This is a genomic window from Streptomyces hyderabadensis (assembly GCF_020404845.1).
GTDB classification, from domain to species: Bacteria; Actinomycetota; Actinomycetes; order Streptomycetales; family Streptomycetaceae; genus Streptomyces; species Streptomyces hyderabadensis.
In genome coordinates this window covers 1-57,671 of record NZ_JAIOJZ010000045.1, presented here as the reverse complement: position 1 = coordinate 57,671, position 57,671 = coordinate 1, and the positions used below count along the sequence as shown (strand labels likewise).

The window sequence follows — 57,671 nt, the reverse complement described above, 5'->3', positions numbered from 1 at the left end:
TCCGCCTGATGGGCTTCGGCCACCGGGTCTACAAGAACTTCGACCCGCGCGCCAAGATCATCAAGGCCGCCGCGCACGATGTGCTCTCCGCCCTCGGCAAGTCCGACGAGCTGCTGGACATCGCCCTGAAGCTGGAGGAGCACGCGCTCTCCGACGACTACTTCGTCTCGCGCAGCCTCTACCCGAACGTCGACTTCTACACCGGCCTGATCTACCGGGCCATGGGCTTCCCGACCGAGATGTTCACGGTCCTGTTCGCTCTCGGCCGGCTGCCGGGCTGGATCGCCCAGTGGCACGAGATGATCAAGGAGCCGGGCTCCCGCATCGGCCGCCCGCGCCAGATCTACACGGGCGTCGTCGAGCGCGACTTCATCCCCGTCGAGGAGCGCTGACACCTGCCGGTGTAGGTGCCGTGCGCCCAGGAGTTCGTCGCTGAGGGGCGCGGGTGGCTGCGGCAGCCTTGTGGCTGGTCGCGCAGTTCCCCGCGCCCCTTCTCGCGTGTTGCACAGCAGTAAGAAAGCGCGTCGCACGGCAGTAAGGAAGAAGGCGCCCTGGCGCCGGTCCCCCCACGGGCCGACGAACCAGGGCGCCTTCCCATGTCCCGGTGCGGATTCCCCCCACGGGATCCGGCCGGGCGTCTGTGAGGACAGCGCCTGAATCGCTGTGTCGTGCTCTTCTGCTCTTCGCTCGTGCTCTTCGCTCGTGGTGCTCTTCGTGCGGTCTGCCGGGACAGCGCACGCCCGGGAGGGCCGCTCAAAGCTTCCCGGTGTACGTGTCCCGGCAACGCAGCTCTGGGAAAGTCCCCCAAGACATCCCCAGATGCCAGGTGGCGCCCCCCAAGACGCTGCCTGACATCGCCAACTTAGACCTTCGAACCCCTTCGATGGTTACGTTCGCATCACTGTGATCTGCGTCTCTTGCATATGTCCGTTAGGTGCGCAAGAGCCCCGTACGCCGGACGGGGCTCAAGCGTAAGGAAGATGCGCGAGCCTTGTGAAGAGCTTATGTGAGGGACGTGCCGGACTCCAGAGGTGCAGCCCCTCGACCTGCGTGAAATGCGGACCACTGCCGGTCAGCGAAAGGTGCGCAGCCGGAGGCTGTTGGTGACCACGAAGACCGAGGAGAAGGCCATCGCCGCGCCCGCGATCATCGGGTTCAGCAGCCCGGCGGCGGCCAGCGGCAGCGCGGCCACGTTGTAGCCGAAGGCCCACACGAGATTGCCCTTGATCGTGGCCAGGGTGCGTCGGGACAGCCGGATCGCGTCCGCGGCCACCCTGAGGTCCCCGCGCACCAGCGTCAGGTCGCTCGCCTCGATCGCCGCGTCCGTCCCGGTGCCCATCGCCAGGCCCAGATCGGCGGTGGCGAGCGCGGCGGCGTCGTTGACGCCGTCGCCGACCATGGCGACCGTACGGCCCTCGGCCCGCAGCCGCTCCACCACCGCGACCTTGTCCTCGGGCAGCACCTCGGCGATCACCTCGCCGATGCCGACGGCCGTCGCGACCGACTCGGCCACCCGTCGGTTGTCGCCGGTCAGCAGGACCGGGGCCAGGCCCAGCCGGCGCAGCCCGGCCACCGCCTCGGCGCTGGTGTCCTTGACCGCGTCGGCCACGGCGAGGACCCCGCGCGCCTGACCGTCCCAGCCGACGACGACGGCCGTACGGCCGTTCCTCTCGGCCTCGTCCGCCGCACGGGCCACCTCGGGCGGCAGGACGTCGTTCAGGCGCCCCACGGTCACCTCACGGCCCGCGACGCGGGCGCGCACGCCGCGCCCGGGGACGTTGGCGAAGTCCTCGACGCCCGGCAGCGTGCCGAGCCGCTCCTCGGCACCGGCCGCGACCGCGCGGGCCACGGGGTGCTCCGAGGCGTGCTCGGCCGCGCCGGCGAGCCGCAGCAGCTCCTCCTCGTCGGTGCCCTCGGCGGCGTACACCTCGTGCAGGGTCATGCGGCCGGTGGTGACGGTCCCCGTCTTGTCCAGCACGACGGTGTCGACGCGCCGCGTGGACTCCAGGACCTCGGGGCCCTTGATGAGGATGCCGAGCTGGGCGCCGCGCCCGGTGCCGACCAGCAGCGCGGTCGGGGTGGCCAGGCCCAGCGCGCACGGGCAGGCGATGATCAGCACGGCGACGGCCGCGGTGAACGCCGCCACCGTGTCACCCGTGGCGCCGAGCCACCCGCCGAAGGTGGCGACCGCGATCACCAGGACGACCGGCACGAAGACGCCGGAGATCCGGTCGGCGAGCCGCTGCACCTCGGCCTTGCCGCTCTGCGCGTCCTCCACCAGCTTCGCCATCCGCGCCAGCCGCGTGTCCGCGCCGACCCGGGTCGCCTCGACCACCAGCCGGCCCCCGGCGTTCACCGTGGCGCCGGTGACGGTGTCGCCGACGGTGACGTCCACCGGCACCGACTCGCCGGTCAGCAGGGAGGCGTCCACCGCCGAGGCGCCCTCGGTCACCGTGCCGTCGGTGGCGATCTTCTCGCCGGGGCGTACGACGAACCGGTCGCCCACCGCGAGCCGGTCCACCGGTATCCGTGTCTCGCGCCCGTCCCGCAGTACGGCCACGTCCTTGGCGCCCAGCTCCATCAGCGCCCGCAGCGCGGCCCCGGCGCGGCGCTTGGAGCGGGCCTCCAGCCAGCGGCCGAGGAGCAGGAAGGCGGTGACCCCGGCGGCGGCCTCCAGGTAGATCGCGGAGGCGCCGTCGGTGCGGGAGACGGTGAGGTCGAAGCCGTGCCGCATGCCCGGCATGCCCGCGTCGCCGAAGAACAGCGCCCACAGGGACCAGCCGAACGCCGCCAGCGTGCCGAGCGAGACCAGTGTGTCCATGGTGGCCGCGCCGTGCCGCAGGCCCGTCCAGGCGGCGCGGTGGAAGGGCAGCCCGCCCCACACCACGACCGGCGCGGCCAGGGTGAGGGAGAGCCACTGCCAGTTGTCGAACTGGAGCGCCGGGACCATCGCGAGCAGGACCACGGGCGCGGCGAGCAGGACCGAGACGAGAAGGCGCTGCCCAAGGGCCGACAGCTCCGGATCGTCGTCGCCCTCCCCGGAACCGCTCTCCCGGGAGCCGGACCCGTCCGAGGGCTCCGGCGGCGCGGGCTCCTCGGCGGTGTACCCGGTCTTCACGACGGTGGCGATCAGGTCGGCGACCCGGGTGGTCGCCGGGTAGCTGACCCGGGCCTTCTCCGTCGCGTAGTTCACCGTGGCGGTGACACCGTCCATGCGGTTGAGCTTCTTCTCGACGCGGGCCGCGCAGGACGCGCAGGTCATCCCGCCGATGAGCAGCTCGACCTCGGCGAGCCCCGGATCGGGGCCGGGGCCGGGGGCCGTCGGGGCGGTGCGGGTGTCCTCGGTGGTGCTGGTCATGGTCCGGACTCCAGGACGGGGGGATGCGCCGGGCTCAGACCCGGCCGACGAGCTCGAAGCCCGCCTCGTCCACGGCGGCGCGCATGGCCGCGTCGTCGAGCGGGGTCTCGGAGACCACGGTGACCTCGCCCGTGGCGGCGACGGCCTGCACGGAGGCGACGCCCGCGATCCCGGAGATCTCGCCGGAGACGGCGCCCTCGCAGTGGCCGCAGCTCATTCCGCTCACCTTGTAGACGGTGGTGACGGAGCCCTGGGTGGTGTCGGTCTGGGCGGTCATGTCGTTGCTCCTCGTCGGGGGACGTGCGTGGGCGGATGCCCGTGGTCCGGCCGGGACCACACGCCCCACCTTACCCCTAGGGGGTATAAAGGCGAGGTTCACCCCGTCACCTGCGCCCCCTCGCGGCGCGTCCGTGCCTCCGCCCACTCGTGATCCAGCACCGCCATCAGCACGTCGTCCACCCACTCGCCGCCGCGCAGGGCGGCCTCCCGCCGCACCCCCTCCACCACGAAACCGGCCTTCTCGTACACCCGCCGGGCCCGCGGGTTGTCGGCGTAGACCTCCAGCTGGACGCGGTGCAGGCCGACCTGTTCGAAGGCGTGCCCGACGACGAGCCGGGTCGCCTCGCTGCCCAGCCCCCGGCCGCGGCCCCGGGGCCCCATGAGGGTGCGGAAGGTGCAGCTGCGGGCCGACGGGTCCCACTCGTACAGGACGACCTCGCCGACGAGTTCGCCGGTGGCCCGGTCGGTGACGGCCAGGTCGAGCCGGTCGGGGTCGGCGGTGCGCACGCCGTACCAGGAGCGCAGCCGGTCGAGGGTGAGTTCGGTGCTCGGCTCGAAGGTGAACCGGACGACCTCGGGATCGTTGATGATCTCCCACATCACGTCGGCGTCCTCGGTGGTGAACGGCCGCAGGACGGTCTTGTCGCCGGTGAGCACGGGTTTCACGGAGAAGTCCATGCACGGCACTGTGCCCCACCCGCCGGTGGGGCACAGAACGGTTTTCCCTCGCTCCCGCCGCTATCTGTTGCGGTTGCGGGGGCGGGAGGCCACCCAGGCCCGGACCGTCTCCGCGTACCAGTACGGCTTTCCGCCCTCCACGTGGTCGGGCGGCGGCAGCAGCCCGTGCTTGCGGTACGACCGCACGGTGTCCGGCTGGACGCGGATGTGGGCCGCGATGTCCTTGTAGGACCAGAGCCTTCGGTCGGTCACTCGTTGCACCTCCCTGCGCGCGCCGCGGCGGCGGCCGGGGACGGCCGCCGGGGGGAGCCGGGCGCCGCGCTGGCGATCACCAAGCCTGTGCCGGGTGAACGACGCCGGGCGGAGGGCGGTCAGGGGACGTTCCCGGGTGTGACGGAAGCCCCGCGTGCGCGTGACATGTGTGACCCGGAGGGCGCATTTGTGACACGAGTGCCACACAGGCGTACGCCGTCGTTCAGGCGCGGCGCGTTGACTGCGGCGGTCGGCCGTGCTCCGTCGCACGCCCTCCGCGGCATGTCGTCCGAATGTCCGGACAAAACATTGACAGGCCGCACGCACGAGGCTAGAAACCGGGGAGACGCAAGGGCGGGCAAGAAGGGAACGCGATGGCGCACGACCCGATGGCACTCGGCCCGGTCGCCGGTTCCCCCACCGAACGCCTCCGGCGCGGGAAGGCGGCCTCGCCCTGGCAGGAGCGAGGCACGAGCGCCAACTCCCCGCTCGCACCGGCTCCGCGCCGGAGGTCCCCGCGTCGCGCTCCCGCGCGGGCCGCCCACACTGCCCCACGTGTCTACGCCGACACCCGAACCGCAGACACAGTGTCGGGCGCGCCCGCGGCGCCGGGCTGCTGGGATGGGGTCATGGCCGAGACCGCGACCCGACCGTCACCGGTCCCGGCCCCCGAGCTGCACGAGCAGCCCGAGCTGCACCAACGGCACGTCTGGACCCGTCGCCGCCATCTGTGAAGGAGTTCTCGGTCATGACGAACATCGTCAACCACTGGATCGGCGGCAAGACCGCCGAAGGCGCCTCGGGCACCTACGGGCCGGTGACGAACCCGGCGACCGGCGCGGTCACCACCAAGGTCGCCTTCGCCTCCGTCGACGAGGTGGACGCCGCGGTCGCCGCCGCCAAGGAGGCGTACCTGACCTGGGGTCAGTCCTCCCTGGCCCAGCGGACCTCCATCCTGTTCAAGTTCCGGGCGCTGCTGGACGCGCACCGCGACGAGATCGCCGAGCTGATCACCGCCGAGCACGGCAAGGTGCACTCCGACGCGCTCGGCGAGGTCGCCCGCGGCCTGGAGATCGTCGACCTGGCCTGCGGCATCACCGTCCAGCTCAAGGGCGAGCTGTCGACGCAGGTCGCCACCCGCGTCGACGTGTCCTCGATCCGGCAGCCGCTCGGCGTGGTCGCGGGCATCACGCCGTTCAACTTCCCGGCGATGGTGCCGCTGTGGATGTTCCCGATCGCCATCGCCTGCGGCAACACCTTCGTGCTCAAGCCGAGCGAGAAGGACCCCTCGGCCGCCGTGAAGCTCGCCGAACTGCTCTCCGAGGCCGGTCTGCCGGACGGCGTCTTCAACGTCGTGCACGGCGACAAGGTGGCCGTGGACCGCCTCCTGGAGCACCCGGACGTCAAGGCGGTCTCCTTCGTCGGCTCGACCCCGATCGCCCGCTACATCCACACCACCGCCTCCGCGAACGGCAAGCGCGTGCAGGCCCTCGGCGGCGCCAAGAACCACATGCTGGTGCTGCCGGACGCCGACCTCGACGCGGCGGCCGACGCGGCCGTCTCCGCGGCCTACGGCTCGGCCGGCGAGCGCTGCATGGCGATCTCCGCGGTCGTCGCGGTCGGCGCCGTCGGCGACGAGCTGGTGGAGAAGATCCGCGAGCGCGCCGAGAAGATCAAGATCGGTCCCGGCACCGACCCGTCCTCCGAGATGGGCCCGCTGATCACCAAGGCCCACCGCGACAAGGTCGCCTCCTACGTCGCGGGTGCGGCGGACGAGGGCTGCGAGGTCGTCCTGGACGGCACCGGCTACACGGTCGACGGCCACGAGGACGGCCACTGGATCGGCATCTCCCTGCTCGACCGGGTGCCGACCACCGCGAAGGCGTACCAGGACGAGATCTTCGGCCCCGTCCTGTGCGTGCTGCGCGCCGAGACGTATGAGGAGGGCGTGGCCCTCATCAACGCCTCGCCCTTCGGCAACGGCACCGCGATCTTCACCCGGGACGGCGGCGCGGCCCGCCGCTTCCAGCTGGAGATCGAGGCCGGCATGGTCGGTGTGAACGTGCCGATCCCGGTCCCCGTGGGCTACCACTCCTTCGGCGGCTGGAAGGACTCGCTCTTCGGCGACCACCACATCTACGGCAACGACGGCACGCACTTCTACACCCGCGGCAAGGTCGTCACCACCCGCTGGCCGGACCCGGCCGACGCCCCGGCGGGCGTGGACCTGGGCTTCCCGCGCAACCACTGAGACACGCGGTGCCTCGGTCCCGCTCCCGGCGGGACGGAGGCACCTCCGCGTCTTCTCAGCCCTGCTGCAGGCCGGCGTCCTTCACTTCCTGCGTGAGGTCGCCGACCTGGCCGGCGGGCGGGGCGACGATGTCCTTCGTGGCGCCCCACTTGTCGAAGTCCATGGTGACCGTCATGGCGCCGAAGTCCTGCTTCAGGCGCACCGGCAGGTCCTTGGCGCCCACCCAGATCTCCATGGTGATCGAGCCTTGGCCGGCGGCGGAGTTGAGCATGCTGTCGTCGCCCTTGAAGACCTCCTTGAACTTGCCGAGGTCCTGCTCGTCGAGCACCGCGCGGTAGTGGGTCGCCGGCTTGCCGTTGACGGTCTCCTTGCCGAGATCGTCGACGTCACTGGCGTACTTGAGGCCCTTCATGGAGTCCGCCGGGCTGCCCTCGCCGCCGCCACCGGCCATCGTGGCGGCGCCGGACTCGCCGAACACGGCCGAACCGTCGATCTTCATCCACTCCTTGCCCGCGAGCGGGCCGGCGGGCTGCGGGTCTATGTCGTAGTAGTAGGCGCCGTCCACGAAGAGGGTGCGCACGGTCGGCGAGTCCGTGAGCTCCTGCATCTGCGCGGCCTCGGTGTCCATCTCCACGTCGAGTGCGTAGCCGTCGCCCCAGGAGTAGGTGCCGTCCATGGCGATCGGCTCGCCGGTGCCCAGCTCGGTCGTCGTGCGGACCTCGGCGGAGCCCAGCTCCTCGGTGCGGTCGGTGGCCCGGCTGAGGGCCGCCATGATCGTGTCCGCCGTGTCCACGGCCTTGTCGGCCGTCTCCGCCGCCGTCTTCGCGCCCTCGGAGCCACACGCGGTGGCCATGACCATCGCGGCCGCCGTGAGCCCCACCCAGGCCGCGGTGTACTTCAGCTTCATGAGTCCCCACCCGTTGCTGCGTTCCTGTGATTCATCTGTGCGACGGACTGTACCGGGGGCCACCGACATGTCCGTATGCCGGATGTCGGCAGTCTTTTTGCCCTCCACGTTGCGGTTCCCGTACCGCCGCAAGAAGCGGAACCGGACTGCCTGTTCTGCCGTTTCGGCGATCAAGGAGGCCATTTGGGTGCGGATTTCGTAGGTAAACAACCATTGACGTGTTGGTTTTCGTCGGTGTTCCATGCAGCGCCGGGAGTGGACGAAACCAGTACGACCGAAGCCGCCGGAGGCGATAGCGCTCCCGTCCGAACCACCACCGCACGAGTCGATCGGAACCGCTCCATGACCGACACGCTCCGCCCCGTCGAGACCGCCGCCCCGTCCCCGGACGTCCCGGCACCCCCGGAGTCGAGGACACTCAAGCGTTCCATCGGGGTCGTCGGCGGCACCCTCCTGACGCTGTCGTGCGTGACCCCCGCCTCGACGCTGTTCGTGGTCGTCCCCGACCTCTTCGGCTCGCTCGGCACCGCCACCGCGCTGACCATCGCCATCGGCTCCCTGCTCTGCGTCGCGGTGGCGTTCTGCTACTCGGAGCTGGGCACGCTGGTCCCCAGCGCGGGCGGCGAGTACGCCATGGTGTCGACGATGGCCGGGCGGCTGGCGGGCTGGCTGGTCTTCGTGCTGTCCCTGCTGGTCGTCATGATCGTGCCCCCGGTCATCGCCATGGGCACGGCCGACTACCTCGAACCGGTCCTGCACCTGGACCCCTCGCTGGCGGGCGCCGGCGTGATGCTGCTCGCCACCCTCGCCGGGCTGCTCGACCTGCGCGCCAACGCCTGGATCACCGGCGTCTTCCTGGTCCTGGAGGTCATCGCCGCGGCCGTCGTCGCGGTGCTGGGCTTCGCCCACGCCGAGCGCGGACCCGGCAGCCTGGTGTCCATGGAGGTGGGCGGCACGGGCGGCGGTGCGGACCCCGTGACGGCCATGCTGGTCGTCTCCGGCCTCGCCATCGCCCTCTTCATCACCCAGGGCTTCTCCACCGCCGTCTACCTCTCCGAGGAGCTGGAGAACCCGCGCCGCAACGTCGCCCGCACGGTGCTGGCCACCCTCGCCATCTCCACGGTGATCATCCTGGTCCCGGTCGTCGCCATCACCTTCGGCGCCTCCGACCTGGCCGAGCTGACCGGCGGCGACATCGGCGCCATGGTCACCGCCTGGTCCGACTCCGCCGTCGGCACCTTCGTGAGCCTGTGCGTGGCGCTCGCCATCGTCAACGCGGGCATCGTCATGGTCATCCAGAACTCGCGCGTGCTGTTCGCCTCCGCCCGCGACAAGGCCTGGCCCGCCCCGGTCAACGGACTCTTCGCGAGGCTCGGCCGGTTCGGCTCCCCGTGGGTCGCCACCCTCGCCGTCGGCGTGCCGGGCGCCGTGCTGTGCTACGTCGACCTCGACACCCTGTACGGCGTCACCGGCGTCTCCGTGACCGGGATGTACCTGCTGGTCGCGGTCGCCGCCCTGCTGTCCCGGCGCGGCGCCCACCGGCACGCGCACGCGTGGCGCATGCCCCTGTGGCCGGCGGTGCCTCTCCTGCTGATCGCGGTCCTGGCCTACATCCTGACCCAGCAGGAGCCGAGCCACCTGCTGCTGACCGGCGGTATCGCAGCCGTCGCCACCCTCTACTGGGCCCTGTACCTGCGCCCGCGCCGCGACACCCGCTGGCTGGTGACGGTCCCGCAGGACGTCCACGAGCCCGCGGGGCCGTGAGGCCCCTTGCGGGCACGGTGACGCCCTGCGGGGAGCGTGAGCACCCGCGCAGACGGTGAGGCGCCGTGGGGCCGGTGCGGCCCCTGCGGGGGCCGCGACGCCCCGCCGGGCGCCGGGCGCCGGACGTGACACCCGCTGGGCGTGGCGGACCGCCGTGCGTGACACCCGCCGGACGTACACCCCGTCGTGCGTGCCCCCCGCCGGACGTGACGGACCGCGGGGCGTACACCCCGTCGTGCGTGCCCTCCGCCGGACGTGACGGACCGCGGGGCGTACACCCCGTCGTGCGTGCCCTCCGCCGGACGTGACGGACCGCGGGGCGTACACCCCGTCGTGCGTGCCCTCCGCCGGGCGTGACGCTCCGTCGGGCCGTGACCGCCCGCCGGGGCCCGGCCGGGCCTACCGCGCCCGTGGTACGCGCGAGCGGCCCCGTACTTCCGTGGGAGGGCCGCCGGTTCAGCCCCGGGGCGGCCCCCGTTGTCCGCGGCGGCCCGTACCGTTGACACATGGATCTTCGACTGCCCCGCGTGCGAGGGCTGCTACGGGGGCCGCGGCGGATGCTCTCCGCCGCGGCCGCCGTCGTCGTGCTCGCCGGTGCCGGGACGTGGACGGCCGTCGCCGGTGACGACCCGGCCCCGGTGCGGCGCGCCGACCGGACCGTGGCGGTGGGCGACGGCGTGCGCCTGGACACCTCGTACTTCACGGCGGGCCCCGGCGGCCGCCGCCCCGCCGTCCTGCTCGCGCACGGCTTCGGCGGCAGCAAGGACGACGTACGGGAGCAGGCCGAGGATCTGGCGCGGGACGGGTACGCGGTCCTGACCTGGTCGGCGCGCGGCTTCGGGAAGTCCACGGGGAAGATCGGGCTGAACGCACCGGACGGCGAGGTCGCCGACGTCTCCCGCCTGCTCGACTGGCTCGCCCGGCAGCCCCAGGTCGAGCTGGACGAGGACGGCGACCCCCGCGTGGGCATCGCGGGCGGCTCCTACGGCGGCGCGGTCGCGCTGCTCGCCGCCGGACACGACCCCCGGGTGGACGCCGTCGCCCCGGCCATCACGTACTGGAACCTGGCGGACGCGCTGTTCCCGAACGGCGTCTTCAAGAAGCTGTGGGCCGGCATCTTCGTCAACTCCGGCGGCGGCTGCGACCGGTTCGAGGCCGACCTGTGCCGCATGTACCAACGGGTCGCCGAGTCCGGCACGCCCGACGCCGAGGCCGTCAAGCTCCTCGAAGCGCGCAGCCCGCAGGCCGTGGGCGACCGCATCGACGTGCCCACCCTGCTCGTGCAGGGCCAGACCGACTCCCTCTTCCCGCTCGGCCAGGCCGACGCCGCGGCGAAGGCGATCCGGGCGAACGGCGCCCCCGTGGACGTCGACTGGATCGCGGGCGGGCACGACGGGGGCGACCTGGAGAACGACCGCGTCGAGGCCCGCGTCGGCGCCTGGTTCGACCGCTACCTCAAGGACGACGAGGGCGCCGACACCGGCCCGGCCTTCCGCGTCACCCGCACCGGGGGCGTCGACTCCACCGACGGACAGGCCCAGTTGCGGGGCGCGAGCGCCGACCGCTACCCGGGTCTGGCGAACGGACAGCGGTCCGTGGCCCTGCGCGGCCGCGAGCAGCGCGTCGACAACCCGGCCGGGGCCAACCCGCCCGCCGTCTCCGCCCTGCCCGGCATCGGCGGCGCCGGCGGGCTCTCCCAGCTCTCCTCGCTCGGCGTCGGGGTCTCGCTGGACTTCCCCGGCCAGTACGCCGCGTTCGAGTCCGCCCCGGTCGGCGACGACCTGCGGATCACCGGCTCGCCGACGGCCACCGTCCACGTCCGCTCCACCGCCGAGGACGCCGTCCTGTTCGCCAAGGTGTACGACGTCGGCCCCGGCGGCAGCTCGCCCGTGCTCCCGGCGCAGCTGGTGACCCCCCTGCGCGTCGAGGACGCCAAGGCGGGCAAGGACGTGACGGTGACCCTCCCGGCGATCGACCACGACGTGGAGAAGGGCCACCGCCTGCGCCTGGTCCTCGCCTCCACCGACCTCGGCTACGCCTCCCCGGCCGCCCCGGCGACGTACACCGTCTCCCTCAAGGGCGGCCTCGACGTCCCCACCGCCCCCGGCGTGACGACCGCCGCCGCCCCGCTGCCCGCGTGGGTGTGGTGGCTGCCGCTCGCCGGTGCCGCCGTCGCCCTGGTCCTGCTGTGGACCGGCCGCCGCCGCACCGCCGCGCCCGCGCCCGACCCGGCGCTCGCCGACGTCCCCCTGCAGATCACCGGCCTCGGCAAGCGCTACGCCGGGTCCGCCGAGCGGTACGCGGTGCGGGAGCTGTCCTTCCGCGTCGAGAAGGGGCAGGTGCTCGGCCTGCTCGGACCCAACGGCGCGGGCAAGACGACCACCCTGCGGATGCTGATGGGCCTGATCAAGCCGGACGACGGCGAGATCAGGGTCTTCGGCCACGCCATCCGGCCCGGCGCCCCGGTGCTGTCCCGGGTCGGCGCCTTCGTCGAGGGCGCCGGCTTCCTGCCGCACCTGTCCGGCCGGGAGAACCTGGAGCTGTACTGGCGGGCGACCGGCCGCCCGCCCGAGGACGCCCACCTGGACGAGGCACTGGAGATCGCCGGTCTCGGCGACGCGCTCGCCCGCGCGGTGCGCACCTACTCCCAGGGCATGCGCCAGCGGCTCGCCATCGCCCAGGCCATGCTCGGCCTGCCCGACCTCCTGATCCTCGACGAGCCGACCAACGGCCTGGACCCGCCGCAGATCCGCGAGATGCGCGAGGTGATGATCCGCTACGCGGCCGCCGGACGCACCGTGATCGTCTCCAGTCACCTGCTGGCCGAGGTCGAGCAGTCCTGCACCCACCTCGTGGTCATGGACCGGGGCCGGCTGGTCCAGGCGGGCCCGGTCGCCGAGATCATCGGCTCCGGCGACACCCTCCTGGTCGGCACCGGCCTGCCGGTGGACGAACCGCTCGTGGACAAGGTCGCGGCCCTGCCGGGCGTCGCCTCGGTCGTGCACACCGACGACGGGCTCCTGGTCCGCCTCGACCCCGGCGGCACCGCGCCCGGCCTGGTGGCCGAACTGGTCCGGCTGGAGATCCCCGTGGCGTCGGTCGGCCCGCACCGCCGCCTGGAGGACGCCTTCCTCACCCTGATCGGAGGTTCCGCATGAGCACGCCCACCAAGGCGGCGCCGACCGACCCGGGGCCCGGGGCGGCGTCCGCCGCCGAGACCGCGTACGGCTACCGCGCGGGCCGCACGCTGCCCCTGCGGGTGGAGCTGGTGCGCCAGCTCAAGCGGCGCCGCACCCTCGTCATGGGCGCGATCCTCGCCGTGCTGCCGTTCGTCCTCGTCGTCGCCTTCGCGATCGGCGGCGAGCCGGAGGGCCCCGGCGACCGCATCACCCTGATGGACACCGCCACCGCCTCCGGCGCCAACTTCGCCGCGGTCAACCTCTTCGTCTCGGCGGGCTTCCTGCTGGTCGTCCCGGTCGCCCTGTTCTGCGGGGACACCGTGGCCTCCGAGGCGAGCTGGTCCTCCCTGCGCTATCTGCTGGCCGCGCCGGTGCCGCGCGCCCGGCTGCTCGCCTCCAAGCTGGCCGTCGGGCTCGGCCTGAGCCTGGCCGCGATGGTGCTGCTGCCCCTGGTGGCGCTGGCGGTGGGCACGGTCGCCTACGGCTGGGGGCCGCTGGCCATCCCCACCGGCGGTTCGCTCGCGCCGGGCACGGCCGCGCAGCGCCTGGTGGTGGTCGTGGCGTACATCTTCGTGTCCCAACTGGTCACCGCCGCCCTCGCGTTCTGGCTGTCGACCCGGACCGACGCACCGCTCGGCGCGGTCGGCGGCGCCGTCGGCCTCACCATCGTCGGCAACGTCCTGGACGCCGTGACGGCGCTGGGCCACTGGCGCGACTTCCTGCCCGCGCACTGGCAGTTCGCCTGGGCGGACGCCGTCCAGCCCAACCCCGAGTGGTCGGGCATGATCCAGGGCACGGCGGTCTCGGTCACGTACGCGCTGGTGCTGTTCGCGCTGGCCTTCCGCGGTTTCGCCCGCAAGGACGTCGTGTCGTAGGTCAACGGAGGATCACCCACCGGTCTCGGCGGCCCGCTCCCGTGCCCGCTTCGAGACACAGCCGTAACACCCCGTGCCGCACGTTTCGCCCCGCCGCGCCGTCACAGTCACGTACACCGGCGCCGACGAAGCACAGGGGGACGGACGATGAACCGGTACGGGATCCACGGGGAGCGGGGGCGGCGCGGCACGACCGCACTGCTCGCGCTCGCCCTGGCGGGCGGGCTGCTGCTCACCGGCTGCGGAGGGGGGGACGACGCGTCGAACGGCGCGAAGGACACCACGACCGACTCGCGCGGCTCGGGGATGCCCGCCCCCGACGGCCCGCGCTACGACGGCGGCACGAGCACCGGCGGGGCGGGCGGGACCGGCGAGGGGGAGAAGGACGGCGACTCCCGCGGGGTCGCGCCCGACCCCGGCCACCTGTCCACCTTCGCCCTCGACGTCGACACCGCCTCCTACGGCTACGCCCGCCGCACCCTGGCCGAGGGCCGGCTGCCCGACCCGGCGACGGTCCGCCCCGAGGAGTTCGTCAACAGCTTCCGCCAGGACTACGAGCGCCCCGACGGCGACGGCTTCTCGGTGACCGTGGACGGCGCCCGCACCGCCGACGAGGACTGGTCGCTGGTCCGCGTCGGTCTGGCCACCCGCCCCGCCGAGCGGCAGGGCGAACGCCCGCCGGCCGCCCTGACCTTCGTCATCGACATCTCCGGCTCCATGGCCGAACCCGGCCGCCTCGACCTCGCCCAGGAGGCCCTGGGCACCATGACCGACCGGCTCCGGGACGACGACTCGGTGGCGATCGTCACCTTCAGCGACGAGGCCGAGACCGTCCTGCCCATGACCCGGCTCGGCGACCACCGCGGCCGCGTCCACGACGCGATCGACAGCCTGGAGCCGACGGACTCCACCAACCTCGGCGCGGGTGTGGAGACCGGCTACGAGACCGCCGTGGAGGGCCGCCGCGACGGCGCCACCAACCGCGTCGTCCTGGTCTCCGACGCCCTCGCCAACACCGGCGACACCGACGCGGACACCATCCTCGAACGCGTCGCCACCGAGCGCCGCGAGCACGGCATCACCCTCTTCGGCGTCGGCGTCGGCAGCGACTACGGCGACGCCCTGATGGAACGCCTCGCCGACAAGGGGGACGGCCACACCACCTACGTCTCCACCCCCGAGGACGCCCGCGAGGTCTTCTCCGAGCAGCTCCCGCGCCACATCGAGCTGACCGCCCGCGACGCCAAGGCCCAGGTCGCCTTCGACCCGGAGACCGTCGCCGAGTTCCGCCTGGTCGGCTACGACAACCGCCAGGTCGCCGACGAGGACTTCCGCGACGACCGGGTGGACGGCGGCGAGGTCGGCCCCGGCCACACGGTCACCGCCCTGTACGCCGTCCGCACCAGGCCCGGCGCCGACGGCCACCTCGCCACGGCCACCGTCCGCTGGCTCGACCCCGACAGCCGGGATCCGCACGAGGAGTCCGGCGCCGTGGAGACCGGTGCCCTCGACGACTCCGTCTGGGAGTCGGACCGCGGGCTGCGGGTCACGGCGACCGCGGCCTACTTCGCCGACGCGCTGCGGACCTCGGGCGGCGGCTACCGCGACGACCACGGCGACGGCGGCTCCCTGCCCGGGGCGCCCGGCCTGGCCGAACTGTCCGAGCGGGCCGACGGCCTGGCGGACCGCACGGAGGACGAGGACCTGCGCGACCTGGCCGACGCGATCGAGGAGGCGGACCGGCTCACCTGACCCGACGGGGCGGGTCCGCCCGGGCCCGCCCACCCGGGGCCTGCCCGTCCGGGGCCCGCCCACCCGGGCCCGCCCACCCGGGCCCGCCCATTGACGTTTCCTTACGCGTGAGTAAGTTTACTCCGAAGTAAGTTCGTGGCCGAGTACACGCGCCAGCGCATCAGTCCGATCCGCGACCGGGAGCCGTCATGGGCGTACGCAGGGACCTGAAACGGGCGAGCAGGCGGGGCGACCTGGCGTCCCGCACGAGGACCGAGACCGTCGCGGACGCGCACGGCACCGTCCGTGAGGCGCGCACCGCCGCCCTCGCGCCCCGCCCCACCGAGGGCAGCACCGCCGACATCCCGTTCACCAACGCGGCCGAGGCCCCCGACGCGGTGGTCCTGCGCCGCCAGGTGGACGGGGCCTGGCGGCCCGTCACCGCCGCGGAGTTCGCCCGCGAGGTCTCCGCCGTCGCCAAGGGCCTGATCGCGGCCGGCCTGGAACCCGGCGGCCGGGTCGCCGTCATGTCCCGTACCCGCTACGAGTGGACCGTCCTGGACTTCGCCGTCTGGGCGGCCGGCGGCCAGACCGTCCCCGTCTACGCCACCTCCTCCGCCGACCAGGTCGAATGGATCGTCCGCGACTCCGGCGCCCGGTACGCCGTCACCGAGACCGCCGCGAACACCGCCACCGTCCTGACCGGCACGGCCGGGCACCCCGAACGCCCGCGGGTCTGGGAACTGGACGCCGGAGCCCTCGCCGACCTCACCGCCCTCGGCCGGGGCGTGAGCGACGACGAGGTCACCAAGCGCCGCACCGCCCTCACCCCGGACACGGTCGCCACCGTCTGCTACACCTCGGGCACCACCGGCCGCCCCAAGGGCTGCGTCCTCACCCACGCCAACCTGCACGCCGAGGCCGCCAACACGGTCGAACTGCTGCACCCGATCTTCAAGGAGGTCACCGGCCAGCAGGCCTCGACCCTCCTCTTCCTGCCGCTCGCCCACATCCTGGGCCGCACCATCCAGATCTCCTGCCTGCTGGCCCGCATCGAGATCGGACACTTCCCGAGCATCAAACCCGACGAACTGCGCCCCGCGCTCAAGGCGTTCCGCCCGACCTTCCTGGTCGGTGTCCCGTACCTGTTCGAGAAGATCCACGACACCGGCCGGGCGACCGCCGAGAAGATCGGCCGCGGCGCCTCCTTCGAACGCGCCCACCGCCTCGCCGTCCGCTTCGGCGCCGCCCACCTGGAGCCCTTCCTGGGCCGCGGCAAGGGCCCCACCCTCGGCCTGTGGGCGGGCTGGGCCCTGTACGACCTGCTGGTCTACCGCCGGGTCCGCAAGGAGCTGGGCGGCCGGATGCGCTACGCCATCAGCGGCGGCTCCCCGCTGGGCAGCGACCTCAACCTGTTCTTCTACGCCGCCGGAATCATGGTCTACGAGGGCTACGGCCTGACCGAGACCACCGCCGCCGCCACCATCGTCCCGCCGCTGGGCCCCCGCCCCGGCACCGTCGGCCCGCCGGTCCCCGGCACCGCCGTGCGCATCGCGGACGACGGCGAGGTGCTGGTCAAGGGCGGCATCGTCTTCGGCTCCTACCGGAACAACCCCGAGGCCACCGACGCGGCCCTCACCGACGGCTGGTTCGCCACCGGCGACCTGGGCTCCCTCGACGCCGACGGCTACCTCACCATCACCGGCCGCAAGAAGGACCTCCTGGTCACCTCCGGCGGCAAGAACGTCTCCCCGGCCGTCCTGGAGGACCGCCTGCGCAGCCGCCCGCCCGTCGCCCAGTGCCTGGTCGTCGGCGACAACCGGCCCTTCGTCGCCGCGCTGATCACCCTGGACCCGGAGGCCGTCGCCCACTGGCTGGCGGTGCGGAAGCTGCCCGCCGACACGCCCCTCTCCGAGCTGGTGCGCGACGAAAGGATGCGCGCCGACGTCCAGAAGGCCGTCGACCACGCCAACGCGGCCGTCTCCCGGGCCGAGTCGATCCGGGCCTTCAGGCTGGTCGAGGGCGAGTTCACCGAGGAGAACGGGCTGCTGACCCCGTCCCTCAAGGTGAAGCGGCACGCGGCCGTCGCGGCGTACGCGGACGAGATCGAGGCGCTGTACGCGACGAGGCCGGGACGCTGATCCGCACCCGGGCGCGGTGCCCCGGGCATGCGAGAGGGGCGGGCCGCCGATGTCCTCGACGACCCGCCCCCGGCACGCTGTCAGCGCCCGCCGGCGTCAGCCCTCACCGTTGGAGGACAGGATCGAGACGTCCTCCAGCAGGTGGGCCAGCGCACCGTCACGCTTGGCCTGCGTGGAGTTCTCGGCGCACTGCTGGTTCATGTCGTCGCCCAGGACGTTGAGGTCCTGGATCGGCACGAGACCGATGACGCTGACCGGGATGTCGCTGACCGCGATGCACGGCTTGTTGAACGAGCCCTGGATGAGAGCCATCTGCGGGCTCATGTTGCCCGTGGTCATCGAGTTGCCGAAGTACTGCGCGGCGCCGTTCCCGTTGGCGGAGACGGGCCCGCTGTCGTCGCCGATCGCCATCGCCTGCGGTGCCGCGGCAGCGGAGGCGCCCATGACGGAGGCGGCGATCGCCGCGTAGGCAACTACCTTCTTGATCACTGGCCAGTCCTTTCTGAGGAAACCCCGTCCACCGGAGCGCTCTGGTCAACTCCATGAGTCCGGTCGGGTTTCTCCCGTTCACTCCGTCGGCGGACAACGGGAAATCTGTACGGGTCCGCGTTTCCCCCCGGGATTCCGGCGATTTCCGCGGTCTGGCCGGGATCCCGTGCGAGCCAACCGGGTGAACGCCCGCAACCAATCATCGTGCTCCGGGTTGATGAGGCCGTAGGACAGTGCGTCGCTACGACGAAAGGAACGCGAAGTGCTCAAGAAGGCAATGGTCGCCGCGGCGGCTGCCGCTTCTGTGATCGGCATGTCGGCTGCCGCCGCTCCCCAGGCCCTGGCCATCGGGGACGACAACGGGCCGGCCGTGGCCAACGGCAACGGCGCCACCTCGGCGTTCGGCAACTCCGCCACCGACGGCGACATGAGCCCCCAGCTGTCGCTGGTCGAGGGCACGCTGAACAAGCCGTGCCTCGGTGTCGAGGACGTCAACGTCGCCGTCATCAACCTCGTGCCGATCCAGGACATCAACGTCCTGGCGGACGACCTGAACCAGCAGTGCGCGGACAACTCCACGCAGGCCAAGCGGGACGGTGCCCTGTCGCACGTCCTGGAGGACCTGTCGGTGCTGTCGGCGAACGGCGAGGGCCGCTGAGACCGGTCCAGCCCGGTACGGGCGGCCCGCTGACTTCCGCGCGGGCCGCCCGGCCGTGAACGGGACGGGATTTCGCCGGGGAGCGGATCGACTTCGTCGCTCTCCTGGGGGAACGGCCGGACCGTGTCGTGAGGCATCCGAGTGAATTCCGGGGTGTCCCACGTTCGGTAGTTTCTCCGGCCGTCAATTCCTCGTTTGCAGGCTGCAGGTCATGGTGCGAGCCGTCAATGCTGTGCTCGCGCGGTTTCGGCCGTCATTCAGGCATGACCGCAGAGAAGGGAAAGTTCATGAAGAAGAGCGCTGCTGTCGTCGCGGGCGCGATCATGGCCCTCGGCATGGCCGCCCCGGCCTTCGCCGACGCCGGCGCCGAGGGTGCCGCCGTAGGCTCCCCGGGCGTCCTGTCCGGCAATGTCGTCCAGGTTCCCGTGCACGTTCCCGTCAACGTGTGCGGCAACAGCATCAACGTCGTTGGTCTGCTGAACCCGGCGTTCGGCAACAAGTGCGAGAACGACTGACGTCGTTCCGCACCGACCGGCTGCGTCAGGGCCGGCCCTGGCCAACTCGTTTGGTTCGGGGCCGGCCTTTTCCCCTTTCTGCAGCCCGTCCCCCCGGAGTGTTCTCCGGCCGTCTCTCATCTCTCATCTCTCCAAGCAGGAAGACAACCAGAGTGCGACAGACCCTGAGCAGGGGGATGGTCGCGGCAGCCGCCGCGACGGGCATCCTTTCCCTGTGCGGCAGCCCCGCCCTTGCCGACTCGCATGCGGACGGGACCGCCGGCAACTCGCCGGGCGCCGTGTCCGGCAACGCCCTCCAGGCCCCCGTCGACGTGCCCGTGAACCTCTGCGGCAACACCGTCGACGTGATCGCCGCCCTGAACCCGGCCTTCGGCAACGAGTGCGAGAACACCTCGGACGAGCCGGCCGAAGGCAAGGGCGACGGCGGGTACGGCGAGGACTCCTCGGACTCGTCATCGACCTCGGACTCGTCCTCGTCGTCCGGTTCCCACGCGGACGGCGCGACCGAGGGCTCGCCCGGCGTCGGTTCCGGCAACACCGCGCAGATTCCGGTCGACGTGCCGGTCAACCTCTGCGGCAACACCGTCGACGTGATCGCCGCGCTGAACCCGGTGTTCGGCAACAAGTGCGAGAACGAGGCGGAGGAGCCCCCGGGCTACGGCGAGGAGGAGCCGCCGCCCCCGACCACACCGCCCGGCTACGGTGAGGAGGAGCCCCCGCCGCCCACCGGTGAGGAAGAGCCCCCGCCGCCCGCCGGCGAGGAGGAGCCCCCGCCGCCCGCCGAGGAGGAGCACACCCCGCCGGCTCCGCAGACCGAGCAGCCGCCCGCCCTGGCCGAGACCGGCAGCGAGGGCACGCTGGGCGCCGCGGCCGCCGGTGCCGTGCTGATCGCGGGCGGAGCGATCCTCTACCGCAGGGGCCGGGCCCTCTCCGGCCGCTGACCCCGCCCCGTTCGTCCCGTCGCCCCCGGCGGCCCGCTCCACGGGCCGCCGGGGGCGAGGCGTTCGTGCGGCGGCCTCAGTGCCGGCCGGCCCGGTCCTCGTCCGGGCGGTCCGAGACACCGGTCCGGTCCGCGGCGGGTGCGGAGGCCTGGCGTACGACGCGGGCACGGGCCGGGGGCACGGTGTCCGGCCGGGCGTCGCGGCCCCGGCGCGCACGGTCCCGCAGCCGGACACCCACGTGGCGGCCCCACAGCGCCCACAGCGCCCGGCCCGGCGCCCGGTCGTCCCGGGCGTGCCAGGCCAGCTCGCGCCCCCCGTCCGCCTCGCGCGCCGGACGCAGGGCGCTCAGCGGGGCGTAGTTCTCCACCACGAACACCCGCCCCGGCCGCGGCGCCCCCTCCGGCAGCGGGCGGTGCGTCAGGTCCAGGTGCAGGGCCCGTACGACGTCCAGTCCCGCGGTGTCGGCGAACAGCCGGAACTGGGCACCGGGGCGCGGGTTGAAGTCGAGCAGGTGGTAGCGGCCCGTCGCGCCGCAGCGACGGAAGTCGAGGTCGAAGACGCCCCGGTAGCCCAGCTCGGCGGTGACCCGCTCGGCGAGCGCCCGCACCTGCGGGTTCGGCGCCCAGCGGCCCACCGCCGTCAGACCGGCGCCGCGCGGCCTGGCCCGGGTCTTGCGGCCGGGGCCGCCCGCCCGGACCGCGCCCGAGCGGTCGGCGTACCCGTGGAAGAACCAGTCCCGGTCGACGCCCGGCGGCAGGAACGCCTGGAGCAGCAGCCGGCTGCCCGCCTCCTCGGCCCGCAGGTACAGCTCCCCGGCCTCCCGCGCCGAGCGCACCAGCACCGTGCTGCGCAGCCCGCCGCCCGGCGGCACCAGCCAGGGCCGGCTCCACTTCGCCACCACCGGCAGGCCCAGCCGCCACGCCGCCCGGGCCGCCTCCGCCGCGCCGTCGGGGACCACGGTCTCGGGGTGCGGGAGGTCCAGGGAGGCGCACACGGCGGCCAGTTCGGCCTTGTCGGCCACGCGGGCGGGCAGGTCACCCGGCTGGTCGGGCAGCAGGTACGCGGGCGCCAGTTCCGCCCGCGCCCGGGCCACCGCCACGGCGCAGGCGTCGTCCATCGGAATCAGCACCGCGGGCCGGGCGATCCGCGCGGCGACGCGGCGCAGGACCGCCGTGATCTCGGCGGGCGACGCGCCGGGCGGCGGCGGGGTGTGCAGCCCGGTCACGTACCGGGAGGCGCGGACCGGACTGCGCCCGCAGTCGGCGACCACGTGCACGTCCACCCCCGCGCGGCCGAGCGAACGCACGGCGCCCAGCGTTCCGTGGTGAAAGGGATTCCGGTCCGTCCGCAGCACAACGGCGGGGACACGGGTGTCGAACAGCGACACGGGAAACTTCCTTCGTCTTCGGGCCCGGTTCTCGGACCGGTTCACCGGTGCGGGCGATCGGCGCACTCGAAAGCCGTAACGGCGGTGGCGTGATGGCGTCTCATATGACTGGGTGTCAGTAAGCAAGCGGAATTCACGGTGAGGAAGGAGCCGGTATGGCCGTACGGCAGTCACGGAACCGGACCAGGCGGCCGGCCGGCGTCGCGGCGGCGGTCGCGGTGGCGGCGCTGGTGGCCGCGGCGGGCCCCACGGCCGCCGCCGAACCGGCCCCGCCTGCACCCGCACCCGCGCCCGCGGCCCCGGCGTCCGGCGGTCCGGCCAAGACCCCCGCCTTCGGCGCCTACCTCGACTACGGCCCCCGCGGCGTGGCCCGGATGGCCGCGCTGAGCCACTGGCTGGGCGGCGCCGAGCTGCGCGTCGGCCACACCTACCTGCCCGGCGACCGCTGGAGCAACATCGAGGGCGCCCCCGGCTTCCTCGACGTGTGGGCCGACTGGCGCACCCGCGAGGCCGACCGGATGCTCGTCCTCAACGTGCCCATGATGGAGCGCAACGAGGAGCACGTGGACGACGACGAGGTGCGCGAACTGCTGCGCCAGGGCGCCGCCGGACGCTTCGACCACCACTTCCGCGCCCTCGCCGAACGCCTGGTCGCGCTCAAGGTGCCGGACACGGTCCTGGTGCTGGGCTGGGAGATGAACGGCACCACCTACACCCACCGCTGCGGCCCTGACCCCGAGGCCTGGAAGACGTACTGGAACCGGATCGTCACCACCATGCGAGCGGTGCCCGGCCAGAAGTTCCGGTTCGACTTCGCGCCGAGCCGCGGCCGGGACGCCGTGCCCTGGACGCAGTGCTACCCCGGCGACGCCACCGTCGACATCATCGGCATGGACTCCTACGACCAGCCGCGCGGCATGTCCTTCGACGAGCAGGTGAAGGAGCCGTACGGGCTGCAGGCGCACGTGGACTTCGCGAAGGCGCACGGCAAGCCCGTCTCCTACCCGGAATGGGGGCTGTTCCGCAACGGCGACAACGCCGCGTACATGCGGCGCATGCTCGCCTGGATGGACGAGCACAAGCCCGTGTACAACACGGTCACCGACTACTGCCCGCACGGCGTGTGGCAGTGCGACGACAACCCCCGGTCCACGGCCGTCTACCGGTCGGTGCTCTTCGGCCGCACCGACGAGCCCGAGCCGACGGCCCCCAGGCCCCCGGAGCCCACCGAGCCCACCGTGCCCACCGCGCCGCCCGTCCCGCCGGCGCCGTCCACCGCGCCCGAGCCCCCGGCCGGCTGCTCGCCGCTGGAGCTGGGCGACTGGGTGGAGTACTGGCTCGGCGGGAAGCTGTGCATGCGGCTCGACTGGTACGCGCGCGACAAGTAGCCGGGCACGGAGGGCGCCACGGCGGCGGCGGGCCCGGTCAGCCGCCGCCACCGTCGCGCTCCTTCCGCTCCGCGTGCCGCCGCAGCAGCTCCTTGCCCCGCCGTCGCGCGGTGGCGTCGGCCAGGGCCGCGGCCAGCAGCGGGGCCGTACGGCGGCGGGCCAGCAGCAGCCGCTGGTTCGACACCGGTTCCGGGCGCCAGCGGTGCTTGTACGGCTCGTCGCCCCGCAGCAGGCTCAGCGTGCCGCGCCCCGGGGCACGGGCGTACGCGGCGCACGCGTCCAGCAGCATCACCGCCACGTCCGCCCGCCGCTCCCGCAGCCGGGGGTGCGCGCCGTACAGATAGCCCCCGGCCAGCCGGTGGGAGAGCAGCGTCACGTCCACGGCCACCACCTCGTCGGCCATCCGGAACTCGGTGACCACCGCGTCCCCGGTACGCACCATCGGCCCCACGGCCCGCACCAGGTGTTCGCGGAACCGGGTCCGCAGGTGCTCGCCCGTCACCTGCCGGCCCCGCCACTGCAACCGGTGCAGTTCGAGCAGCCGCCGCACCGCCGCGTCCGCCTCGTCGGGCAGGACGGGCCTGCTCTTGACACCGAGCGCGTCCAGCCGGCGCAGCTGGGCACGCACCCGCTGCCTGGCCCGGGCCGAGGGCAGCCGGGCGACCAGCCCGTCCATCGGGAGGGCGGGCAGCTCCAGGCAGAGCGAGTCCGCGAGCCGGTGCCGGGGCCCGCGCCAGCGGGCGTAGACCCGCTCGGCGGCGGCGCCCGGCCGTACCTCGCGCAGGTCGACCAGCGCGGTGCGGGCCAGCGCGGCGAGGCCCGCGGTGAGCGCGGTCTCCGGGTCCGGGCCGCGTTCGTCGTCCAGCAGGACGTCCCCGTAGTCCGAGATCGCCCCGCCCAGCGGCACCAGCGCGGGAACCGGGCCGCGCACGCTCATCAGCGGCGCGGCGGCGACCAGTTCGCGCCCCTCACGGGCCAGCAGCAGCCGCAGCCGGCCGGGTGAGCCGTAGGAGCGCCACCAGGAGAGCAGCCAGGCGTGGCTCTGGAACGGGGTCGCGGCCGTGCACCGGCCGTACAGCCGCCGCCACTGCGGGGCCAGCCGGGCGAAGGCGGCCTCGTCGGTGACCAGTTCGACCGTGTGGCCGGGCGGGAGGAGGCCCGGGTGCGGCGGTCCCGGGTACGCCGGGTACGTCACAGCTGTCCGCGGACGTCGGCCGCCGACGCCGGTCCGGGTACGGCCGCCGCCGCGCGGCCCGGCCCTCCGCCGGGTCGGCGCGGCCGGACCAGCAGGGCGAGGCCGCCGAGGAGTCCGCCCGCGCTCGCGCCCACCAGGCCCGTCACCGTGGCGGACGCCGAGGACGCCTCGGTGGGCTCGGTGGCCCGGGCGAACTGCCGCAGCTCCACGTGGGTGTCGTCGGCGGCGGCCGCCGCGTGCCGGGTCAGGGCGCGGGCGACGGCGTTGGCCATGTCGGCGGCCTCCTCCGGGTCGGCGGAGGTGGCCGTCACCGAGACCATCGGCGCGTCCGGCGAGGTCGCGGTGCGCACGCTCCGCTCCAGGGTCGCCACCGGCACGTGGGCCCACATCTGCGCGTCCCCGAGCACCGCGAGCTGCGTGGCGACCCGGCCGTAGGCCTGCGCGAAGCCCAGCGCGGACGCGGGGTCGGAGGCGTCGGCGGGGACGGCGACGACGTAACTCGTCGCCGTGTACTGCGGGGTGGCGGCCAGGCCGTACCCGGCGCCGAGCAGCCCGCCGGCGAGGACCCCGGCCGCCAGCGGGGACCAGGGCGGCAGGGAGCGCAGGCGACCCGGGACCTGGCGCAGGGCGGCCCGCAGGCGGTGCCGCCGGGCGGCGGGCGGGGGCTCGTGGTCCGGCACGGGCGCGGCCGGGGACTGGGTGAGGGGCTCGGTCATGCGGAACTGACTCCCTGGGATGCCGGGGACGGAGACGGGGCCGGGAACGGGGGCAGCGGTTGCGTCAGGGTGGTCGCGTACACGTCCATCAGCCGGGCGGCGCTGCGGGTGACGCAGTAGTGGCGGGCCGCTTCGGGCGCGGTGCGCGTGCCGGGCCCCGGGCCGTGGGACGCGCGGGCCTCGGCGAGGGCGCGGGCGAACTCCCCGGCGCCGCCGACGACCCGCCGTGCCGTGGGCGCCGACGCGGCGGGCAGGTCCTCGATCGCCGGGCAGGAGGCGTACCGCACCGGCAGCCCCGACGCGAGCCCCTCCACGGCGGCCAGGCCGAAGGCCTCCTCCGGCGACGGCGACGCCAGGACGTCCATCGCGGCGGCCAGCGCGGGCAGGTCGGGTCCGGGGGAGCCGTCGGGGAGGTAGGGGCGCTCGCCGGTGAGCAGGACGCGGTCGGCGACCCCCGCCTCGCGGGCGGTGCGGCGCAGCAGGTGCTCCTGGGGGCCGCCGCCGACCAGCAGCAGCCAGCAGTCGGGCGGCAGCAGGGCCAGGGCGTGGACCAGCACGTCGAAGCGTTTGGCCGCCGTCAGCCTGCCGATGCCGCCGACGACGTACGCGCCCTCGGGCAGGCCGAGGCGGCGCCGGGTGCGCAGCCGCTGGACCGGGTCGAAGCGGAAGCGGTCCAGGTCGATGCCGTTGGGGACCACCTCGATGCGGGGCGCGGGCACGCCCCAGCGGCGCAGCCGGTCGGCGACGGTGGGGGAGACGGCGACCGTGGCGCTGCCCAGGCGCTCCCCGGCCAGGTACAGGGCGCGCACGCCCGGGGTGAGCGGGCGGCCCTCCATCTGGGAGTCGCCGAGGGAGTGTTCGGTGGCGACCACCGCGCGCACCCCGGCCAGGCGGGCGGCGAGGCGGCCGTAGAGGCAGGCGCGGTAGAGGTGGGTGTGCACCAGGTCGTAGCCGCCGGTGCGGATCAGGCGGGCCAGCCGGGGCAGCGCGGACAGGTCGCGGTTGCCGGTCATGCCGAGGTGGACGACGTGTACGCCGTCGGCCAGCAGCCCGTCGGCGACCGGGCCGGGGTTGGTGAGCGTCACGACGTCGCAGTCGACGGGGAGGTGACGCAGCAGCAGCCGCAGCTGCTGCTCGGCGCCGCCGACGCCGAGACCGGTGATGATGTGCAGGGCCTTCACGTCGGTCACCTCACACTCCCGCCGCCGCCCGGCGGCGCAACCGGTGCAGCCGGGTCTTCAACAGCAGCCGTACGGGGGTGTCCCGCTGGCCCACGTGCACGCGCGGCAGCGCGTACGGGCCGGTCAGCGGGCCGGGGTCGATCGCGCAGGCGTAGCCGTAACCGGCGGCGCGCACGGCGTCTACGGCGCGGGCGTCGACCGTGCCGTACGGGTAGCAGAACCCGGTCACCGGAGCACTGATCAGCTCCGCGAGCAGTGCTCTGCTCCCGGCGGTCTCGGCGCTCAGCGTGGCGTCGTCCGCCGTGGTCAGGTCGGCGTGGGTGAGGCCGTGCGAGCCGATCTCGACGCCCTCGGCGGCGGCGCGGCGGATGCCGTCGGCGGACAGCAGCGGCTTGCGCGGGCCCAGCGGGTCCCAGGCGTTGTCGCCGCCGAGCCGTCCCGGCAGCACGAAGAGGGTCGCCCCGCAGCCCCAGCGGCGCAGACACGGCAGCGCGTGCTCGACGAAGTCGGCGTACCCGTCGTCGAAGGTCAGCCCCACCAGGTCGCGGCCGCCGCCCCGGGCGCGGGCGGCCAGCAGCTCGGCGACCGGCACACCGCGCAGCCCGCGCCGCCGCAGCCAGCCCAGCTGCGCGTCCAGCCGGCCGGGCGTGACCGTGATGCGGTACGGGTCGTCCGAGCAGTCGCCGACGGAGTGGTACATGGCGACCCAGGGGACGGCGCCGGGGCGGGCGTCAACGGTCGCCGCGGAAACGGAAGCGGAACCGGAAGCGGAAACGGCCATGGCGGAACCTTCGTGTGACGGGGTGGAGGAAACGGACGGAGCCCGGGCCCCGGACGCCCAGGGCCAGGCAGAGCACGGCGAAGACGCCGCCGGCGGCCGCGGCGCCGACGGCCAGCGACAGGCCCGCCTGCGCGGCACCGGCCGGCCCGCCCGCGACGCCGGTGACCCGGTCCGCGGCCAGCGCACCCGCGCCGGTCGCCACGGCCGCCGCCAGTACCGGCCGGGCCAGGTCGGCCAGGACCCGCCGGATCCGCACCGGCACGCTGCGCGGGCCCATCCCGGCGAGCAGCAGGGCGGCGGTGACGGTGATGCCGGCGGCGTTGGCGGCGGCGATGCCGGTGACGCCCCACGGGCCGACCGCGCGGGCGCCGGCCACGGCGGTGGCGGCGACGCCGACGGCCATCGCGCCGAACGGGTACCAGGAGGCGCGGCCCGCCGAGAAGTAGGACCGGGCCAGCGCGCCCACCACGGTCTGGCCGAGCAGCCCGAGGGCGTACACGCGCATGACGCCCGCGGTCGCCGCCGTGTCGGCCGCCGTGAACGCGCCGCGCTGGAAGAGCAGGTGGACGATCTGCGGTGCGCAGGCGACGACGACGGTGGCGCCGAGGAGCACCAGGCAGGCGGCCAGCGACACGTCCCGCTCGACCCGGTCGCGGGCCCGCTCCGTGTCGCCGTCGGCCAGCGCGCGGGCCACCACCGGGAAGGTGACCGTGCACAGCATCAGCGACAGCGTCATCGGGATCTGGGCGACCTTCTGCGCGTAGTTCAGGTGCGAGATGGCCCCGGAGGGCAGCCCGGAGGCCAGGAAGCGCTCGATGAGCACCTGGGACTGGCGGCACAGGGCGAACAGCAGGACGGTGCCGAACAGGGCGAGGGCGAGGGGGCGTTCGCCCTCCCCGGTGCGCGTCGGCCGCCCGCCGCCGTCCCGGCGCCGCAACCGCCCGAGCAGCGACGGCAGCTGCGCCGCCACCATCAGGACCCCGCCCACCGCGACCCCGAGCGCCGCCGAACGCACCCCCCAGCGCCCGCCCAGCACGAACATCGCCGTGATGATGCCGGTGTTGTACGCGACGTAGATCGCCGCCGGTGCCAGGAACCGGCGGTGCGCCCGCAGCGCCGCACTGCAGTACCCGGCGAGCCCGAAGCTGACCACGCAGGTGGCGGTGAGCCGGGTGCAGTCCACCGCGAGGGCGTGCTCGGGCAGCGCCGGTGCCAGGGCCCGGACCAGCACCGGCGCGCCGACGGCGACCAGCGCACCGGCCGCGGCGAAGGCCAGCGCCAGCCGGGGCAGCGTCGAGGCGACCAGCGCGCGGACCGGGTCGCCGGGGGCGCCCCGGGCGCGGCGGGCCAGGGCCAGGCTGAACATCGGGACCAGCGCGAAGGCCAGGCCGTCCTCGATCAGCAGCGTCGCCGCGAACTCGGGCACCGTCCACGCCACCAGGAAGGCGTCCGTCTCGCTCCCGGCCCCGAACAGCCGGGCCAGCGCCTGGTCCCGGGCCAGCCCGAGCACCGACCCGGCCACCGACAGCGCGGCCGTGACCAGCGCGGCGCGGGCGAGGAAACGCCCGGAGGACCGACCCTCGGCGACGACTGCCGCCTCCGCGCGCGGGGAGTCGGGCCGGGGGCCCGCGTGCCGTGCGGCGGTTGCGGTGCCGGTTTGCGGTGGGGCGGTCGTGGCGTCGGTTTGTGGTGGGGCGGTTGCGGGGGCGGCGTGGGGTGGGGCGGTTGGGGTGTCGGCGTGGGCTGGGGACGTCGCGGTGCCCGTGCGTGGTGGGGCGGGCGCGGTGCCCGCGTGCCGCGCGGCGGTCGCGGGGGCGGAGGGCCGTGGGGTCTGCCGGGCCGGTGGGGTGGCCGTTCCGCCGGGGTCGTGGGCCGCGGCCGGGCCCGGGCCGTCGGGTGCGCCCGCTTCGCCCGCCGTGTGCGGCGAGGTCGTCGTCACCGCTGTGGCACCTCCCGCGCGGCACAACCCAGCGCCCACCAGGCCGCCAGGCCGAAGCACACCGCCGTCAGCACCGTCGACGGGCCGCCGATGTCGGCGTACGCGAAGTCGGTCAGCTGCCACACCAGCAGCCCGCAGGCGACGAACGCGCAGTCCGGCACCGCCCCCCGGTCCCGCCGCACGGCGACCAGCCGGCGCAGGCCCAGCACGAGCAGCGCCAGCCAGCTCCCGGCCAGCGCCAGCAGACCGATCAGCCCCTGCTCGGCCAGCACCAGCAGATACATGTTGTGCGGGGACAGCAGCGGCTGCCTGCGGTATCCGGCACCGGCACCATCGGTCTCGCTGCCCGAGGACAGCGCCAACGAGGCGTGTGCGTCGCGGTGTTCGGGAAAGCCCTTCAGGCCCACCCCGGTCAGCGGCCGCTCCCGCCACATCCCGGCCGCCGCCGCCCACATCGTGTAGCGGTCGGTCACCGACTGGTCGGGGGCGTCGGCGACCCGCGTGATGCTGCCGACCCGCTCCTGGAGCATCGCCGTACCGACCCCGAAGCCGCCCACCAGCACCACCGCCGCGGCGATCACGGCCGCTCCCACCGCCAGCGCCCGCCGCACCCCCGCGAGCAGCAGCTGCACCGCGCAGGTCACGGCCGTCGCGATCCACGCCCCGCGGCTGAACGACAGGGCGAGCGGCAGCAGCAGGACGAGCCCGCACCCGGCGGCGAGCAGCCGCTGCCGCACCGGCGCGCGGCCCAGCGCCAGCCCCACCGCGCAGACCAGCCCCAGCGAGACCACGGTCGCCATGCCCATCACGTCCTGCGGCCCGAAGGTGCCCACCGCCCGGATCCGCTCGCCCTGGTAGGAGGCGCCGGTCCCGGTCGCGTACTGGTGCACCCCGACCGCCCCCTGCCACAGCGCCAGCCCCACCACCGACCAGGTGAGCAGCCGTACGTCGCCCCGGTCGCGGACGAGCAGCAGGACGGCCGCCGGGACCAGGACGAAGACCTGGAGGTAGCGGCCGAGCCCGGCCGCCCCCGCCCCGGGCGACGCGGCGCCCGCGGCCGCGGCGGCCAGGCCCAGCACGGGCAGCCCGAGCACCACGGCCGCCGTACGGGACAGCGGGCGCCGCCGGTCCCGCAGCAGCCGCAGCGCGCAGTACAGCACCGCCAGGGCCGACACCGCGTCGGCCGGGTGCGCGCCGCCCCCGTCGTCCGGGGCGGAGGGCAGCGCGAGCAGCGCGACGACGGCGACCACGGCCAGCACCGGCGGCAGCCGTCGCGGGCGCGCCGTGGGCCGGAGGGGCAGGGCGTGGGCCACGGGGGTCAGCTCCCCGTGGGACGCACGAGCGCGGCGGCGGTGCGCAGCAGGATGCAGACGTCCCGCCACAGCGACCAGTCGTCGATGTAGGCGTTGTCGAAGCGGGCCCGGTCCTCGATGGAGGTGTCACCGCGCAGCCCGTTGATCTGGGCCAGGCCGGTGATTCCGGCCGGTACCCGGTGGCGGGCCGCGTAGCCGGGGTGGGCCTGGCTGAACCGGGCCACGAAGTACGGGCGTTCGGGGCGCGGGCCGACCAGGCTCATGTCGCCGCGGAAGACGTTCCACAACTGGAGCAGCTCGTCCAGCGAGGTGCGCCGCAGGAAGCGGCAGAACCACGGCATCCGGTGCTCGTCCGCAACGCTCCACCGGGTCGCCGACTCGTGTTCGTCGGCGGGCCGGTGGGTGCGGAACTTCAGCAGCGTGAACGGCCTGCCGCCCTCCCCGACGCGTTCCTGCCGGAACAGCACACCGGGACCGCCCACCACCCGCAGCACCGTCGCGCAGGCCAGCAGCAGGGGGCTCAGCAGCAGCAACAGCGCCCCGGACACCGTCACGTCCAGGACCCGCTTGCCCGCGCCGCCCGGCCGCCGACCCGCCGGTTCCAGCCGCCGGCAGGAGAACCCGGCGATCCGGTCCCCGCCCGGGCGGACCGGCGCGTCGGCGTACGCGGGGGCCTCGGCGTCCAGCTCCCACACCGCGCAGCCCGACTCGGCCAGCGCCCGCAGCAGCGCCGCCTGCCGGGGCCGTACGGCGCGGTCCACGGCCAGGACCTCCCGTACGCCGTTCTGCACGACCGCCCGCCACACCTCCTCGCCGGTGGACAGCACGGGCAGGCCCGCGGCGCCGCCCGGGTCGTCGGTGACGATCCCGACGGGGCGGACCCCGCAGCGCGGGTGGCGCAGCAGCGCCGAGGCCACGCGCTGCGCGGTCGCGGCGGGGCCGACGACGAGGGCGGCGCGGGGCCGGTTCAGCAGCGCCCTGCGGCGTCCGCGGTGCACCGCACCCCGACCGGCGCAGCCCGTCACCGCGTGCAGCAGGAAACCGGCGCACAGGGTGGGCACGGACAGCGCGTGCGGCGGAGCGTACGCCGCGACGAGCGCCGCCAGCGTCAGCCACACCACCGCGATCCGGCCGCACAGGGCGGGCAGCTCGTCCAGCACGCCGGAGGTCCGCCGGGCCGGGCGGGGCCGGGGGCGCAGCAGGAGCGAGGCGGCCACCAGCAGGGCCGCGAGCAGCGGTTGGTGCGGGGTGCCGGTGAGGACCAGCGAGCCCGGCAGGGCGGCAGTGCCGTCGGCGACGAGCAGCGGCAGCGGGGACTGTGGCCGTGGGGCGGGGCGCCGGGCGGGCAGCGGGGGGCCCGGGGTGCCGTCGCGCCGCGGCAGCACCGAGACGGGGGAGGAGCCGAGGTCGCGCGAGGGGCCGGCGGGGGAGGGAACGGTGCTGTCCGCGGTCACGGGTGGGTGGACTCCCTGCACTCGATGGACACGACGGCCGACCGCCCCACGGCCCCGGCACCCTCGCCGACGTCCTCACGGACGCAGCCGTCGCCGGTGCGATCGCCGGTGTCGTGGCCGGTGTGGGGTGTGGCTGCGTGGGGTGCGCCGTCGTCGATGCGGTCGCCGGTGTGGGGCGGGGGCGTGGGACGTACGCGGTTGTCGTTGCGGCCGCCGGTGTCGAGGCCGGCGTGGACCGGAGATGTGTGGCGCGTGCCGGTGCCGGTGCCGGTGGCGGTGGCGGTGTGGGGTGTGGTCGTGGGGCGTGCGCGGTCGCCGGTGTTGTGGACGGGGTCGGGCGTGGGCGTGGGGTGGGGGGCGTCGTGGACGTTGGGGAGGAGGTCGGCGTAGAGGGTCGTGATGGCCGCGGCCGTGTGCCGTACGTCGTGTGCGGACCGGACGTGCGCCCGCGCCCGGCGGCCGAGCGAGGCGCGCAACGGCGCGTCGAGCAGCAGCGCGGCGGTGGCCCCGGCCAGCGCCGCCGGGTCCTCGGCCGGGACCAGGCAGTGCGGTACGAGTGCGGGCGGCAGGCCCTCGCGCGCGCCGTCCACGTCGGTCACCACCACGGGCCGTCCGCAGGCCATCGCCTCCAGCGGGGCCAGGGCCATGCCCTCCCAGCGCGACGGCAGGACGACCAGGTCGGCGGCCCGGTACCAGGCGGCGGCATCGGCGACCGCCCCCGTGAACAGCACGGACGCCGGGGCCCGGGCGGCCAGTCGGGCGTGGTCCGGGCCGTCGCCGACCAGGACCAGCCGGGCGCCGGGCACCCGCGCGAGGACCGATTCCCAGGCGGCCAGCAGGACGTCCTGCCCCTTCTGCCGGCACAGCCGCCCCACGCAGACCACCAGCGGGGTGCGCGCGGCGATGCCGTGCCGCAGCCGCGGTCCGGCCGGGCCGTGCTGGGGGCACCCGGGCGCGTCGGAGCGGAAGCGGGCGAGGTCGACGCCGTTCGGGATCACCGACCAGGGCCCGCGCAGCCCGGCCCGTACCCCCCGCAGCCGTTCCGCCTCGCTCACGCACACCGTCCGCGCCGTCCACCGCCCCGCCCACCGCTCCCACCCCAGCGCGAGGCGCGCCGCGGACCCGCCGACCGCCTCGAACGACCAGGCGTGCGGCTGGAACACGGTGGGGATCCGGCCCCGTACGGCGAGCCGCCCGGCCAGACCGGCCTTGGCGCTGTGCGCGTGCACCAGGTCGGGCCGTACGTCCTCGACCACGCGGCGCAGCCGCCGTACCTCCGGCACCAGCGCCGGGCCCGGCGCGCGGGTCGCGGGCCAGGGCCGCACGTCGGCGCCCAGCGCGCGCAGCCGGTCCGCGAGCCCCCCGCCGGGGCAGGCGACCACGACGCGCAGTCCCGCGGCGAGCTGAGCCCGCGTCAGGTCCGTCACCATCCGGGCGACCCCGCCGTCCACCGGTTGGGTGACGTGCAGAACCCGTGGCCGCGAGCCGGTCGGTGGCAGGTGCATGCGCGTTTCCTCGCTCACGGGGACGGCTCGGGACGGGCGGGAACGCGCCCGGCCGCGGGGCGCCGGCCGCGACGCGGCATACGGGTGCGTCGAATGGGTCGAATGGTGCGGGACTCTAGCTGCTATCCGTACTAATACGGTGAAACCGGGTAAGTGTGTTGGATTTGTGAACGCCGGTCTCTCGCGAGATCACCCCTTTGGCGGCACAACTCGGGCCCGCGCCACGCGTTGACACTGCGCCGGGCAGCCGCCCGGGTGTGTGTACAACCCCAAGGAGCACTTCTCCATGTCGCGTATCGCGAAGGGCCTGGCCCTGACCTCCGTCGCCGCCGCCGCGGTGGCGGGCACCGCCGGTGTCGCCGCCGCCGACAGCGGCGCGCAGGCCGCCGCCGCCCACTCCCCGGGCGTCCTGTCCGGCAACGTGGTGCAGGTCCCGGTCCACATCCCGGTCAACGTCTGCGGTAACACCGTCGACATCATCGGCCTGCTGAACCCGGCGTTCGGCAACGAGTGCGAGAACGACTGACGTCGGCTCACCACTTGCCGCACCGGCCGTCCGTACCGCGGTTCCTCCGCGAGCGGGCGGCCGGTTCGCGTTGCCCCGCGGACGGCGGTGTGCTGCCCCGAATGGGGGCTCCGGGCGGCGACACGGCGCACGGACCTTGACAGGGCGTCTCACCAGGTAAGACGCGGCATGCGAGAAGGGCGGGCGGGCGCGCGGGGTCCCCGCCTGCGTTGCAGAGCGCCAAGGGCGATTCCACGGTGGGCACAACATCCGACGCACCACCGAAAGGAACCCCCATGCGTCTGCCCGCACGGCGAATCGCCACCTCCGCCCTCTGCGCCGGCCTGCTGATCGGCCTGTCCGGTCCGGCGGTCATGGCGGCCGACGGCGACTCGGTCCGGGAACGCACCCACGCGGCGTCCCGCGCACCCCTGCCCGACGCGGAGGAACTGCAGAGCCAGGTCGGCAGCCTGGCCGGCCTGGGCGGCGTGCTCACGCCCGTCACCGACCTGCTCAGCGCCGTCCTTAAGGCCGACGACGGCCAGCTCTCCGCCACGGACGCCGACAAGCTCTCCGCCGCCGTCAAGGACGCCCTCGCCAAGGCGGAGGCGGCCGGCGCGGACGCCGACGACGCGGCGACCACCCCCGGCACCGACACCCAGGCCCAGCCGCCGGCCGTGACCGCGCCGGAGACCGGCACCGACACCCCGGTCACGCTCCCGGCGCCCGTCACGGCGCCGGGCGACGACGGCACGGCGGCGGCGTCCGACCTGACCGCGACCGCCAACGCCGCCCTGCAGAAGCAGGTCGACGCCCTGGTCAAGGCCACCACCTCGGGCACCGCCGCGGAGGTGAGCCCGGCCGTCGAGGACCTGATGACCGGCATCGTCAACGTCGTCGCCGCCACCATGGTCGGCAACGGCCTGCCCGCCGCGGACCTCGCCGGGCTGCCCGGCGTACCGACCGCGCCGGAGGCCGCCACGCCGGAGGCCGCCGCACCCGCGGACCCCTCCTGACGCCGAGCAGGCCACCCGGGCCGTCGCGCCTCCCCTTCCGGAGGTGCGACGGCCCTTTCCGTGTCCGGCTCCGCGTCGGGTTCCGCGTCCGTTTGCGCGTCCGGAGATCTCATATGTCTTCCGGACGGCGGAGTTTCCGGGTCCGGCGCAGGTCGTTAGGGAGGGCGTCAGCAACACCTCCGGTGACACGGGTCGCCGAAGAAAGGAACACCATGAAGTCCCTCAAGGCAGCCGCCGTCGTCGCCGGTTCCCTGGTCGCCGCCGGCTCCGCCGTGCCCGCGTTCGCCTACGACGCCTCCGACGCCGCCGCGCTCACGCCCACCAGCCTCAACGGCGCCGTGAACGCGCTGACCGCGGAGCCCATCGACGTGATGCCGATCAAGCACCAGTCGGAAGCGCGGTCCGACGCGCTGGACACCGAGAACAAGGGCTCCGTGCTGCACACCGTGAACGGCGCGACCACCGAGCTGAACTCCGCGAGCGGTCTGCTGGGCGGCCTTCCGCTGGGCGGCTGAGCCCACCCCCCCGTTCCCCGCCGAACCCCCGCCGCCCCGGAGCCGTACCCCCGCCTTCTCGAAAGGGACCGTGCCTGTCATGAAGCCGACCACCAGACGAACCCTGGCCGCCGTCGTCACCGGTGTGGCCGCCGCCGTGGGCGTGGCCGCGACCCCCGCCGCCGCGGCCCGCTCCGTTCCCGTACCGGTGCCGCTGGGCGGCGCCGAGACGGCCCTCGGGATGGAACTGCCCGAGGTGGCCGGCGAGCTGCCCGTGCCGACGGCGGGCGCGCCGGAGGGCCCGCAGTACGTCGAGGGCCGGCTGCTGCCGGAGCGCACGCTGCCGCAGGTGCCGGTGCACGGCGGGCTGCCCGGCGTCGACGTGCGCCAGCCGCTGCCGCACGTCCTCGGCGACGAGTTCGACCACGCCGGTGTCGACGCCCCCGCCGCCGACCTGCGCACCCTGGCGCCGGGACTGTCCCTGGACGCCCCGCTCACCGCGCCGAAGCCCGAGGCACTCGGACTGCCGGCACCCAAGCTGCCCGAGGTCGGTGTGCTCGCCCCGGTGGTCCGGACGGTCCCGGTGGCCGACCTGGGCGTCGGACCGGGCCTCTGACCCGCCTGGCCGCCCCGCCCGAGCGGGCGGCTCTGCTCCGACTGGCCCTGCGTGCGGTGACCGCGGGGCCCGCCGTCCGGTTAGCGGTGCGGACCAACGCAACCGGACGAGGAGTGAGCCATGGTCGGCAGCACAGGCACGACGGCGAACGGCGCGACGGAGAGAAGCGCGCGGCGGGAGTACGCGGCGGAGGGTACGGCTGAAGGCGGGCCCTCGTCCGGCACCCGGCGGCAGGTGATGCGGGGGCTGCTCGCCCCGGCCCTCGCCGTCGGCCTGGCGCCCCTGATCGCCGCCTCGCGGCCCTCCGGGGCCGCGCAGGCCGCCACGACCGGGCCGCGAGCCGCCCACCCCGGGCCGCACGCCGCCGAGTCCGCCGACGGAGCCGAGAGCGCCGCCTTCGACGAGACCTACCGCGGCCGGCGCATCCGCGGCATCCGCTCCGCCGCGGGCCGGGCCGTGGGCGCCGGCACCTGGCAGGTCACCGTGGACGGCCGTCCGCTGCACCTGATGCGCCGGGCCGACGGCAGCTGGCTGAGCATGGTCGACCACTACCGGTCGTACCCCACCCCGCTCGCCGCGGCCCGCGGCGCCGTCGACGAACTCGGCCCCGGCGAGCACCTGCGCGACACCCCGTCCACCGGCCACGACCAGCACTCCGGGGGGCGGCATGGCGTACACGCGTAAGGACGTCAGCACGCTGACCCGCAGCGAGAAGCGACGGTTCGTCAACGCGCTGCTGGAGGTCAAACGACGCGGTGAGTACGACGAGTTCGTGCGCACCCACATCGAGTACTACGTCTCCGACGGCGAGGACGGACTGCGTACGGCGCACATGGCGCCGTCCTTCCTGCCCTGGCACCGCCGGTTCCTGCTGGACCTGGAGGAGGCGCTGCGCCGGGTCGACTCGTCGGTCACCGTGCCGTACTGGGACTGGACGAAGGACCGCAGCGCCAAGTCGACGCCCTGGACCGCGGACCTGCTGGGCGGCACCGGACGCCGTTCCGACCACCGGGTCACCACCGGCCCCTTCGCGCACGCCGAGGGCAACTGGACCATCAAGGTGAACGTCACCGACACGGAGTACCTCACCCGGGACCTCGGTCGGGCGGGCGATCCCCTCGGCCTGCCCACGAAGAGCGACCTGGAGTGGGCACTGGACGACCCGGCGTACGACACCTCGCCCTACGACTCCACGGTCCGCAAGGGCTTCCGCAACAAGCTGGAGGGGTGGGGCGCCGGACGGGGCAGCGTCTCCTGGCGCAACCACAACCGCGTGCACCGCTGGGTCGGCGGCGCGATGGTCGGCGGCGCCTCCGTCAACGACCCGGTGTTCTGGCTGCACCACGCCTTCGTCGACCTCCAGTGGTCGCGCTGGCAGGCCCGCCACCGCGGCGCCCGCTACCTGCCCGCGGAGCCGCCCGGCCGGGGCAGCGCGCAGCGCGGGCGGATCGTCGCGCGGCACGAGAAGCTGCCGCCGTGGGACGTGACACCGGACGAGCTGGAGGACGTCGGCCGGATCTACCGGTACGCCTGAACGGCTCCGGCCGGATACCGGACTGGATACGGGACCGGGTACGGGACGACCGGATACGGGTCCGGAGACGGGAGGAGCCCCGGCCGGGGAGGCCGGGGCTCCTCGGTGACCGGGGACTCAGCCGCCGTAGCCGCCGCTCTTGTCCTCGTCGTCGCCGTTTTCGCAGGTGTTGCCGAAGGCCGGGTTCAGCAGACCGATCACGTCGATGGTGTTGCCGCAGACGTTGACCGGCACGTGCACCGGGACCTGGACGACGTTGCCGGACAGGACACCGGGGGAGCCGATGGCCGCGCCCTCCGCGCCCGCGTCCGCCATGGCCATGCCGGTGCCGCTGAGCACCACGGCACCGGCGCCGAGGGCGATGCCGGCGGCCTTCGCGATGCGAGACATCACGTTCTCCTTCTGACTCGGGGAGCACGGCGGCAGGACGCGCCGCCGCACTGCCGGTTCAACGCACCCGGTCGCAGCGGGTCACGGGGGGAATGTGCGGATCACCCTTTTTGAGCGCAGGGGGTGCGGGGGCGGCTGCGGCCCGCGGGAACCGCGGAAAACCGTTCCCGTGCGGGCCGGTGTGTCCACTAGCCTCCCGGCATGCCGAATGACCGATCCGACTCGTCCGCCGAGGATCCCGAGTCGTCCCCGTCGTCCCCGTCGTCCCAGCGATCCCGGTCGCCGCAGCCGTCGCAGCCGTCCGTGGAGGCGTCGTCGTCGGCGTCCGCGCTCGCCGCGCTGCCCGCCCTCTTCGCCGAGGAGGGCCGGGTGCGGGCCTTCGCGGCCGTGGCCCTCGGCGCGGGTGACGCCGCCCGGGTGGCACGGGCGGCCGGCCTGTCCGCGAAGGAGACGTCCGGCGCGCTGCGCCGACTGCGGGAACAGGGCGTGGTGGCCTCCGGGCCGGACGGCCAACTCGTCGTCGTCCACGACCGGTTCCGGGAGCTGGCCCGCGTGGCCCGCCCGGCCTCGTGGGCGCCCGAGGCCCCCGCCACGGCGGGTGGTGACGGCCGGGCCGACATGATCGTGCGGACCTTCGTCAGGGACGGCCGGCTGGTGCGGCTCCCCGCGCGCTGGACGCGCAAGAAGGTGGTGCTGCGGCACATCGCCGAGCAGACCTTCGCGCCCGGCGTGGAGTACCCGGAACGCACCGTCGACGAGAAGCTGCGCGCCTGGTGCGAGGACGGCGAGGTCGACCATGTGACGCTCCGGCGCCATCTGGTGGACTTCGGTCACCTGCGCCGGAGCGACGGGATCTACGCGCGCCCGGCGGAGTCCGCCCGGACGGGCACCGCCTGAGCGCCCCTACACCGGGCCCGGCGTGGTGGGCGGCGGCACGGGCAGCCGCCGTACCGGGGAGCCCGCCAGGTAGGCCGCGATCGCCTCGACGGCCTGGCCGTAGTACGTGGCGTAGTTGGCGCGTGTGACATAGCCCAGGTGGGGTGTCGCGAGCAGCCGCGGGGCGGTGCGCATCGGGTGGCCGGCGGGCAGCGGCTCGGTGTCGAAGACGTCCACGCCCGCGCCGGCGATGCGCCCCTCGTGCAGCGCGGCGAGCAGCGCCTCCTGGTCGACGATCGCCGCGCGCGAGGTGTTGACCAGGTAGGCGGTCGGCTTGAGCAGGGCCAGTTCGGCGGGGCCGAGCAGGCCGCGGGTGCGCTCGCCCAGCGCCAGGTGGACGGAGACGAAGTCGGCGTCGCGCAGGAGCGCTTCCTTGGAGGGGGCCAGTTCGACGCCGACCTCGTCGGTGCGCTCCCGGGTGAGGTTCTGGCTCCAGGCGCTCACCCGCATGCCGAAGGCCAGGCCGACCTGCGCCACCCGCCCGCCGATCTTGCCCAGGCCCAGCAGTCCGAGCCGGCGGCCGTGCAGGTCGGCGCCCACCGTCTGCTGCCAGGGGCCGCCCTCGCGCAGTCCGTTGCCCTCCTGGACGATGCCGCGGGCGAGGCCCAGCAGCAGCGCCCAGGTCAGCTCGACGGGCGGGGTGGAGGACGAGGCCGTACCGCAGACGGTGACGCCGTGCGCTTCGGCGGCGGCGTAGTCGATCACGCTGTTGCGCATGCCGGAGGCGACGAGCAGTCTCAGCCGCGGCAGCCTGGCGAGCAACGAGCCGGGGAACGGCACCCGTTCGCGCAGGGTGACCACGATGTCGGCGTCCGCGAGCGCCGCGGCGAGGGCGTCCTCGTCCGCGAAGTGGGTGTCGTACGACACGACCTCCACGGAGTCGGCGACCGGCGACCAGTCGGCCACCTCCGTCGCCACCCGCTGGTAGTCGTCGAGCACGGCGCAGCGCAGTCGCACGGTGGTGGTCCCTCTCGCCGAACGGGCAGTGGCGGCCGCCGAGTCTACCGAGGCCGGTGTCGCGGCGGTGCCCTCAGGCCGGGGCGGACCCGGTGGCCGCGGCCGCCAGGCGCAGCCCCACGCCGATCGCCGCCAGGTCCTCCTCGTACGCACCGTGGCGGCGGGCGCACCTGGCCAGGTCCCGGTCGTGCCGGAAGGCCCCGCCCCGGGTGATGTGCGGGTCGAAGGCCCAGTCCTCGACCAGCGGTACGTCGTCGGGGGCGCCCGGGTAGGGGGCGTACAGCGTGGACGTCCACTCGTCCGCGTTGCCCGCCATGTCCAGCACCCCGAACGGCCCGGCACCCTCCGGGAAGGAGCCGACCGGCGTGGTCGTACCGATGCCCAGGTCCACCAGGTTGGCCAGCCCGGTGCGGTACTCGTCGCCCCACGGGAACTCCCGGCCGTCGTCGCCGCGGGCCGCGCGCTCCCACTCGTCCTCGGTGGGCAGCCGGACGCTCGGATCGCCGGTCCGCTCGCCGAGCCACCGGCAGTAGGCCGTCGCCGCCTCCCAGCTCACCCCGGTGACGGGATGGTCGCCGGGCGCCCCGGGCACCGGCCGGCCGGTGGCCGCGGCGAACACCGACCACTGGCCGACGGTGACCGGAGTACGGGCGATCCGGAAGGCCGGGACGTGGATCTCCGCGGCCGGCGCCTCCTTGAGGTACCACTCCACTGGCACCCCCGTGTCGGCGTAACTCTCCGCCACCAGCGGAACGTCCCGCGTCGGGGTGCCCCGGCGCAGCACCCCCGCCGGGATCTCCACCCAGTCCACCGGTTCGATCCGCATCGCTCCTCCTCGGCCCGTCCGACAGGACCACCATGATCGCCTGAACGCGCCGGCGGCGAGCCGGTCCACGGACGGAGACCGGCAGGGCATTCGGGCCTAGGTCCCCGCCCCGGCGTGGGCGAGCAGCGCCGCCGCGTAGGCCCGCATGACCCGGTGCTCCCGCACGTGGACCACCGGGACGCGCCCCCCGGGACCCGCGGGGCCGCAGTCGGTCACCACCGCGGCGTGGCGCAGCAGCACATAGCCCTCGGAGGCCGCCGCGCGGAAGGCCGCCGGGTCGCTGCGCGCCAGCTCGGACCACTCCTGGTGCCCTTCGCCCAGCGCCGCACGGGACGTCTCCAGCAGGTCGGGCCCGCACAGCCCCGGCCGCAGCGCGTCCACCGCGATGCCGTCCACCGTGGTGGCGAGGTCGACACAGACCGGTCCGTCGCCGAACCGCCGTTCGTCCAGCGCGCACAGGGCGGTCTCGGCGGCCCAGTCCTGCTCCGTCCCACGGCGGGGCAGCAGGAGCGCGAAGGCGAACTCGCAGGCCCGCCGCCGGTGGTCGGCGGGCCCGCTCACGCGCCAGATCGCACAGATCCGGCAGGAGTCCCCGAGAGCGACGGCGTTGATGTGCAGCCCCGTGGTCATGGGTGGTGACATGCCTTCGACTCCCGGTCGGCAGCGGTGTTCAGTGACTCAGCACGTGACCGTCGCCGGGGCGATGGTCACGGGAGCGTCGCAGGTCGGCCAGCGCGAAGGTGCGCAGCAGCCAGCGGTCGCCCCCGTCGTAGCGCGGCCGGAAGGCCGTCCTGCCGTGCGTCGTCACCCGGTTGTCCACGATCGCCAGGTCCCCCGGCGTCAGCCGGACCGTGTGGGACGCGGCGTCGACGGCCGCCTCCAGTTCGACGAGCGCCCGGCGCGCCTCGGGTGTCAGGGCCGTCGTGGCGGAGAAGTCCACCCTCAGGTCCGGGTCCCGCGGGTCGCCGGTCAGCACCGGACGCGGCGGCGTCGTCCCGGCGGCCGTCCCGAAGGAGGGCGGCGGCTGGGTGCTGAACTCCGGCCGGAACAGCGCCTCCCGCGTCCGCTCCGACAGCCGGGGCAGCGCCTGGCGTATCGAACCGGTGCGCAGTCCCGCCGCCCCGTCGTGGTCGGCGCGCAGGCACAGCAGCATCACGAAGTCCGGCCGGTGCACATGGAAGGCGTTTTCGATGTGGAAGGAGAGCAGCGTGGAGCCCGCGTTGCCCTCGAAGTCCTCCTTGCCCGGGACCGGCACCACGTCCTGCACCAGCGCGCCGGACTTCTCCGGGGCGTACGCCGCCGGGTCGCCGAGCCCGCCGGCCGCGGTCATCAGCAGGGTGGCGGCCGGCACCGTGGGCTCCCGGCGGACCGAGCCGTCCGCCGTCGGAGTGGGCGGGAGCAGCGCCTCGTCCACCGGCAGGCCGGTGACCAGCGTGACCCCGCAGTCGCCCGAGTCCCGGCGGAAGGCACGGACGGCCGCCCGCAGCCGGGCGGGCAGCTCCTCCCAGCCCTCGCGGGCCGCGGCGGCCGTGTCCGGGGCGTCAAGGCCGCCGCCCGCGGCGCGGCACACGCGCTCCGCGGCACGCCGGACGACCGCCGTCTCGGCCTCGGACAGGGCCAGCGCGGGAGGGGCGGCGACCGGCAGGCTCAGCGAGGGGCTCAGGGAGGTCATCGGGAACCCTCCCGGACCCGCCAGTCCGTGGCCGCCTCGGCCGGCGCCGGTGGCCGGGCCGGGTCGGCGTCCGGCGTCCAGGTGAGCACCCTGCCGTCCCAGGAGGCGGTGACCGCGTCGTCGCCGAGCCAGCAGACCGCGCTCACCGCGCTGCCGTGTCCCTCCAGCACGTGCTGGTGCAGCGGGGCGAGGGTCTCGGGGTCGAGGACCCACAGGCGGCCGGTGAAGTCGTACGAGCCGGTGACCAGCAGGGGCTCGCCGCCCGGGTGCCAGGCCGCGCACTTGGCCGACTCGTCGTGGCCGACCAGCACCTGGAGCAGCTCCCCGGTCTCCAGGTCGTAGATGCGGCTGGTGCGGTCGCGGGACACCGTGGCGAGCAGCGTCCGGCCCGCGACGGTGGTCACGGAACCGCCGTTGATCAGCTCGCCGTGTCCGCCGAAGGAGCGGATCAGGGTGCCCTCGGTGGTGATGAGGTGGGCCCGACGGTCGGTCGAGTAGGTGACCAGCCGGTCCGCGTCCACCCAGGAGACGTCCTTGATGGCCCCGTCGTGGCCCGCGTAGTGCACCCCGGGGACCAGTTCGCGGCCGGTCCAGGCGTACAGGTCGAGTCCGCCCTCGTAGTCGGCGACCGCCAGCCGCTTCCCGTCCGGCGACCAGGCGGCCCGGTTCACCGGGTGCTCGCGCTGGACGGCGGCGACATCGCGTCCGGTCACGGCGTCGGCCACGCCCACCCGCCCGGAGAACGAGCCGTAGGCGACCAGTCCCGGCAACCCGGCCGCGACGGCGACCGTGTTGACCAGGCTTCCGTTGCCCACCGGCACCTCGGTCGCGGTGGCGCCGCGGTGGCTCCAGACGCGGATGGTGCCGTTGTCGCCGCCCGCCGCGAGCACCTCGCCGGCGGCCGAGACGTGATTGACGCCGTGCGTGGGCACCGACGCCTCCAGCGTGATCTCCCGCACCTCGTCGGGCAGGGCGTCCGCCGGGATCTCGGGCACCTCGATCACCGCGGGCCGGGCCGAGAAGGTGCCCGCGACCACCGTCCTGCCGTCCGCGGACCAGTCCACCGCGCGGGGCCACAGGTGCGCGCCGTACCAGCGCACCAGCGGGCGGCAGTCGGCGATGTCCCACAGGGTGATCGTGCTGTCGTAGGCGCCGATGACGATCCGGGACCCGTCCTGGGACCAGGCGACCGACTTCACGGCGGCGGTGTACGGGCCGACCTTGGTGACCAGTTCGCCGTCGGTGCGCACGATGTGCACGAAGCCGTCGTCGCAACTGGCGGCGAGCAGTGTCCCGTCGGGGGACCAGCGGCACATCTCCGCGTGACCGGCCTGGGGCAGGTCGCGCAGCAGGGAGCCGTTGGTGTCCCACAGGCGGATGGTGGCGTCCTCGCCGCAGCTGGCCAGGACACCGGTGGGCGCGGCGTCGACCGACATGCAGTGGTCGGCGTGGAAGATGACGCCCTCCTCGAGCACGCCGGTACGGATGTCCCAGATCCGGCCGGTGCCGTCCTGCGAGACGGTGACCAGGCGGTTCTCGTCCAGCCACGCCAGTGCGTTGAGGTCGTCGGGCTGCCGGGCCAGCAACTGCACCTGACGGCCGGTGGCCACGTCCCAGACCCGGCAGGTCTTGTCGGCCGAGCCGCTGGCGAGGAGCCGGCCCGAGGGGGAGAAGCGCACCCCGTTGACCAGCCGCTCGTGGCGGCCGATCCAGAGCGGGGCGGTACCGGAGCGGTCCCACAGGACCACCCGGCCGTCGTAGCCGGCGCTGGCGTAGTGGGTGCCGTCCGGGCTGAACGCCACGGTGGTCTGGGGCGAGGCGTGCACGGCGGCGCTGTTGCTCGCGGCCTGCGGGTGGAACACGTCTACTGTCCGCATGATCTTCTCGAACTCCTGACAGAGCAGTTGAAAGGACGCAGGTGAAAGGGACGCAGGTGAAAGGGCGCAGGTGAAAGGGCGCGGTGGGAGGGAGGTAGTGGGAAGGAGGTAGTGGGAGGGAGCTGGGGGTGCGGTCTTCTGGGCCGGGGCCGGGGCTGGTCGCCGGGCCGGGGCGGGCGTCCGGGCTAGGGCGTGTCGTCGCGCGGGATGCCGGGGCGGGGCGTGGCCGCGGCCAGCTCGGTGCCGGTGCGCAGGCCCGCTTCGGTCAGCCGGCGCAGCGGGTCCATGATCCGGTGCAGCAGCGGAAGCCCCACCACTTGCGCCAGGCCGCCCAGCGGGATGGTCTCGACGGCACGCGCCCGGACGGCGGGGTCCGGGCCCGGGGAAGGGGCGCCGGTGGGGGCGGGGAGGCGGGCCAGGGTGATGCCGTACAGCACGGCCGCGGTCCACGCCGCCGTCGCGTGGTGGATGTGCAGCCCGGCGCCCGCGAGGTCGCGCAGCAGGGCGGCGGGTGTCGGTTCGCGCCGGGCCGCCTCCCGTACCGGGGCCGGATCGACGCCCGTCGCCCGGACGGCCTCGTCCCAGTAGACCTTGGTACGGCGGCCGTCGGGACCGGCCGGGACGATGCCGTAGACGTGCCCCTTGAAGAAGTGGGGGTAGAAGTCCAGCGCCCCGAGCGTGGCCGGCCCCGTGCGTCCGCCCGCCGTGTCGTCCGCGAAGCAGGGCGAGAACCTGGGGCCCTGCACGTCGTTGCCCACGAGGCTGTCGCCGTCCCCGTGCTCGACCAGGTTGGGGACGGCGATGAAGAGCGCCCGGCCCCGTTCCCGCAGGAACGCGCTCAGGGCCTCGTCGTCCGGGGGCGTGCCGTGCGCGAGCAGCCGACGCGCGTAGTCGGCGAAGTCGGCGGCCAGCGCGCGGGGGAGGACCACGGCCAGCGACGGGGCGTACTCGTCCGGGATGGCCCGGGCCCACCCGGCGCCGCTCAGCGCCGCGAGCCGGACGGCGGAGCCGTTCCAGTGGTTCCAGTTGCTGTAGAAGGCGATCGGATCGTCCGGGCGGCTGCGGACGGCCTCCGCGACCAGGTCGAGGAAGCCCCTCGCGGGGACGACGTCGTCCTGGAGCACCAGCCGGTGCCGCGCCTCGCCGTACGGGCCTGCCCAGGCGGCGGCCGCGGTGCGCAGCGGGGTCGGCGGCCCCTCGGGGTCCGGGTCGAGGACGAGTGCGCGGTCGTCGCCGTCCAGCCGGGCGAGGAGGGCCTGAGCCTGGTCCCGTCGCCGGGGGTGGGCCATGACCCTGATGCCGGGGAGCCGGGGGGCGGCGCGGGTGGGTGCGGGCGGGGGTGGCGGTGCGGGGGCGTGGCCGTGGGCGCCGGCCGAGGTCCTGGTCATGTCACATCCTTGGTGGGCACGGGGCCGGTGCTCCGGTGGGCGAGGTCGGTCCCGTCGGCGGGTGTGCTGCCGTCGGAGGGCGCGGCCCCGTTTGCGGGTGCGGTGCCGTCGGTCGGTGCGGTCCCGTCGGCGGGTGCGGTGCCGTCGGCCGGCGCGATGCGGTACGCGGTGGCCTGGATGCCGAGCGCCGCCAGCAGGGCGATCCCGCCGAACGCGGTGCACACCCACAGCGCCCCGCGGTCCAGCACGAACCCGGCGAGGAGCGGGATGAAGAGGCCGGAGACGGCCCAGGAGAGCTGGAAGAGGGACATGTAACGGCCGCGGATCGCCGCCGGGGCGCTGCTCGCCACCAGGGCGTTGGCCGCGGGCAGGCTGATCATCTCGCCCAGCGTGAAGGTCAGCATCACGGGGACGAGCACCACGATCGCGGTGGTGGCCGACGCCTTGGTCACCAGGTAGAGGCCGGTGAAGACCAGGACGAAGATCAGCCCGGCCCGCACGATCAGCCGCTGCCGCGGTACGTGGGACACCTTCGCCGTCACCGGCATCTGCGCCAGCATGATGGCGACGCTGTTGATCCCGAGGAAGAGGGCCGGCGTCCAGTCGGGCAGCTCCATGATCTCCACGGCGTAGGCGGGCAGGATCGTCGAGGGCAGGGCCCAGGCGAAGGTGAGGAGCATGAAGAAGAAGCAGAACCCGGTGAACGCGTGGTCGGTGAAGGCCTCCCGCCAGCCGGGGGCCCGCCGGTCGCCGTCCCCCTCGTCCCGCGGTTTCCCGGCCCCTCGTGCCGTCGGGACGCGGACCCCCGCCAGCAGCACCGCGGCGACGAGCGACGTGGCCACGTTCAGGGCCAGCACCAGGTCCGCCGCGCCGTGGCCGAACAGGACGGTCAGGCCCGAGCTGGCCAGGGCCCCGGTCGCCACGGTGAAGTTCTTGATGGTCCCGACCGCGGCGTAGGTGGCGTCGAGCTTGCGGCCCGAGGCCAGGTCCACCACGATCACCGGCCAACTCGCCCAGTACAGGCGGTCACCGGCCATGACGAGGAACGTCGACACCGCGATCAGCGTCCACTCGGACGCGAACGGGTAGAGGCCGTAACCCAGCGCCGTGACCAGGTTGCTGGAGACCAGCACGGTCTTCGGGGAGAACCGGTCGACCAGCCAGCCCGCCAGCAGGGCCGTCGGCAGCGCCGCGAGGGTGCCGGCGCTGACCGCCGAGCCGATGGCCGAGAAGGACAGCCCGGTGTTGTAGGAGAAGTAGAGGAACGCCAGCGGGGCGAACAGGCCCCAGCCGAAGGTGTCGACGAAGACGGAGGAGAAGATGCGGCCGCGCTGCGGGATGCGGGGCAGACCCAGGCTGATCACGTCGTGTCCTCCCCCGACTCGGGCCGCACCTTGTGCCAGGTGTCGCGGCCGGTCGCCAGTTCCCAGACGGCCCGCCAGGCAGAGGTCGACTCCAGGAGTTCGAACGGCAGCAGCAGGGCCCAGCCGGAGCCGACCCGCAGCACCTCCCACACCGGGTCGCGCGAGACGCTGCGGACGCGCAGTGCCTCGCCGAGGAGCAGCGCGGCGGCGGGAAGGCGCAGCGCGCGGCAGCGCACGGCCGCGGCGGTCACCGGCAGCACACTGAGCTGGCCGAGCAGGCTGAGCGTCATCAGTGCCACGGCGGCCCGCGGCCGGGGCGGCAGCGGTGCCCCGCGCAGGAAGCGGAACCCGATGTCCAGTTGGCCGCGGATCCACCGGGTGCGCTGCCGCAGCGCGGGCCCGACCACCGAGGTCCGGGTCCCGTACGAGAAGGACACGACGCGCCCCATGCGCACCCCGGCGGCGGCGGCCCGCACCGCCCACTCGTACAGCTCCTCGACGCCGTCCTCGCTGAACGGCCCGACCTCGCTCAGGGCCGTGCGGCGGAAGTAGACGGAACTGCCGAGAAGCATGTGCATGCCGGTCCGGCGGTTGACGTACTCCATGGCGCCGAAGAACGCCGCCGACTGCGCGAGCGTGACCCGGTTGACCAGGTCGCCGCCCGCTTCGGGCAGTTCGATGGCGTCGACGACGCCGAGGTCGCGGGCGTCGAGCGCGGCCACCGCTTGGCGGAGCTGGTGCGGGTCCGGGACCGTGTCCGCGTCGTAGACGGCGACGAACGGGGTGTCGACCTCGCGCAGCGCGTGATTGAGGGCCTTCGCCTTCGGCGTCATCGAGGGCACCGGCACCACCCGCAGCTCGCCGCCGAAGCCCGCCCGCGCCGCCGCGGCGACGTCCTCGGCGGCGGCCACGTCCTCCGGGTACCTGGAGTCGACGAGCCAGCGCACGGACAGCCGGTCGTGCGGGTAGTCCAGGGACCCGAGCATGTCGGCGGAGCGCCGCAGGATCGCGGCGGTCTCCCGGTAGAAGGGGACGAGGACGGTGACCGGGGGGAGTGCCGCCGGCGTGCCGGTGGACGGGTGCGCCCGTTCCCGGGGCGCGAGACGGGAGTTGGGGAGGAGGAATCCGGTCACCGGGTGCCTCCCGTCCGGGCGGCGGGCCGCAGTTCGACCCGCAGGTCGGGCCCGGTCCGGTCCACCGAGGTGATGCGGAACCGGTGCGCCGCGTCGATCGACCCGACCCCCAGCGCCCCGGTGGCGCCCACGCCCTCGGAGCCCAGCAGCAGCGGTGCGACATGGGCGACGACGCGGTCGACCAGTCCCGCGCGGACGAAGGAGGCGGCGAGTGCGGGGCCGCCTTCGAGCAGCACCGACCGCACTCCCCGGCCGTCCAGCGCGTCGAGCAGTGCGAGGGGCGGGAAGTGCCCGTGCGCGTCGGTCTTCAGACGCAGTACGTCTATGCCGCCGGCGGTGCCGTTGGCGCCATCGGTGTGGCCGGTGCGGCCGGTGCGGCCGGTGCGGCCGGTGCGGCCGGTGCGGCCGGTGCAGCCGGTGCTGCCGACTCCGCCGACGCCGTCGGCCTCGGCTCCGGTGGCCGGATCGGTCACCACGAGCGTCGGGGCCGTACCGTCCAGCAGCCGGGAGTCCGGCGGCAGCTCGCCGCGGGCGTCCAGCGCCACCCGCAGGGGAGGGCGGCCCGTGACGCCGTGCCGCAGGTCGAGCCGGGGGTCGTCGGCCCGCCAGGTCCCGGATCCGACGAGGACGGCGTCGTGCCGGGCACGCAGTTCATGGGCGTCGGCCCGGGACTCGGCGGAGCTGATCCAGCGGGACGAGCCGTCGGCGGCGGCGCTGCGGCCGTCCAGGGTCGTGGCGAACTTCCAGGTGACGAAGGGGCGTCCGGTGCGTATGGCGGTGAGCCACATCTCCAGGACCGCCTCGGCCTCTGCCCGGAGGACTCCGCCGACCACCTCGATCCCGGCGTCCGCCAGTCGTCGCGCTCCGCCGGCGGCCACCCGGTTCGGGTCCGCCACCGCGTACAGGACCCGGCGGACCCCGGCCTCGATCAACGCCCGGGAGCAGGGGCCCGTGCGGCCTTGGTGGTCGCAGGGTTCGAGGGTGACCACCGCGGTGGTCCCGTGCTGCCTGCCCTGCGCCCGCCGCAGTGCGTCGACCTCCGCGTGCGCGGTGCCGGGGCCCCGGTGCACCCCGGTCGCGACGGTGGTGCCGTCCGGGTCGAGGAGTACGCAGCCCACCGCGGGGTTCGAACCGGTCGCCCCCACCTCGGCCGCGGCCAGCTCCAACGCCCGGCGCATGGCGTCCAGCTCCCGCGGGGAGGCCGCGGCCGGCACCTCGGGGCGCTCAGTCACCTTGGGCCGCTCGGCCTCCTCGGGCCGCTCAGACTTCGAGTGCATGACCGGCTCGTTCGCGCTTGGCCGTCAGATAGGCGTGATTGTTCTCATTGACGAAGGTCCCCGTCGTGACGACGTCCGATATGACAACGCCGTGCGAACGCAGCTGGTTTCCCTTCTCCGGGTTGTTGGAGAGCAGCCGGATTCGGGACACGCCCAGGGCGCTCAGCATGTCGGCCGCCACCCGGTAGTCACGCAGATCATGGCTGAAATTGAGCACCGCATTCGCTTCGAAGGTGTCCAGCCCGCCGTCCTGCAGCAGGTAGGCGTCGAACTTGTTGTAGAGCCCGATGCCGCGCCCCTCCTGCCGCAGATACAGGATGATCCCGCCTTCGTGGGAGCACATGGCGAGTGCCTCGTGGAGTTGCGGGCCGCAGTCGCAGCGCTGGGATCCGAAGACGTCGCCGGTAAGGCATTCGGAATGCACGCGCACCAGCGGGTCGTTCTTCTTTTCCCAGCCGGGCAGCAGAAGTGCGACGTGCTCGCGGCCGTCGTGCAGCCCCTGGAAACTGACCATGGTGCTCGCCCGGCGCCCCAGCCCCGGGACGTCGATCGGGACCTCCACCCGTGCCCTCACCTGCACGGCGGGCGCGGCGGCCGGGGTCGGGGCGACGATCACGTCTTCGTTCTCTTCGGTGCGCATGGTCATCCCCACTGCGAGTCGTCCGTCGAATCGGTGAAGGCAGAGATCTCGAACTGTGATTCGTGCTGCGCGGCGTGAGTAATTTCGGAAATCGCTCCGAGAGCGAGGAGCGCGGAAAGGGTGAACGCGGCGACTGCCGTGCGTAAATTCGCGGTCTTGAACATACAGCTGCCCCCTGTTTTCGCCCGCCGTCAATGCCGGGTCGAGTTGCCGTGATGTCTGCTCAGGATCCTGGGTCCCGGCCCGGTCTTGTGCCAAGGGGAAAACGTGGCATGATCATGCATTGCCGGAATCAGAAGGATGTACAGATGTGTGTGAAACTGGACATACCGAACAATATTCAGGTGTTTGAGATCTGTCAGAAGGGGCTGCACTTCTATGCGCGAATTTTGAAAGGACGCTCAATAAATCAGGAAACTCCCGAGTGCTTGACGAGCCTCGGACTTCTGCGCCGGACGTCCGACGGCGACGTCGTCGCCATTCCGCCGGGGCTGGCCGCCGGCGGCATCGTGCGGCCCCTGGAGGCGGCCATCGGCCGCCAGCAGCAGGCGCTGGACGCGGTCCACGCGTCGATCCACCGCGCCGAGCAGGTCTACCGCGACAGCTACCGCGAGGACGGGGTGCAGGCCGCCCGGGTCATCAGCGGCGCGGACGTCATCAGCACCACGCTCGCCTCGGCCGTCGACTCCTGCCAGGAGGAGCTGCTCACCGCCCAGCCCGGTGGCGGCCGTCCGCAGGAGCTGCTGGCCAAGGCCCTCGCCAGCGATCTGCCGGCGCTGCGGCGCGGGGTGCGGCAGCGCACGATCTACCAGCACACCATCCGCACCCACAACCCCACGCTCTTCTACGTGGAGCAGATCTCGGCCGCCGGGGCGGAAGTGCGCACCCTGGAGGAGGTCTTCGACCGGATCATCGTCTGCGACCAGCGCATCGCCTTCGTGCCCGACCCCGGGGAGCGGCGCAGTCAGACCGCCCTGGCGATCGAGCACCCGGGACTCATCCGCTACCTCGTCGGCATGTTCGAGCACGCCTGGGAGCGTGCCACCCCGCTCCGGTACTCCCCCGGGGCGCACCGTCCGCCCTTGCTGGCCGACGAGACGCGCCGATCGGTCCTGCAGCTGATGGTGAACGGCTACACCGACGAGGCCATCGCCGGGCGGCTCGGCATGAGCGTCAGGACCGTGGCCACCCATGTGCGCAAGGCGTCGGAGGCCTTCAACAGCCGCAGCCGTGCCCAGCTGGCCTTCCTCATCGCCAAGACCGGCGTGCTCGACGAAGGGGCCACCCCGGCGGGCGACGACCCGTCGGCCCTCGCGGCCGACTGACCCGCCGTCGATGCCGAAGGGTCCGCTGGTGTCCGCACCGGAGCGGGTGCGGAGCGGGTGCCCTCCCGGAAGGAGGGAGTCCGGCGCCCCCGGCAGGACTCGAACCTGCGGCCAAGCGCTTAGAAGGCGCCTGCTCTATCCACTGAGCTACGGGGGCCTGGTGTGGTGGCCTCGGTCGTGGTGTGCCCGGGTGTGGGCAGGTCCGTGACCTCGCCGGGGACAAGGATAGGGCTCCCGGCTCCATGTCCCGGATGCTTCCCCTCCGTGGCTCGATGTGGAGGTTCGGTGAAGCGATCCCGATAATCGCAGGCAGTTACGAATCGTGCATCGCTTTTGGCGTCTCGCGCATCGGGTGTTGTCCACTCGTTATGCCTGGACTGTCCTCGCGCCCCAGTAGTCCCTTCCGTCCGGAGTGTCCGGTCGGCGCGCAGACATGCTCATCATGCTCATATGCTTCAGAATTCCCTCAAAATTGGGCATTCTGCACATGTGGTGACCTTGGACGTACGGCCTCAGCTGCTCGACGCACTCTCCGCCCTGCGCGACCGTGTCGCGGCCGCACGCTTCCCGCTGCCTCTCGCGGGGGCCCCACGCGCGCGTGCCAACCGCGACGAACTGCTCGCGCAACTCGACGACTACCTGGTGCCCCGCCTCAAGGAGCCGGAGGCACCGTTGCTGGCGGTGGTGGGCGGATCCACCGGCGCCGGGAAGTCGACCCTGGTGAACTCCCTGGTGGGACGCCGGGTCAGCGAAGCGGGTGTGCTCCGGCCCACCACCCGCACACCGGTCCTGGTGTGCCACCCGGAGGACCACCACTGGTTCAGCGGCATGCGGGTGCTGCCCGACCTCACGCGTGTGTGGGTGCCCCACCGCGACCCGGACGACGACCTGCTGCTGCCCGGCGAGAACCCCGCGCGCGTGCTGCGCGTCGAGACCGCCGACACCCTGCCGCCCGGCATCGCCCTCCTGGACGCGCCCGACGTCGACTCCCTCGTCGCCGACAACCGTGTCCTGGCGGCCGAGCTGATCTGCGCCGCCGACATCTGGGTGATGGTCACCACGGCCGCGCGGTACGCCGACGCGGTGCCCTGGCACCTGCTGCGCACTGCCAAGGAGTACGACGCCACCCTGGTCACCGTGCTCGACCGGGTGCCCCACCAGGTGGTGGCCGAGGTGTCGCGGCAGTACGGGGCACTGCTCACCAAGGCCGGGCTCGGCGACGTCCCCCGCTTCACGGTCCCCGAACTGCCCGAGTCGGCCTGGGGCGGCGGGCTGCTGCCGGCCAGCGCCGTGGCGCCGCTGCGTTCCTGGCTCGTCCACCGGGCGCAGGAACTCGAGGCCCGGCACGACGCCATGGCCCGCACGGCGCACGGCATCCTGGACTCGCTCAAGTCCCGGATGCCCGAGCTGGCCGGGGCCACCGCCGCCCAGTACGCCGCCGCGCTGCGGCTCACCGCCGCCGTCGACGGCGCCTACGACAGTGAGCACGCGCGCGTACGGGGACGGTTGCAGGCGGGCGCGGTGCTCGCCGGGGACGCGCTGAAGCGCTGGCGGGCCTTTCCCCTCGACTGCACCCCGGAGGAACTCCTCGACTCGCTGGTGGAGAGCCTGAGCGCCCTGCTGCTGTGTGCCGTCACGGCCGCCGACGAGCGGGTCGACGAGGCCTGGCGCCACGAACCGGCGGCGGGGGCCCCCGAACTCGCGGGCCCCGCCCCCGCGCCGGAGAGCGCCGAGCACCGCATCGGAATGGCCGTACGGCGCTGGCGGCGCGAACTGGAGGAGTACGCCGAGGACGAGGTGCGCGAGCTGGACCGGAACCTCGCGCCCGACCCCGGGGTGGTGGCCGGCCTCGTCGCCACCGTGCTGCTGGGCGGGCGGCGCGCGCGCGTCGCCGGGGAGCGGCTCGCCGAGCGGATCGGCGCCCATGGCGCGCTGCGGCTGCGCGACCGGGGCGGGCGGCTGCTGGAGGAGCACGTCGACCGGGTCATGCACGCCGAGCGCGAGCGCAGGCTGGCGCCGCTCGACGGCCTCGAGGTGCACCCCGAGCCACAGGCAGAGCTGATCGCCGCGCTGTCCGTACTGCAGAAGGAGAGGTGACCGGTGACCGCCGTCACTGACCAGGACCCCACCGAGCACACCGAACACACCGACCCTGCGACGAAGGAGGCGGACCCCGGGGAACGCGGGGGTCGCGGGGACCATGGGGATCGCGGAGATCGCGGGGATCGCGAGGGCAGGGAGGCCCACGAGGATCGCGCGGACCGAGCCGATCGTGCGGACCGTGCGGCCGACGCGCCGGACCCCCGCGAGGACCGGGCTACCCGGGACAGCCGGAGCAGCCGGGATGACAGGGATGACAGGGGTGACCGGGGGGAGCGGGAGGAGCGGGTCGCCCGGGAGAGGCGGGACGGTCCGGGGCACCGGGTCGGTCGAGGTGGCCGGGACGACGACCGGGGCCGCGGGGAGGGCAACGGCTCCTGGGGCGATCAGGGCGATCAGGGCGAACGGAGCGGCTCGGGGCGGCGGGGTGCTCGGGAAGACGTAGACGGCCGGGACGGGCAGGCCCGCCGGGGCGGGGACGAACCTGCCGAACAGGCGGCCGCCCGTGAGCGCTACGGAAGTCAGCGTGCCGGACGTGAGCGCGTCGCGCGTGAGGACGTGGCGGCTGAGGTGGGGGAGGCCGGGGAAGCGGGGCGCCGGAGGCGGCTGCGGGAACGCTGGAGCGAGCGCGCCGGCGGGTCTCACACGCGCGTGCGGGACGAGACCACCGGGGGGAACCCCCGCGCGGAGGGCTCGCCCGGCGGCGCAAGCAGTGCCGGCGCTGCAAGCGGTTCTGGCGGTTCTGGCGGTTCCGGGGACGGGGAGGCCGCCTGGGGCGACGGGCTGATCGCACGGCGGGTGGACGAGAACGGCGGGGCCGAGCAGTTCGCCGTCCTGCCGAGCAGGCCCGCCGCCTCCTCGGCCGCCCTGATGCCGCTCGCCTACGACGGCAACCTGAGGTCGCGCCTGGACGCGCTGCGCGAACTGGTGGGGCTCTCCCGGACCCGGCTCGACAGCGGGACCCTGGCCGAGGCGGGCCGGGTCCTGGATGAGGCCGCCGCCCGGCGCAGGCTCTCCGGACAGCACACCGTCGTCGCCATCGCCGGTGCCACCGGCAGCGGCAAGTCGCAGCTCTTCAACACCCTCGCCGGGGTGACCATCTCCGAGACCGGTGTCCGCCGGCCGACCACCGCCGCGCCCATCGCGTGCAGTTGGAGCGACGGCGCCGCCAGCCTCCTCGACCGGCTCGGCATCCCGGGCCGACTGCGCCGCCGTCCGCTCCAGCACCCGGACTCCGAGTCGCCGCTGCGCGGGCTGGTCCTGATCGACCTGCCCGACCACGACTCGGCGGCCGTCCAGCACCGTGAGCAGGTGGACCGCATCCTGGCGCTGGTGGACGCCGTCATCTGGGTCGTCGACCCGGAGAAGTACGCCGACGCCCTGATCCACGAACGCTATCTGCGACCGATGGCGGGCCACGCCGAGGTCACCTTCGTCGTCCTCAACCAGGTCGACCGGCTGCCCGGGGAGGCCGCCGAGCAGGTCCTCGACGACCTGCGGCGCCTGCTCGACGAGGACGGCATCGCGCTGGGCGAGTACGGCGAACCGGGCGCCACCGTGCTCGCCCTGTCCGCGCTCACCGGGGAGGGCGTCGGCGAACTGCGCGAGACACTCGGCCAGTTCGTCGCCGAACGGCAGGCCCCGGCCCGCCGGATCGCGGCCGACGTGGACGCCGCTGCCCGACGCCTGCGCCCCGTCTACGTCACCGGGCGGCGCACCGGGCTCAGCGAGGAGGCGCGGGAGGAGTTCGCGGACCGGCTGGCCGACGCGGTGGGCGCCACCGCCGCGGGCGAGGCGGCCGAACGCGCCTGGCTGCGCAACGCCAACCGCGCGTGCGGGACTCCCTGGTTGCGGCTGTGGCGCTGGTACCACGACCGCCGCGACCCCGTCACGGGACGGCTGTCCACGCGCGCCCAGGCGGACGAGGAGGCCACGGCCCGGCAGCGCGTCGAGCAGGCGGTGCGTACGGTCTCGGACCGGGCGTCGGCCGGACTGCCGGCGCCGTGGGCGCAGGCGATGCGCGAGGCCGCCGTCCGCGGCGCCCAGGGGCTGCCCGAGGCCCTCGACGAACTGGCGGTGCGCGCGGGCCTGCCGCCGGGACGGCCGCCGCGGCCCGGCTGGTGGCCGGTGGCCGTACTCGCCCAGGCGACCATGACCCTGCTCCAGGTGGTGGGCGGCCTGTGGCTGCTCGGCCAGATCATCGGCGTCGTGCCGCCGAACCTGGGCGTTCCGGTGCTGCTGATGCTGGCCGGCATCGTCGGCGGCCCGCTCATCGAGTGGAGCTGCCGCCTGGCGGCCCGCGGACCCGCCCGGCGCTACGGCCACGAGGCGGAACGCCTGTTGCGGGAGGCGGCCGCGGGCTGCGGCCGGGCCAGGGTGCTGGATCCGCTGGCGGCGGAGTTGCTGCGCTACCGCGAGGTGCGGGAACAGTACGCGCGGGTCACGGGGGCGGGGGTGGGGGCGGGGACCGCGACGAGGTAGCGGCCTGCATCCACGGCAACCACCCCTGCGGGTGGCGGAGTTCTCCACAGGCGCCGGGCCGGTCCACAACCCTCGGCGGACCGGCCCGAAGGCGGGCAGTCTGACCTCCACGGCGATCGCGACGGACGCGGTCGCCCCGGCCGCCGCACGGGACGGGCCCGTGCGGGAGGGAGGACTCGCGATGAACGAGACGATGATCTGCGCGGTGGGCAACGTGGCCACCCAGCCCGTCTTCCGCGACCTGGTGAACGGAGGGTCGCTGCGCTTCCGCCTCGCGGTCACCGCGCGCTACTGGGACCGCGAGAAGAGCGCCTGGACGGACGGACACACCAACTTCTTCACGGTGTGGGCCAACCGGCAGCTCGCCACCAACGCCTCGGGATCACTCGCGGTGGGCGACCCCGTCGTCGTGCAGGGCAGGCTGAAGGTGCGCACCGACGTGCGGGAGGGGCAGAGCCGGACCTCGGCCGACATCGACGCGGTGGCGATCGGCCACGATCTCGCCCGCGGCACGGCCGCGTTCCGCCGCACCGGCAGGGCGGAGGCGTCGGCCTCCCCGCCCCGGCCGGAACCCAACTGGGAAGTCCCGACCGGAGAATCCCCCGGAGAGCCGGCCGGAGCACCGACCGGAGATCCCGCGGGGGACTCCGCGGGGGAGCCGTCGGAGGAGTCGGCGGCGCAGCCGACCGCCCCGGCCGCCGAACACCGCCCGGAGCCGGTCCCGGTGGGATGACCCCGAGGCCCGTCCAGGCACGCGCCGGGGGCGCACTCGGGTGGATTTGTCGATAAGCCCTGCTCAAAGACGCTCTCGGCGATAACGATTCCGATTCGGATCACCGCGCGGGCGACGATCACCGGCTAGCCCGGTCCGTCACGTCCTTAGGATGCCGAACGAGCCTTGTGTGGCTGCTGATTCTGCTGGTGGGACCGTTCCCCCCACGTCAACGGGTCCCGCTCGAAGGGGAATGTGGTGTTTTCTTCGCTCGCTGCGCCGTCTCTGCCCGGTCGAGGGGCGGCGCGTCTCGTCGCCGGGGCGCTGGCGTCCGCGCTCGCCGTCGCGGGTGTGGTGACCGGTGCGGCACCGGCCGCCGCCGAGGACGGCGCGCCGGACGGTGTGCGGGGGCAGGGCGGGGCGACGGCCACGATAGGCGGCCTGAAGACGCACGGCACCGCGGTCATCCACGCGGAGGACGGCGACCAGCAGGTGTCCGCCGGCCTGTTCGAGATGTCCGTCGAGGGCGGCGGCATGCTGCAGACGTACTGCGTCGACATCCAGAACCCGACCCAGAAGGACGCGAAGTACCGGGAAACCCCCTGGAGCGGGACGTCGTTGGGCACCAACAAGGACGCCGGCCGCATCCGCTGGATCCTGGGGAACTCCTACCCGCAGGTCAACGACCTGGCCGCGCTGGCGAAGAAGGCGGGCGTCCGCGGCGGTCTCACCGAGGAGGACGCGGCGGCGGGCACCCAGGTCGCCATCTGGCGCTACTCGGACGACGTGGACGTCGACGCCGTCGACCCGCAGGCCGAGCGGCTTGCCGACTACCTGGAGAAGAACGCCCGCAACCTGGCCGAGCCCGCGGCGTCCCTCGCCCTCGACCCGCCGGCCGTCTCCGGCCGCCCCGGCGAGCGGCTCGGCCCGGTGACGGTCCACACCAACGCGGGCGGCGCGACGGTCACGCCCCCGGTGGACGCCGCCGCCAAGGGCGCCGTACGGATCGTCGACAAGAAGGGCGAGCCCGTCACCGAGGTCCGCGACGGCACCCAGGTCTTCTTCGACGTGCCCGAGGACGCGGAGCCCGGCACCGCCCAGTTGTCCGTCCAGGCGTCGACGACCGTGCCGGTCGGCCGCGCCTTCGCTTCCGACAGCCGCAGCCAGACGCAGATCCTGGCCGGTTCCAGCGAGTCGACGGTCGCGGCGACGGCGACCGCCACCTGGGCCGCCGAGGGCGCGATACCCGCCCTGTCCGCCGAGAAGAACTGCGCCGAGGGCACCCTCGACATCACCGCGCTCAACAAGGGCGACGCGCCCTTCACCTTCCAGCTGCTGGACACCGAGTACACCATCGCACCGGGCGAGACCCGGACGGTGCCGGTGCCGCTGCCGGAGGACCGCGCCTACGACTTCACCATCCGCGGCCCGGCCGGCTTCGAACAGCGCTTCACCGGCGTCCTCGACTGCCGCACCCAGAGCGCCACCCTGGCCGACACCCCCCACACCCTCAGCGAACCGGCCCCCGCCCCCGTCGTCCCCCCCCCCCCC

Annotated in this window: 49 protein-coding genes, 1 tRNA gene and 1 pseudogene (1 of these 51 running past the window's edge); 23 read left to right on the top strand and 28 right to left on the bottom strand. The window is 74.3% G+C overall.

The features are described from left to right. Nucleotides 1-392, top strand: partial view of a citrate synthase gene (locus tag K7854_RS28275; RefSeq protein WP_226029379.1) — the end only. The gene continues 898 nt to the left of window position 1, outside the view; the window shows 392 of its 1,290 coding nt (coding positions 899-1,290); the start codon falls outside the window, past its left edge; the stop codon is at nt 390-392. A 680-nt stretch (nt 393-1,072) separates the two neighbouring features. Here K7854_RS28275 and K7854_RS28270 read toward each other — a convergent pair. From K7854_RS28270 to K7854_RS28255, 4 genes are all read right to left on the bottom strand, one after another. Further along, nucleotides 1,073-3,358 carry a heavy metal translocating P-type ATPase gene (locus tag K7854_RS28270; protein ID WP_226029378.1) on the bottom strand — a complete coding sequence of 762 codons (2,286 nt, stop codon included), beginning with the start codon at nt 3,356-3,358 and terminating at the stop codon, nt 1,073-1,075. Between the two features lie 34 nt (nt 3,359-3,392). Then, a complete protein-coding gene (locus K7854_RS28265; protein ID WP_226029377.1) occupies nt 3,393-3,635 on the bottom strand; it encodes a heavy-metal-associated domain-containing protein in 243 nt (80 codons plus the stop codon). 98 nt (nt 3,636-3,733) lie between these two features. Continuing rightward, on the bottom strand, nt 3,734-4,315 hold the full coding sequence (locus tag K7854_RS28260) for a GNAT family N-acetyltransferase (protein WP_226029376.1): 582 nt from the start codon (nt 4,313-4,315) through the stop codon (nt 3,734-3,736). A 60-nt stretch (nt 4,316-4,375) separates the two neighbouring features. Next, on the bottom strand, nt 4,376-4,567 hold the full coding sequence (locus tag K7854_RS28255; RefSeq protein ID WP_226029375.1) for a helix-turn-helix transcriptional regulator: 192 nt from the start codon (nt 4,565-4,567) through the stop codon (nt 4,376-4,378). Nucleotides 4,568-5,315: 748 nt separating this feature from the next. Here K7854_RS28255 and mmsA point away from each other — a divergent pair. After that, a complete protein-coding gene (gene mmsA / locus K7854_RS28245) occupies nt 5,316-6,818 on the top strand; it encodes a CoA-acylating methylmalonate-semialdehyde dehydrogenase (protein WP_226029374.1) in 1,503 nt (500 codons plus the stop codon). Between the two features lie 55 nt (nt 6,819-6,873). Here the strand turns inward: mmsA and K7854_RS28240 are convergent, their stop codons facing one another. Beyond that, nucleotides 6,874-7,725, bottom strand: a complete 852-nt coding sequence (locus tag K7854_RS28240) for an SCO4651 family lipoprotein (RefSeq protein WP_226029373.1) — start codon at nt 7,723-7,725, stop codon at nt 6,874-6,876. Nucleotides 7,726-8,067: 342 nt separating this feature from the next. Between K7854_RS28240 and K7854_RS28235 the strand changes: the two genes are divergently transcribed. From K7854_RS28235 to K7854_RS28215, 5 genes are all read left to right on the top strand, one after another. Beyond that, entirely contained in the window at nt 8,068-9,489 is a 1,422-nt protein-coding gene (locus K7854_RS28235; RefSeq protein WP_226029372.1) for an APC family permease, read from the top strand. Nucleotides 9,490-9,995: 506 nt separating this feature from the next. Further along, entirely contained in the window at nt 9,996-12,647 is a 2,652-nt protein-coding gene (locus tag K7854_RS28230; protein ID WP_226029371.1) for a CocE/NonD family hydrolase, read from the top strand. Continuing rightward, nucleotides 12,644-13,543, top strand: a complete 900-nt coding sequence (locus tag K7854_RS28225) for an ABC transporter permease (RefSeq protein ID WP_226029370.1) — start codon at nt 12,644-12,646, stop codon at nt 13,541-13,543. Before K7854_RS28230 ends, K7854_RS28225 begins: the two co-directional genes overlap by 4 nt. 147 nt (nt 13,544-13,690) lie before the next feature. Continuing rightward, the gene (locus K7854_RS28220; protein WP_226029369.1) at nt 13,691-15,295 is read left to right on the top strand and encodes a vWA domain-containing protein; all 1,605 of its coding nucleotides are present in this window, start codon (nt 13,691-13,693) and stop codon (nt 15,293-15,295) included. A gap of 188 nt (nt 15,296-15,483) precedes the next feature. Then, a complete protein-coding gene (locus tag K7854_RS28215) occupies nt 15,484-17,415 on the top strand; it encodes an AMP-dependent synthetase/ligase (RefSeq protein ID WP_226029368.1) in 1,932 nt (643 codons plus the stop codon). A gap of 96 nt (nt 17,416-17,511) precedes the next feature. Here K7854_RS28215 and rdlB read toward each other — a convergent pair whose 3' ends face one another. Then, complete coding sequence (gene rdlB, locus K7854_RS28210) at nt 17,512-17,904, bottom strand: rodlin RdlB (RefSeq protein WP_226029367.1); 393 nt, start codon at nt 17,902-17,904, stop codon at nt 17,512-17,514. A 262-nt stretch (nt 17,905-18,166) separates the two neighbouring features. Between rdlB and rdlA the strand changes: the two genes are divergently transcribed. The 3 genes from rdlA to chpA all read left to right on the top strand — a co-directional run bounded on the left by rdlA (nt 18,167) and on the right by chpA (nt 20,018). Further along, a complete protein-coding gene (gene rdlA, locus K7854_RS28205) occupies nt 18,167-18,562 on the top strand; it encodes a rodlin RdlA (RefSeq protein ID WP_226029366.1) in 396 nt (131 codons plus the stop codon). 287 nt (nt 18,563-18,849) lie between these two features. Continuing rightward, a complete protein-coding gene (gene chpD, locus K7854_RS28200; RefSeq protein ID WP_059300460.1) occupies nt 18,850-19,077 on the top strand; it encodes a chaplin ChpD in 228 nt (75 codons plus the stop codon). A gap of 152 nt (nt 19,078-19,229) precedes the next feature. Continuing rightward, nucleotides 19,230-20,018, top strand: coding sequence for an LAXTG-anchored chaplin ChpA (chpA, locus tag K7854_RS28195; RefSeq protein WP_308112574.1), 789 nt, complete (start codon nt 19,230-19,232; stop codon nt 20,016-20,018). A 76-nt stretch (nt 20,019-20,094) separates the two neighbouring features. Here the strand turns inward: chpA and K7854_RS28190 are convergent, their stop codons facing one another. After that, nucleotides 20,095-21,405 (bottom strand): carboxylate--amine ligase, encoded by a 1,311-nt coding sequence (locus tag K7854_RS28190; protein WP_226029364.1) that lies wholly within the window; start codon nt 21,403-21,405, stop codon nt 20,095-20,097. Nucleotides 21,406-21,560: 155 nt separating this feature from the next. Here K7854_RS28190 and K7854_RS28185 point away from each other — a divergent pair, with 155 nt between their 5' ends. Next, a complete protein-coding gene (locus K7854_RS28185) occupies nt 21,561-22,793 on the top strand; it encodes a glycoside hydrolase family 26 protein (protein ID WP_226029363.1) in 1,233 nt (410 codons plus the stop codon). A gap of 37 nt (nt 22,794-22,830) precedes the next feature. Here K7854_RS28185 and K7854_RS28180 read toward each other — a convergent pair whose 3' ends face one another. From K7854_RS28180 to K7854_RS28145, 8 genes and pseudogenes are all read right to left on the bottom strand, one after another. Continuing rightward, entirely contained in the window at nt 22,831-23,988 is a 1,158-nt protein-coding gene (locus K7854_RS28180; protein ID WP_226029362.1) for a GNAT family N-acetyltransferase, read from the bottom strand. After that, nucleotides 23,985-24,704, bottom strand: a complete 720-nt coding sequence (locus tag K7854_RS28175) for a YveK family protein (RefSeq protein ID WP_226029361.1) — start codon at nt 24,702-24,704, stop codon at nt 23,985-23,987. The genes K7854_RS28180 and K7854_RS28175 overlap by 4 nt, the downstream gene beginning before the upstream one ends. Then, entirely contained in the window at nt 24,701-25,885 is a 1,185-nt protein-coding gene (locus K7854_RS28170) for a glycosyltransferase (protein WP_226029393.1), read from the bottom strand. The genes K7854_RS28175 and K7854_RS28170 overlap by 4 nt, the downstream gene beginning before the upstream one ends. Nucleotides 25,886-25,895: 10 nt before the next feature. Next, a complete protein-coding gene (locus K7854_RS28165) occupies nt 25,896-26,585 on the bottom strand; it encodes a polysaccharide deacetylase family protein (protein WP_226029360.1) in 690 nt (229 codons plus the stop codon). A 31-nt stretch (nt 26,586-26,616) separates the two neighbouring features. Further along, on the bottom strand, nt 26,617-28,605 hold the full coding sequence (murJ, locus tag K7854_RS28160; protein ID WP_372481081.1) for a murein biosynthesis integral membrane protein MurJ: 1,989 nt from the start codon (nt 28,603-28,605) through the stop codon (nt 26,617-26,619). Further along, the gene (locus K7854_RS28155) at nt 28,602-29,918 is read right to left on the bottom strand and encodes an O-antigen ligase family protein (protein ID WP_226029359.1); all 1,317 of its coding nucleotides are present in this window, start codon (nt 29,916-29,918) and stop codon (nt 28,602-28,604) included. The genes murJ and K7854_RS28155 overlap by 4 nt, the downstream gene beginning before the upstream one ends. A gap of 5 nt (nt 29,919-29,923) precedes the next feature. Continuing rightward, the gene (locus K7854_RS28150) at nt 29,924-31,372 is read right to left on the bottom strand and encodes a sugar transferase (RefSeq protein ID WP_226029358.1); all 1,449 of its coding nucleotides are present in this window, start codon (nt 31,370-31,372) and stop codon (nt 29,924-29,926) included. Nucleotides 31,373-31,668: 296 nt separating this feature from the next. Next, nucleotides 31,669-32,877 (bottom strand): annotated as a pseudogene (locus K7854_RS28145) (glycosyltransferase); the annotation flags it as partial. 286 nt (nt 32,878-33,163) lie between these two features. Here K7854_RS28145 and chpG point away from each other — a divergent pair. The 6 genes from chpG to K7854_RS28115 all read left to right on the top strand — a co-directional run bounded on the left by chpG (nt 33,164) and on the right by K7854_RS28115 (nt 37,042). Then, nucleotides 33,164-33,403 (top strand): chaplin ChpG, encoded by a 240-nt coding sequence (gene chpG / locus K7854_RS28140; protein ID WP_019325464.1) that lies wholly within the window; start codon nt 33,164-33,166, stop codon nt 33,401-33,403. A 275-nt stretch (nt 33,404-33,678) separates the two neighbouring features. Then, nucleotides 33,679-34,398 (top strand): hypothetical protein, encoded by a 720-nt coding sequence (locus tag K7854_RS28135; protein ID WP_226029357.1) that lies wholly within the window; start codon nt 33,679-33,681, stop codon nt 34,396-34,398. Between the two features lie 212 nt (nt 34,399-34,610). Continuing rightward, nucleotides 34,611-34,913 carry a hypothetical protein gene (locus K7854_RS28130; protein ID WP_226029356.1) on the top strand — a complete coding sequence of 101 codons (303 nt, stop codon included), beginning with the start codon at nt 34,611-34,613 and terminating at the stop codon, nt 34,911-34,913. 79 nt (nt 34,914-34,992) lie between these two features. Continuing rightward, nucleotides 34,993-35,508 carry a hypothetical protein gene (locus tag K7854_RS28125; RefSeq protein ID WP_226029355.1) on the top strand — a complete coding sequence of 172 codons (516 nt, stop codon included), beginning with the start codon at nt 34,993-34,995 and terminating at the stop codon, nt 35,506-35,508. Nucleotides 35,509-35,628: 120 nt separating this feature from the next. Next, complete coding sequence (locus K7854_RS28120; protein WP_226029354.1) at nt 35,629-36,192, top strand: tyrosinase family oxidase copper chaperone; 564 nt, start codon at nt 35,629-35,631, stop codon at nt 36,190-36,192. After that, nucleotides 36,176-37,042, top strand: a complete 867-nt coding sequence (locus tag K7854_RS28115) for a tyrosinase family protein (protein ID WP_226029353.1) — start codon at nt 36,176-36,178, stop codon at nt 37,040-37,042. Before K7854_RS28120 ends, K7854_RS28115 begins: the two co-directional genes overlap by 17 nt. Nucleotides 37,043-37,159: 117 nt before the next feature. Here K7854_RS28115 and chpF read toward each other — a convergent pair whose 3' ends face one another. Then, on the bottom strand, nt 37,160-37,432 hold the full coding sequence (chpF, locus tag K7854_RS28110) for a chaplin ChpF (RefSeq protein WP_226029352.1): 273 nt from the start codon (nt 37,430-37,432) through the stop codon (nt 37,160-37,162). 201 nt (nt 37,433-37,633) lie between these two features. On the opposite strand from chpF, the gene K7854_RS28105 reads away from it, so the two are divergent. After that, nucleotides 37,634-38,329 (top strand): DUF2087 domain-containing protein, encoded by a 696-nt coding sequence (locus K7854_RS28105; RefSeq protein ID WP_226029351.1) that lies wholly within the window; start codon nt 37,634-37,636, stop codon nt 38,327-38,329. Nucleotides 38,330-38,335: 6 nt separating this feature from the next. Here the strand turns inward: K7854_RS28105 and K7854_RS28100 are convergent, their stop codons facing one another. The 11 genes from K7854_RS28100 to K7854_RS28050 form a co-directional block, all read right to left on the bottom strand. Then, nucleotides 38,336-39,325 carry a D-2-hydroxyacid dehydrogenase family protein gene (locus K7854_RS28100; RefSeq protein WP_226029350.1) on the bottom strand — a complete coding sequence of 330 codons (990 nt, stop codon included), beginning with the start codon at nt 39,323-39,325 and terminating at the stop codon, nt 38,336-38,338. A 73-nt stretch (nt 39,326-39,398) separates the two neighbouring features. After that, nucleotides 39,399-40,151, bottom strand: coding sequence for a formylglycine-generating enzyme family protein (locus K7854_RS28095; protein WP_226029349.1), 753 nt, complete (start codon nt 40,149-40,151; stop codon nt 39,399-39,401). A gap of 96 nt (nt 40,152-40,247) precedes the next feature. Next, nucleotides 40,248-40,793, bottom strand: coding sequence for a hypothetical protein (locus K7854_RS28090; RefSeq protein WP_226029348.1), 546 nt, complete (start codon nt 40,791-40,793; stop codon nt 40,248-40,250). 28 nt (nt 40,794-40,821) lie between these two features. Further along, nucleotides 40,822-41,823, bottom strand: a complete 1,002-nt coding sequence (locus tag K7854_RS28085) for a clavaminate synthase family protein (protein WP_226029347.1) — start codon at nt 41,821-41,823, stop codon at nt 40,822-40,824. Then, on the bottom strand, nt 41,820-43,700 hold the full coding sequence (locus K7854_RS28080; protein ID WP_226029346.1) for a WD40 repeat domain-containing protein: 1,881 nt from the start codon (nt 43,698-43,700) through the stop codon (nt 41,820-41,822). The genes K7854_RS28085 and K7854_RS28080 overlap by 4 nt, the downstream gene beginning before the upstream one ends. Nucleotides 43,701-43,885: 185 nt before the next feature. After that, nucleotides 43,886-45,088 carry a hypothetical protein gene (locus tag K7854_RS28075; protein WP_226029345.1) on the bottom strand — a complete coding sequence of 401 codons (1,203 nt, stop codon included), beginning with the start codon at nt 45,086-45,088 and terminating at the stop codon, nt 43,886-43,888. After that, a complete protein-coding gene (locus K7854_RS28070) occupies nt 45,085-46,452 on the bottom strand; it encodes an MDR family MFS transporter (protein ID WP_226029344.1) in 1,368 nt (455 codons plus the stop codon). The genes K7854_RS28075 and K7854_RS28070 overlap by 4 nt, the downstream gene beginning before the upstream one ends. Beyond that, complete coding sequence (locus K7854_RS28065) at nt 46,449-47,585, bottom strand: glycosyltransferase (RefSeq protein ID WP_226029343.1); 1,137 nt, start codon at nt 47,583-47,585, stop codon at nt 46,449-46,451. The genes K7854_RS28070 and K7854_RS28065 overlap by 4 nt, the downstream gene beginning before the upstream one ends. Continuing rightward, nucleotides 47,582-48,763: a bifunctional diaminohydroxyphosphoribosylaminopyrimidine deaminase/5-amino-6-(5-phosphoribosylamino)uracil reductase RibD gene (gene ribD, locus K7854_RS28060; RefSeq protein ID WP_226029391.1), complete on the bottom strand. Its 1,182-nt coding sequence runs from the start codon at nt 48,761-48,763 to the stop codon at nt 47,582-47,584. The genes K7854_RS28065 and ribD overlap by 4 nt, the downstream gene beginning before the upstream one ends. An 82-nt stretch (nt 48,764-48,845) precedes the next feature. Further along, nucleotides 48,846-49,502, bottom strand: coding sequence for a GTP cyclohydrolase II (locus K7854_RS28055; protein ID WP_226029342.1), 657 nt, complete (start codon nt 49,500-49,502; stop codon nt 48,846-48,848). A gap of 2 nt (nt 49,503-49,504) precedes the next feature. Then, entirely contained in the window at nt 49,505-49,666 is a 162-nt protein-coding gene (locus tag K7854_RS28050) for a hypothetical protein (protein ID WP_226029341.1), read from the bottom strand. Nucleotides 49,667-49,930: 264 nt separating this feature from the next. Between K7854_RS28050 and K7854_RS28045 the strand changes: the two genes are divergently transcribed. Next, nucleotides 49,931-50,827: a helix-turn-helix domain-containing protein gene (locus tag K7854_RS28045; RefSeq protein ID WP_226029340.1), complete on the top strand. Its 897-nt coding sequence runs from the start codon at nt 49,931-49,933 to the stop codon at nt 50,825-50,827. Between the two features lie 84 nt (nt 50,828-50,911). Here K7854_RS28045 and K7854_RS28040 read toward each other — a convergent pair. Beyond that, nucleotides 50,912-50,984: transfer RNA gene (locus K7854_RS28040), tRNA-Arg, on the bottom strand. A 332-nt stretch (nt 50,985-51,316) separates the two neighbouring features. Between K7854_RS28040 and K7854_RS28035 the strand changes: the two genes are divergently transcribed. The 4 genes from K7854_RS28035 to K7854_RS28020 all read left to right on the top strand — a co-directional run. Then, complete coding sequence (locus tag K7854_RS28035; protein ID WP_226029339.1) at nt 51,317-52,924, top strand: dynamin family protein; 1,608 nt, start codon at nt 51,317-51,319, stop codon at nt 52,922-52,924. An 801-nt stretch (nt 52,925-53,725) separates the two neighbouring features. Beyond that, nucleotides 53,726-55,408, top strand: a complete 1,683-nt coding sequence (locus tag K7854_RS28030; RefSeq protein ID WP_372481080.1) for a YfjP family GTPase — start codon at nt 53,726-53,728, stop codon at nt 55,406-55,408. A 181-nt stretch (nt 55,409-55,589) separates the two neighbouring features. Beyond that, nucleotides 55,590-56,141: a single-stranded DNA-binding protein gene (locus K7854_RS28025; protein ID WP_226029337.1), complete on the top strand. Its 552-nt coding sequence runs from the start codon at nt 55,590-55,592 to the stop codon at nt 56,139-56,141. Nucleotides 56,142-56,378: 237 nt separating this feature from the next. Continuing rightward, on the top strand, nt 56,379-57,671 hold a 1,293-nt coding region (locus tag K7854_RS28020; protein WP_226029336.1), incomplete at its 3' end, for a Cys-Gln thioester bond-forming surface protein.

Bases quoted from the DNA above. Each gene is read 5' to 3' on its own strand.
- K7854_RS28055 (WP_226029342.1), bottom strand. From the start codon at position 49,502: ATGCGCACCGAAGAGAACGAAGACGTGATCGTCGCCCCGACCCCGGCC.
- K7854_RS28240 (WP_226029373.1), bottom strand. From the start codon at position 7,725: ATGAAGCTGAAGTACACCGCGGCCTGGGTGGGGCTCACGGCGGCCGCG.
- K7854_RS28230 (WP_226029371.1), top strand. From the start codon at position 9,996: ATGGATCTTCGACTGCCCCGCGTGCGAGGGCTGCTACGGGGGCCGCGG.
- K7854_RS28270 (WP_226029378.1), bottom strand. From the start codon at position 3,358: ATGACCAGCACCACCGAGGACACCCGCACCGCCCCGACGGCCCCCGGC.
- ribD (WP_226029391.1), bottom strand. From the start codon at position 48,763: ATGCGCCGGGCGTTGGAGCTGGCCGCGGCCGAGGTGGGGGCGACCGGT.
- K7854_RS28130 (WP_226029356.1), top strand. From the start codon at position 34,611: ATGAAGTCCCTCAAGGCAGCCGCCGTCGTCGCCGGTTCCCTGGTCGCC.
- K7854_RS28215 (WP_226029368.1), top strand. From the start codon at position 15,484: ATGGGCGTACGCAGGGACCTGAAACGGGCGAGCAGGCGGGGCGACCTG.
- K7854_RS28135 (WP_226029357.1), top strand. From the start codon at position 33,679: ATGCGTCTGCCCGCACGGCGAATCGCCACCTCCGCCCTCTGCGCCGGC.
- K7854_RS28080 (WP_226029346.1), bottom strand. From the start codon at position 43,700: ATGCGGACAGTAGACGTGTTCCACCCGCAGGCCGCGAGCAACAGCGCC.
- mmsA (WP_226029374.1), top strand. From the start codon at position 5,316: ATGACGAACATCGTCAACCACTGGATCGGCGGCAAGACCGCCGAAGGC.
- chpD (WP_059300460.1), top strand. From the start codon at position 18,850: ATGAAGAAGAGCGCTGCTGTCGTCGCGGGCGCGATCATGGCCCTCGGC.
- K7854_RS28115 (WP_226029353.1), top strand. From the start codon at position 36,176: ATGGCGTACACGCGTAAGGACGTCAGCACGCTGACCCGCAGCGAGAAG.
- K7854_RS28260 (WP_226029376.1), bottom strand. From the start codon at position 4,315: ATGGACTTCTCCGTGAAACCCGTGCTCACCGGCGACAAGACCGTCCTG.
- K7854_RS28225 (WP_226029370.1), top strand. From the start codon at position 12,644: ATGAGCACGCCCACCAAGGCGGCGCCGACCGACCCGGGGCCCGGGGCG.
- chpG (WP_019325464.1), top strand. From the start codon at position 33,164: ATGTCGCGTATCGCGAAGGGCCTGGCCCTGACCTCCGTCGCCGCCGCC.
- K7854_RS28235 (WP_226029372.1), top strand. From the start codon at position 8,068: ATGACCGACACGCTCCGCCCCGTCGAGACCGCCGCCCCGTCCCCGGAC.
- K7854_RS28105 (WP_226029351.1), top strand. From the start codon at position 37,634: ATGCCGAATGACCGATCCGACTCGTCCGCCGAGGATCCCGAGTCGTCC.
- chpF (WP_226029352.1), bottom strand. From the start codon at position 37,432: ATGTCTCGCATCGCGAAGGCCGCCGGCATCGCCCTCGGCGCCGGTGCC.
- K7854_RS28265 (WP_226029377.1), bottom strand. From the start codon at position 3,635: ATGACCGCCCAGACCGACACCACCCAGGGCTCCGTCACCACCGTCTAC.
- K7854_RS28125 (WP_226029355.1), top strand. From the start codon at position 34,993: ATGAAGCCGACCACCAGACGAACCCTGGCCGCCGTCGTCACCGGTGTG.
- K7854_RS28120 (WP_226029354.1), top strand. From the start codon at position 35,629: ATGGTCGGCAGCACAGGCACGACGGCGAACGGCGCGACGGAGAGAAGC.
- K7854_RS28050 (WP_226029341.1), bottom strand. From the start codon at position 49,666: ATGTTCAAGACCGCGAATTTACGCACGGCAGTCGCCGCGTTCACCCTT.
- K7854_RS28090 (WP_226029348.1), bottom strand. From the start codon at position 40,793: ATGTCACCACCCATGACCACGGGGCTGCACATCAACGCCGTCGCTCTC.
- K7854_RS28095 (WP_226029349.1), bottom strand. From the start codon at position 40,151: ATGCGGATCGAACCGGTGGACTGGGTGGAGATCCCGGCGGGGGTGCTG.
- K7854_RS28220 (WP_226029369.1), top strand. From the start codon at position 13,691: ATGAACCGGTACGGGATCCACGGGGAGCGGGGGCGGCGCGGCACGACC.
- K7854_RS28185 (WP_226029363.1), top strand. From the start codon at position 21,561: ATGGCCGTACGGCAGTCACGGAACCGGACCAGGCGGCCGGCCGGCGTC.
- K7854_RS28085 (WP_226029347.1), bottom strand. From the start codon at position 41,823: ATGACCTCCCTGAGCCCCTCGCTGAGCCTGCCGGTCGCCGCCCCTCCC.
- K7854_RS28175 (WP_226029361.1), bottom strand. From the start codon at position 24,704: ATGACCGAGCCCCTCACCCAGTCCCCGGCCGCGCCCGTGCCGGACCAC.
- K7854_RS28165 (WP_226029360.1), bottom strand. From the start codon at position 26,585: ATGTACCACTCCGTCGGCGACTGCTCGGACGACCCGTACCGCATCACG.
- K7854_RS28025 (WP_226029337.1), top strand. From the start codon at position 55,590: ATGAACGAGACGATGATCTGCGCGGTGGGCAACGTGGCCACCCAGCCC.
- K7854_RS28075 (WP_226029345.1), bottom strand. From the start codon at position 45,088: ATGACCAGGACCTCGGCCGGCGCCCACGGCCACGCCCCCGCACCGCCA.